The sequence below is a fragment of the Pararhizobium sp. A13 genome (assembly GCF_040126305.1).
Lineage (GTDB): Bacteria > Pseudomonadota > Alphaproteobacteria > Rhizobiales > Rhizobiaceae > Pararhizobium.
In genome coordinates, this window is record NZ_CP149510.1 from 3221099 (window position 1) to 3278769 (window position 57671).

Below are 57671 nucleotides of genomic sequence, written 5' to 3' on the forward strand. Positions count from 1 at the left end.
ATCGTCGGCGGACTCTGCGCTGCGTCCGGCTTCTTCCTGGGAATGAACACCGAGCTCAAGTCGATGATGGGTTGGAACATCATTCTTCCGACCTTTGCGGCCGCGATCCTCGGCGGCGTGGGAAGACTGGAAGGCGCCATCGTCGGCGGCCTGATCATCGGCATCATCGAGGAAGCCTCGGTGACGTTCATTCCCACGGAATACAAGGCGGTCAGCTCGTTTGCCGTGCTTCTGCTGGTCCTTCTCATCCGCCCAACGGGCATTTTCCGCGGCAAGATTCTCTAAGGGGCGAACTATGGACCTTCTGAGCACTCTCAACTATCCGGTCTACCTCGCGATCTTCATCTGCATCTATGGCTGCCTGGCCATCGGTCTCAACGTGCAGTGGGGCTATGCAGGACTGTTTAACGCCGGCATCGCCGGGTTCTTCGCAGTCGGCGCCTACACCACCTCCATCCTGACGTCACCGGACATACCGGACAGGCTTGGCGGGTTCGATCTGCCCGTGCCGGTCGGCGTAATAGGCGCGATGCTGCTCTCGGCAGTGATCGCCTGGCCGATTGGCAAGATCTGCCTCAGGTTCCGTGGAGACTACCTTGCGATCGTGACGATCGGCGTAGCCGAGGTCATTCGACTTGTCGCTCGTTCCGAGTACTGGCTGACCGGTTCCACGCAAGGGGTGACAAACGTTCCACGCCCGTTCGGCGACCTCCCCTATGCACAGGCACAACTAGCGTATCTGGCGCTGTCGGCCCTGATCCTGTTCGTTGCCTATCTGCTGATTGAACGTCTCGCGAAGTCGCCGTGGGGTCGCATGATGCGCTCCATCCGCGACAACGAGCTCGCTGCCGCCGCGATGGGCAAGGACGTGCCGTTCCGCAGGCAGGAGGCGTTCATCCTGGGTGCGGCGCTGATGGGCCTCGGTGGCGCCCTCTACGCGCATCTGAACCGGGGTGTCACTCCCGATGCGATCGACCCGATGGTCTCGTCGTTCCTAATCTGGATCATGGTGATCCTCGGCGGCTCCGGAAACAACCGCGGCGCCATCCTGGGAGTGGTCGTCGTCTGGGTGATCTGGTCGGCCTCCGAGTTCATCACGGACTTGCTACCGACGGCCGTCGCGCTGCAGGCGAAGTACGCCCGCATCTTCCTGATCGGTCTTCTCCTTCAGCTCGTTCTTCATTTTCGGCCCGAGGGCATCCTGCCGGAGCCTCTCTCAAAAGTCCGTCTCAAGAAAAAGGAGTTGCGTGAAGCAAAAGAAGAGCACGCGTGAAACCAACACAACCACCCAATGGGAACTAACTAATGGAGAATGGCATGAAAAAATATCTCGCAGTTGCCACCTTACTGCTCAGCGGGACCGTCATGGCCTCGCCGGCCTTCGCTGACAAGACGATCGGTCTTCTCGGCGGCATCACGGGCGGCACCGCCGCGCTCGCGCCTGAAATCATCAAGTCCTATGAATTCGCGGTCAAGCAGATCAACGACCAGGGCGGAATTCTCCAGGGTGAAAAGCTGATCGGCGTTGTCACCGACGACGGCTGCAATCCGCAGCTCGGCGCCGATGCAGCGGGCAAGGTTGTAAATGTCTCCGGCGCCATCGGCGTCGTTGGTCCGTGGTGCTCGGGAGCGGTCATCTCCGCCGCCAACTCTGTGACGATTCCTGCAGGAGTGACGTTGATCACCCCAGCCGGCACGTCGCCGGTCATCACGACCCTCAAGGACAACGACACGGTGTTCCGGTCGGTACCGTCCGACGAATATCAAGGCCAGGTACTCGCCCGCGCCATGCTTAAACGGGGCACAAAGACGATTGCCGTGTCCTTCATCAACAACGACTACGGCAAGGGTCTCGCCGAGGCGTTCAAGAAGGAATACGAGGCCAAGGGCGGTACGATCGCCGGCTATGCCGCCCACGAGGAAGGGAAGCCGTCCTACCGTTCGGACCTTGCCGAATTGGCGAAGGGCGAAGCAGATACCGTGCTCGTGCTGGACTACGGCGACACTTCCGGTCTGACCGTCGTCCGCGAGGCCATCGAGAACGACTTCTTCAAGTACTTCGTCGGCGGCGAAGGCATGAAGTCCAGCGCCCTGATTAAGGGCATCGGCTCCGAGAACCTGGAAAACTTCTTTGTTTCTTCCCCGGTCGGCCTCGAATCCGCGTCGCTAAATCTTTTCAACGACGGTTTCAAGGCTGCGGGTGGCGACCCGAATGCGGTGTTCGCGAACACCGGCTACGACGCCGTTTTCATGCTGGCGCTGGCGATTGAGAAGGCGGGCGGCGACAAGGCCAAGATCCCGGCAGCGATGCACGCGATCTCGAGCGGAAAGGGTGAGCCGATCCTAGTTGGCGAATGGAAGAAGGCCAAAGAGCTTATCGCCGCCGGCAAGGACATCGACTACCAGGGCGCGTCGGGCGGCCTGGACTTCGACGAGAACGGAGACGTGCCGGGCACCTACTCGCTGTTCAGGGTGGCCGGCGATGACTTCCAGGTCGTTGAGGCCATGCGCTAACAGCCTGACGCGCGCCGAGCACGCAGCTCGGCGCGCGCCTTTCTCAACACTCGAAAGTTTGTTTCGATGCCTCTCCATCCGACCATTGCGGCAGCGATCAGAGCGACAAGCGACCTTCCGGGATATGAATCGCTTCCGATTGCCGACGCGAGGCGGCGAGCGAAGCAAGGTTATGTCTTTCCGACGAAGTCCGCTGTCGGGTCGGTTGAGGACCGGCAGATTGAGCTGCGGGACAGAAGGGTTGGGATCCGAATTTATCGCCCCGGATCCGAGCAAAGGCTTCCCGCGATTGTATTCTTCCATGGAAGCGGCTTCTGCCTGCTTGACCTGGACACGCACGATGAGATTTGCCGTTTCCTGTGTCGAAACGGACGCTGCGTCGTCGTCTCGGTCGACTATCGGCTGGCGCCGGAATGGAAGTTCCCTGCCGGTCCCGACGACGCCTTCGACGCTTCCGAATGGGTGTTCGGCAACGCCGCAGCCCTCGGCATCGACGATACCCAGATCGTTCTCGCCGGCGACAGCGCAGGCGGCAACATCGCGATCGTCACCGCGCTGCGGAGAAAAGCCCAAGGTCTGAGCGCGACTTCGGCGCTGCTGCTGTTCTATCCGGTAACCGATCACTACGACGCCGGCCATCGAAGCTACGATCAATTCAGACAAGGTTTTGGTCTCACCGCCCACGCGATGCGGTGGGGTTGGGACATGTATCTCGACGATCTCAGCGCCTCTTCGCAGCCCCTGGTCTCGCCCAACCGTACCGATCTGGCCGGACTACCACCTGCCTATCTGCAGATCGCCGAGTACGACGTCCTGCGCGACGAGGGCCGCCAGTTTGCCGATCGTCTCAGGCAGGCGGCCGTGCCGACCTTCTCCCACTATGCGGAGGGGCTGAACCATGGATACCTCCGTTGGATTGGGCAGATCGACGTGGCGACGAGTTGGGCCCTTCACGCATGCGCGTGGCTCCAATCGCACTGGAATGGACAGCAATCAAATCACAATGGGTGGGCGGAGAATGCCTGACGCACCGACCATCCCAACGAGCCGGTCTAACGACTTTTGAAGACGTCGGCCCGGTAACAAGAAACGCCCACGTGCATCGTCGCATGCACCCTCATCGATAACAAAGGATTGAAAGCAATGACTATTCGCTTCGCAGAACGGATGATCAACGTCAAACCATCGGCCATCCGGGAACTTCTCCAGCTCGGCGCGGATCCCGCAATCATCTCCTTTGGTGGCGGCTACCCGGACGCGTCTCTGTTTCCGCTCGAACAGCTCAATTCCGTCTTTCAGACAGCGATCCTCGACCAGGGGCGCGACGCTCTGCAGTACACAGTCTCCAACGGCATTCCGAAGCTGCGCGCGCAGATTGCTGAGCGGATGGCCAAGGAAGGCATCAAGTGTAACCAGGAAAACGTGCTGATCCTTCAAGGCGGCCAGCAGGGGCTCGACCTCGTCGCGAAGATGATGGTGAACAAGGGCGACCTGATCATCACGGAAGATCCGACGTTCCTGGGCGCTCTCGCAGCCTTCAACCCGTACGAGCCCCGCTACGCCACCGTGCCGATGGATAAGGACGGCATGGACATAAACGCCCTGGAGCGGACGCTTGCAGCCAATCTTGAAGCGAAGTTCATCTACACCGTGCCCGACTTCCAGAACCCGACGGGCGTGACGATGAGCCTTTCGCGTCGAAAGGAGCTTATCGAACTGGCAAACCGTTACGACGTAGTCATTCTTGAAGATACGCCGTATCGCGAAGTTCGGTTCGAAGGCGAGTCGCTCCCGCCGATCAAAAGCTTCGACACCGAAGATCGCGTGATCTACCTCGGCAGCTTCTCCAAGATTCTCGCGCCGGGCCTGCGCCTCGGATGGGCCGTCGCCTCGGACGATATCGCGCAGCGGCTCACGCTCCTGAAGCTGGGCGCCGACACGCAGTGCAGCACGTTGAACATGGCCGCCGTCTCGCTCTTTCTCGACAGCTTCGACATCGAGCCTCACATCGCCAACATCCGTCAGACCTACCTCCGCAAGAAGAACCTCATGCTCGACACGATCCGGCAGACCTTCCCACAGGAGGTCTCCTTCACAGAGCCGAGCGGCGGGATGTTCACCTGGCTGACCTTCGAGTATGGTTTCGATGCAGGCCGCTTCATGAGGGAGAGAGCTCTGCCCGAAGCGAAGGTCGCCTATGTGCCCGGCGCACCATTCTTTGCTGTGGAACCGAAGCCAAACCACGCTCGCGTCAGCTATTCCACCCAGACCGACGAACGCATCTTCGAAGGTATCAGCAGGCTGGGGCGGCTGCTGAAGACCGCGGTCCACCAAGCGAAGGCCAGCTAGTCCCTATCGGGCGGCCGGAATGTCTGGCCGCCTAGAAAGCCGAAAGCCGATGGTTACGATATTCGAAGCCCGCAGCTCGACCGAGCGCGTCCGCCATCCGGAAAAGGCTCATAAGCCCGATACCGAAATGCTGCGCAAGCCGGAGTGGATCCGCGTCAAGGCGCCGACCTCGAAGGGCTACCAGGAAACGCGCGAGCTGGTGCGCTCGCACAAGCTGGTCACCGTTTGTGAAGAGGCGGGCTGCCCCAATATCGGCGAGTGCTGGGACAAGAAGCACGCCACCTTCATGATCATGGGCGAGATCTGTACTCGCGCCTGCGCGTTCTGCAATGTCTCGACCGGCAAGCCGAATGCGCTCGACATGGCGGAACCCGAGAATGTCGCCAAGGCCGTCAAGCAGATGGGCCTTTCCCATGTCGTCATTACCTCCGTCGACCGCGACGATCTGCCGGATGGTGGCGCCGAGCATTTCGAGAAGGTGATCTGGGCGATCCGCGCCGCTTCGCCGCAGACCACAATCGAAATCCTGACGCCCGACTTCCTGAAGAAGCCTGGCGCACTGGAACGCGTGGTCGCCGCCAAGCCCGATGTGTTCAACCACAACATGGAAACGGTACCGGGCAACTATCTCACTGTTCGTCCGGGCGCCCGCTATTTCCACTCCATTCGCCTGCTTCAGCGGGTGAAGGAACTCGACCCGACGGATATTCACCAAGTCCGGAATCATGGTCGGCCTCGGTGAAGAGCGCAACGAAGTGCTGCAACTGATGGACGATCTGCGCACTGCCGACGTCGATTTCATGACCATCGGCCAGTACCTGCAGCCGACCCGCAAGCACCACAAGGTCGAGAAGTTCGTGACGCCGGAGGAATTCAAGTCCTACGAGACGGTCGCCTACACAAAGGGCTTCCTTATGGTCGCGTCCAGCCCGCTGACGCGCTCCTCGCACCACGCCGGCGACGATTTCGCCCGCCTGCGGGCCGCGCGCGCACTCAAGTCGATCGGGCAAGTCTCGTAGCGCAAGTCTCGCGTTTCAATCACCCGGAGATTCCGATCGATTCGGTGGCGTCCGTTTCCACCGGCGCAAGGATGCGGCAGTGCGGCATCTCGAAATCGGCCAACACCTTGGCCGTGTTGGAAACCAAGGCGATCGCCAAGTTTGTCCTGTACGACAGGAAATGCTCAACGCTTCCGTGGCTGGAAGGTATGCTCATGCGCCGGAAAACGTCCGTCGCGCACCTCCAGCGCGTAACTTTGCACGGCACTCGACACCACCGGTCCGAGCTCTGCGAAACGCTTTACGAACTTGGGTTTGAATCCGTCGAACAGTCCGAGCACATCGTCCACGACGAGCACTTGTCCGTCGCAGGCGACGGATGCGCCGATCCCTATCGTCGGAACGGAGAGCGACGCAGTGATTTCCCTCGCGAGGGGCTCGACAGTGCCTTCGATCACGAGCGCGAAAGCGCCCGCCTGCTCGATCGCGGCGGCGTCGCGGCGGATTTTTTCGGCCTCGGCGTCGGAATGGCCCATTGAACGAAACCCACCTGCGGTATTGACGAGTTGCGGCATCAGGCCGACGTGACCGAACACTGGTATACCCCGCGCGACCAGGAACTCGACCGTTTCGGCCATCTCCTCTCCGCCCTCGAGCTTCACTCCATCGCAACCAGTTTCTTGCATGAGCCGGAGCGCGCTCAGAAAAGCGCGTTCCTTCGAGACCTGGTAGCTGCCGAACGGTAGGTCCACGATCACGCAGGCCCGCTCCGCGCCCCGCACTACCGCAAGGCCGTGCGCCGCCATCATGTCGAGGGTCACGCCGACGGTGGTGTCCATCCCGTAAAGAACCATTCCCAGGGAATCGCCGACAAGAAGGAGATCGCAATGCGGGTCCAGCAGCCTGGCGATAGGGGTGGTGTAGGCCGTGAGGCAGACCACACGGTCCCTGCCCTTCATCGCTCGGATAGATGCGGTGGTGAGTCGCTTCTGCTTGGCATGGGTGCTCATTCGTTGTCTCCTATGCGCCAGTGTTCGCTTCGCCGTCCGCCGAGAGGTCTCCCAGTGATCAAGCCGACGGTTCTCGTCACATCCCCTGCGGGCCGCGGTTCATCGCCACGATTCCGGTATGGCAGACTTCGACCAGACCGAGCGGTCCGATGGTCGAGATGAACTGTTCGATTTTCGTAGGCCTGCCGGTCGCCTCAAAAATGAAGTGCTCGACGGTCGCATCGACCACCTTTGCCCCGAAGGCGTCCGCCAGACGCATGGTCTCGGCCCGCAGCTCGCCGCGGTTGATAACCTTCGCCAGAACCGTCTCGCACTCGATCGGCCGTTCGTGACCGAGTTCGACCGCCCGCATGGTGAGGTCGACCACCCGGTGGACCGGGATGATCCGCTCGAGCTGAGACTTGATCTGCTCCAGAACCTGGTGCGTGCCGCGGGTGACGATCGTTATCCGAGACAGGTGTGCCTCGTGTTCGGTCTCGCAGACCGTGAGGCTCTCGATGTTGTAGGCCCGACCGATGAACAGACCTATGACGCGGGCAAGAACTCCAGGTTCGTTGTCGACCAGAACTGAGAGCGTGTGGCAGGCGGCCGGCGCCGTTTCCCTGACGATGAAGTAGGTGGAGCCGGTCGGCTTGAAGTGAGTGCTCATGCTTTTCTCCCTTCGTCTTCAGACGAGTTGGCTTCCCTTGATGTCGATCGCATTCGCAAGCACTTCGTCGGTCGCTTCGTCCGGAAGCAGCATCTCGTTGTGGGCCTTTCCTGAGGGAATCATCGGCAGGCAATTGGCGAGACTCGCGACATGGCAGTCGAAGATGACGGGACCCGTCGTTTCGATCATCTTCGTGAGGCACGCATCGAGTTGCTCAGGCTTGTCGCACCGGATACCGGTCGCGCCGTATGCTTCCGCGAGCTTGACGAAGTCCGGCATCGCTTCTGAGTAGGAGTGGGCCAGGCGATTGCCATGGAGAATCTGCTGCCACTGGCGCACCATCCCCAGATGCTGGTTGTTGAGAATCAGAACCTTCACTGGCAGACCATACTGGATGGCCGTCGACATCTCCTGGATGCACATCTGGATGGATGCGTCTCCGGCTACGTCGATCACCAGTGCATTGGGATGGGCTACCTGCACGCCGATGGCGGCGGGTAGGCCGTAGCCCATCGTTCCGAGGCCGCCGGACGTCATCCACCGGTTCGGTTTGTCGAACTCCAGGAACTGAGCCGCCCACATCTGATGCTGCCCGACTTCCGTCGTCACGAAAACGTCGCGTCCTTTGGTGAGGGCCTGAAGCCGCTCCAGTGCCTGCTGTGGCATGATGACGTCGCCATCCGCCGAATATGAAAACGAGTTGCGCTCGCGCCAGGCCCGGATCCTCGTCCACCAATCATCGAGCCGGTGGTGGTCGGGCTTTGAAGACAGGGTATGCCATATCCGCATGATGTCGCCGAGCACGCTTGCGATATCGCCCTGGATTGGAACGTCGGCGTGGACGTTCTTATTGATGGACGACGGGTCGATGTCGATGTGGATCTTCTTTGAGTTCGGCGAGAACCCACTTACCCGGCCCGTGATGCGATCATCAAATCTGGCACCGACACAGATCATCAGGTCGCAGTCGTGCATCGCCATGTTGGCCTCGTAGGATCCGTGCATTCCCAACATTTTGAGCCAGCTTTCGCCAGACGCTGGATAAGCGCCCAGACCCATCAGCGTTGACGTGATCGGAAAATTCGTCAGCTCGACGAGCTCCCGCAGAAGGCGGGAAGCTTCCGGTCCAGAGTTGATGACGCCACCTCCAGAATAGATGACCGGTCGACGCGCGGTCGCCATCAACGCCACGGCGGCCTGGATCTGGGTCAGGTCCCCCTCAAGCTTCGGACGATAGCTCGCCCGCTCGGCTGCCTCAGATCGAGTTGTGTATCGACCACGACCAAGCTGAACGTCTTTCGGTATGTCGACCACGACCGGTCCTGGTCGGCCTGTCTTGGCAATTCGAAAGGCCTCATGAATGGTGGAGGCCAGATCGTCAGAACTCTTTACGAGAAAGTTGTACTTCGTGCATGGACGGGTGATGCCAACCGTATCGCACTCCTGGAACACGTCTGACCCAATCAACGTCGTCGGCACCTGGCCCGATAGGCAGACCATGGGAATTGAATCCATCAAGGCGTCCTGCAGCGGAGTGACCACGTTGGTTACTCCAGGACCCGAGGTGACGAGGACCACGCCTACTTCGCCAGTGGATCGGGCATACCCCTCCGCCGCATGGCCAGCGCCCTGCTCATGTCGGACGAGGATGTGCTTGATATCGTCCTGCTGAAAGATTTCATCATAGATCGGAAGAACCGATCCACCGGGGTATCCGAAGATGTGTCTGACGCCGTTTTCCTTAAGAGCTTCCATGATGATCTCTGCACCCGTCAGAAACTCATCTCTACCCTCTGCTGTTTTCGTAAAATCCATGGGAACCACTTCCTCCGTAAGACTGTGCTGCCAAAAATGAGGCATAAAAAAAGGCCCCGTTGGGAGCCTGATACCGCGCATGGGTGCTATCGCCGGGTGGCTACGCCACCTCGCCCACACGCCAAAACACCACTAGAAGACCTGCATTTTTCATGACGTGGTTCGTAACACGGACGTCGAATTCGTCAACGCGAAGGATTAGTGACCCCGATTGCAATGGCACTCTCGTGCTATTCTTGGCCTAAATCCAGTTTTTCCCGGCCCTAGTGCCTGGGGGCGGGATTGACAACCAGGGTCAGCGCTTCCGTCCAGGCTTCGATGTCGCGTTGCTCCTCTCTGGCAGGGCTGGCTCCGATGGCGGCGAGGCAATAGTTGATCTGCCTGACCGCCCAGATGAAATCCGCAACTGCGCGATTTCGCTCATCATAGGGTTTTCAACCTCGTTCCCCTCTCTTTTGCCGCACTTTGCAGCCTCGGCTTGTCTATAACGATAGCCGACATGACCGCAAATGGCCGCATTGCGGACGCTAGTTCTCTGACAATGCAGAGTAGTCACCCGCAAAAAGCGTGGGGTGGTTTGATTCAGTCCTATCTCTACATGTTTCTGTCTCTGGACGACAAATGGCATTATGTGCCAAAAGAAAGCCCACCGCATTTCAGCGTGGAGAAAATTTTGGGCCTTCGGGAAGAAAAGAAGGATCGCACGCGAACGCTCCTGCTTGAGGCCGCGCTGGACTTGATCCACAAGCGCGGGTTCGACGAGACGACAGTCGCGGACATCGCTGCCGCCGTCAGTGTTTCACCTCGCACGCTGCTGCGTTATTTCGCGACAAAGGAGGACGTGATCGTCATCTGGGTGCAGGATGGCATGACGATCATTCGTGCGGAACTGATGGAGCGGCTCGAGTTGGAGCCACCCGTTGACGCACTTCTTGCCTCGGCGCGGGCGATGCTCGCGGCCTTCGACGAGAAATCGCGTTTCTTCCTCACCATCGAGACAGCGATCCGCTCTAACAGGAGCATTTCCGCGCGAAAGGAACAGATGATCGCAGAGCTGATCGACGAAGTCGCCCATATCCTCGCCTCCCCGGACAGACCGTCTCCACTCCCTGATGTCGTCGCCTACACGATCGCGGGAACTGTTTTCGCGCTCATTCGGGCATCGATCAGCAGTTGGGTGGAGGGAGGGGCCGAAATGTCGCTCGCCGCTCTCTTTGATCAGGCCGCTGGTCTCGTTCATTTTCAATAAAATGTCATTTAGTGACATTTGTCGTTGACAGACATAATATCTCGTGCGATCTCACAATGAGTTGCTGAGCAACGTCATTGCAAACAGCGTCGCCATGCGAGCGCGCTTGCCGGGAGATAACGAATGTCCTCACATCAAAAGATCGCGCTCATCACCGGCGCGACCCGCGGCCTCGGCTTTGAAACGGCTCGCCAGCTCGGCCGGGAGGGCGTGTTCGTCCTTCTCGGCGCACGCGATCTGGCAACAGGGCAGGAGAAGGCTGAAGCCCTACGCGGTGAGGGGCTAGAGGTCGAGGCAATCGAAATCGATCTCAATCGGCCCGAAACGGTCGACACTGCGGCCTCAACGATCGACGAGCGGTTCGGCCGGCTCGACATCCTGATCAACAATGCTGGAATATTGCTGCTCGACACCGATGATTTTCCGAGTGTGGCGGCGACCAATACCATGCGCGAAACCCTTGAGGTCAATTTCATCGGCACGGTGATCGTGACTCAGAAAATGCTGCCGCTGATCCGCAACGCAAGCAGCGGCCGAATTGTGAACGTATCGAGCAGCGTGGGCTCCCTGTGGTGGAATGGCGATCCGGGCAATCCGTCGCCTGATGTCAAGTGGCTCGGCTATGCCGCCTCCAAAGCTGCGGTCAACATGCTGACGGTGCAGCTTGCTTTCGAATTGCGTGACACGCCCATCAAGGTCAACTCCATCTGCCCCGGCTATGTCATGACCGATTTGAATAGAGGTGGCGGCTACATCACGATCGAAGACGGCGTCAAGGCATCGGTCAAGTTTGCCTTACTGGATGACGCCGGCCCCACAGGTCAGTTTTTCAACACACAAGGCCCCATCAACTGGTGAGTGCCATCACCCCTGCGCTTGGCAATCCGGCATTCAGCTTTTCGCCCCGATGCTGAACCCGCATCTCCCTCTCAAGGAACATAAGAAATGAAACCAACGACGGATGACATCGTTGAGATCAACCAAATCCTCTCACTCTGGGCACACCTCGTGGACGACCATGCGTGGGACCGGTTCGGTGAAGTCTTTACCGAGGATGCACATTTTGACTCGAGCATTTTCGGGTTTGCTCCGGTCACGGGCATTGAAGCGATCTGCCATATGGCGAGCCAGGAAGGTCACGCAAGCGCGCATCACACGACGAATGTGTACGTTAAGGAAGGCCCGAACGACGGGATCGCCGCCTTATCGAAGGGCCTTGGTCTGTTGTCGAACGGCGCGGTGGCGAGCGTGACCTATACGGATCGGCTGCGCCGGACACCGGGCGGCTGGCGTTTGGCGAGCAGCACTCTCGCTCTTCAAGCCCCCTCGTATTGAGATCGCCCTGCCGCCTCTCGTCAACCAAACCCGGCAGGTTACACAAAGAAAGCCTCCTTCATGCCTGGATTTAATCGAGGAAACGTCGTCGCCTGGCTGCTTGCAGCGTTCTTCCTGGTCGGGGCCTATGGCAATACCTTCGTCAGCGTTGAAATTGCCGCGGACTACGCCCGGTGGGGCTATCCGGAAAACTTTCATTATCTGACCGCCATCTGCGAATTCATGGCAGCGGCCATGCTCATCTTCCAACCACTCCGCCTCTACGGCTCACTGCTCGGGAGTGCCGTCATGCTGGTCGCTACGGGTACGGTTATGTTCCATGGCGAGTATGCTCATGCAATTCCTCCCCTCATGGTCCTGGGTCTTTGTGGGCTCGTCGCTCGCCTGACAGCTAGGCGGCGACGATCGCCGTAGTTTCCATCCTAGACGTCTTCCTCGACAGCGCGAAGTGAACCACTCCGATTTCGCCAGTTCGGTAAAAACCCAGAGCGTACGGAGATGCGGGCGCCAAGGTGGAGCGCATCAGCCGGACTGACGGAGTGTCAGTGGTTTCGGACTTGGAGAACGGCAAGATATTGTAGCCGTCTAGATGGGTTTTGAAGGTTTTTTCGCCGATTTTTTGCCCTTCCAGCAGCAAACCGTCGAAAACCCGGCCTCAGCAGCCGGGTTCGCGTCGTTAGATTGGCTCCGACGGGAGCGGTACCAAATGCGGTTACGAACCCGTTAACAATCAATGCTCGTCTCATGCCCAACCTCCGACATCGACTGACGGGGCATTCCAGAGGAAGTGGCTCCCGTTGGGAGCCACTATAGCCGCAACTGAAGGCGGTTGTTGCGAGATCAGTTCCTCTGAGCAGACAGTTTTTCCATGACCGCGTCGAGATTGAAGCTCGCAGGCTTTTGCCGGATAGGAAATTCCTGAAAACTCTCCAGCCATTTGGCAACGACCGCCTGCGACGGAACGACGACGAAGGCCCGGTCGAAAAACCACTTTTCATATTCCATGGATGTGTCGCCACGTTCGAAAGGGTCCGACCTCAAGTTGAAGAGAAGAGGTGCTCGCAACTCAGTAAAGGGTTGCCGCCATACGCCAACGCCCTCGTGATCCTGCGATTTGAAGACAACCTTCCAATTCTCCACACGCACGGCAACCAGTTCGCCGTCGTCGTTCCAGTAAAGGAAATCGCGCCTGGGAGTCTCGTTCGCGCTGCCGGAGAGGAACGGCATCAGGTTGTAGCCGTCGAGATGGACCTTGAACGTTTTCGGACCAGCGGTGTAGCCCGCCAGGCATTTCGCGACGATGTCCGGTTCACCAGCCGCTGCGCAGAAGGTTGGAATGAGGTCGTAGTGCGCGAACGCCTCGTTGTGGACGGTCCCAGGCTTGATGACACCCGGCCAGCGAATGCAAGTCGGAACCCGAAAGCCTCCCTCCCAATTGGTCGCTTTCTCTCCACGGAAAGGTGTGTTGCCCCCGTCCGGCCATGTCATGACTTCTGCGCCATTATCGCTGGTGTAGACGACGATGGTGTTGTCAGTGATGCCAAGATCATCGAGCTTCTTCAAGAGCTGCCCAACATGGCCATCGTGCTCGACCATGCCGTCTGGATAGATGCCCAACCCGGTTTTGCCATCGGACTCCGGCTTGAGATGCGTGTTGACGTGCATGCGGCTTGAGTTGAAATAGCAGAACCAGGGGGTGTCCGCGTTCTGCTTGCGGTCGATGAAGTTGAGGGCCGCCGCGAGGAACTCCTCATCAACAGTCTCCATGCGCTTCTTGGTCAGCGGCCCCGTATCTTCCACTTTCCCGTCGGCCGATGCCTTGATGACCCCGCGCGGGCCAAAGCGCTTCCCGAATTCCGGGCTCTTCGGGTAGTCTGGGTTTTCCGGTTCCTCTTCGGCATTGAGATGGTAGAGGTTTCCAAAGAACTCATCGAAGCCATGGTTGGTCGGCAGGAACTCGTCCTTGTCTCCGAGATGGTTCTTGCCAAACTGACCCGTCGCGTAGCCAAGTGCCTTGAGGAACTCCGCGACGGTCGGGTCTTCAGACCGAAGCCCGATGTCAGCACCGGGGAGCCCGACTTTTGTAAGGCCTGTCCGGATCGGTGACTGCCCGGTAATGAATGCAGCGCGTCCGGCCGTGCAGCTCTGCTCGCCGTACCAGTCGGTGAACATAGCACCCTCGTTGCCGATACGGTCAATATTGGGCGTCCGGTAACCCATCATCCCGCGATGGTAGATGCTTGGGTTAAACCAGCCGATATCATCTCCCATGATCATCAGGATGTTTGGCTTCTTCGTCCCGCTCGTTGCGGGAGCAGAAGTTTGCTGCGCGGACACGGAGCCTGTGACCAGCGGGGACAGCGCCGTCGCGGCCAACGCCGTTGTGGCGACCAGGATGCTGCGCCGACTGAGATTGGGGCCGTCGGGATATTCCGGAACCTGAGTATCGCCAGAGTTATCTGTCATGAGCGTTTCCTCCGTTAACTTCATAGGGAACGGTGTTCCCGGCAGACTAAACGTTTCGAGGACGTCACCACGCGCGGTGCGGTAAATGTAAGTAATCGCATAATGGCAGCAAATGAATGTCGGGGAAGTACGTAACAGTAAAACACGAGTGGAAATTCGCAGGCGAACAACGGCGGCAAAGGAAGTTGGGACAGTCGTGTTACCGGTCCAGGCACGACATTCTTCTTCATCATACACCTATTTTCGTTTCGGGCGTGAGCTTGCTCAGGTCTACCGCCGACCTGAGGGCAAGGAACGCCGAAAGAACGCCTTTCGATCCAGAGCGGCAAACATGTATGATCAGCGGATGGTGGTACCGAACGGATTCGTGGAGGATTGGGATGGTAGACCTCAATGGCTTGTCTTCTAAACGCTATTACCAAGTCGGAATCTTGGTTGTTGGGTTTTCGGGGGCACTGGCAGCGTCATCGTCCGCTTTGGCCGACGAGAGCGGCATCAGCGTCTGGTTGCCTGGAACTTACGGCAGTTTCGCGGCCGTGCCGGGAGAGCCCGGCTGGTCGTTTGCTACGCTCTACATTCACCCCTCAGCGAGCGCCGGGGCAGATGTCCGGTTTCCGCGCGGCGGCGATATCGATGTCGGCATCGACGGCCGTGGTGACCTATTTGCCTTCGGGCCAACCTACACCTTCGATCAACCCTTTCTCGGTGGTCAGGCATCGTTGAGCGTGCTTGCAATCGCGGGGCGCAACAATGCGTCAGTTGACGCAACATTGACCGGCCCGGGCGGCGGTACGATCTCCGGGAGCCGCAGCGAGTCGCTAACCGCTTTCGGCGATGTTCTCCCGCAGTTCACCGTCAAATGGAATGACGGCACCAACAACTATATGACCTACCTCATGGGGCTGCTTCCAGTCGGCTCCTATGACCCGGATCGCCTCGCCAATCTCGGCCTCGGCCATGGCGCGGTCGACGCGGGAACAGGCTACACCTACCTCAACCCGGCGACCGGACGCGAATTCTCAATCGTGGGTGGCCTGACCTACAATTTCGAAAACCCGGACACCGATTACAAGAACGGCATTGACGGCCATATCGACTGGGCGGCATCGCAATTTCTGAACGAACACGTCCATGTCGGCCTAGTCGGCTACGCTTTCCAGCAGTTGACAGGTGACAGCGGCGACGGGGCGACACTGGGAGACTTCAAGTCGCGTGTCTTCGGCGTCGGTCCGCAGGTCGGCTACAAGTTCAATGCCGGCGACACCACCGATGGCTATATCAATCTGAAGGGCTACTATGAGTTTGGCGCAAAGAACCGTGCCGAAGGATGGAATCTTTGGCTGACGCTGGCCTTCTCAGCGGCGGCTCAGAAGTAGGAGAACAATTCGCAGGAGGCTATAATGGCCTTGTTCCAGCGGAAGTCGACGACGCTGATCCGCACCGCCTTCTTTGGGCAGGACCTGTCGTAGCTGGGGTTGCCCCGACAAGCCCCGTGACGTCAGCATCGAAGGTTTCGGGACGATTCTTAGAAACCAGCGTCCCGAACAGTTGCCACGGGAGGACCGAATGAGACGGTTTAGCATGCTATGCAGCCTGACAATTCTGGCTGGCGTTACGACGCCTATTCCCGCAGTCCCTGCGGTACCCGCGCCAAAGCCGAACATCGTTTTCATTCTGATGGACAATCTGGGTTATGGCGAAGTGGGGGCTTATGGCGGTGGCATAACGCGAGGCGCGGCCACTCCACGCATCGATCAGCTTGCCGACGAAGGAACACGGCTGACGAACTACAACGTCGAGGCTCAATGCTCGCCCAGCCGTTCAGCGATACTCACCGGACGTTTCTCGATACGATCAGGTACCCATTCGGTCCCCATCGGCGGCGGCGTCGAGGGACTGACGCGATGGGAGGTGACGATAGCCGAAACGCTTTCCGAGACGGGCTATGCGACCGCCGCATTCGGCAAATGGCATCTCGGCAGTGAGCAGGGTCGCCTTCCTAACGATCAAGGATTCGACGAGTGGTATGGAATTCCTCGAACGACTGATGAGGCTCTCTGGCCGGACGAACCTCAGGCAACGGCGCTCGGACTTCCTTTCGAACACGTCATGGAAGGTCGGAAGGGCGAGCAATCCAGGGATCTCACGGTCTACGACCTCAAACAGCGTCGGCTGATCGATGCCGAAATTACACGGCGCACCATCGATTTTATGAAACGAAGCGTCGAGACCAACAAGCCGTTCTACGCTTACGTTCCGTTCACGCTTGTCCATTTCCCGACGCTTCCCAATCCCAAGTTTTCAGGGCGCTCAGGTTATGGAGATTTTCCGGATGCGCTGGCGGAAATGGACGCCCATGTCGGCGAAATCCTCGACGCCATCGACGACTTGAAGGTTCGCTCGAACACAATCGTCGTGTTTACGAGCGACAATGGTCCAGAGGCAACGTGGCCGTGGCAGGGGTCTTCAGGCCCCTGGCGGGGGTACTATTTCACTCATATGGAAGGTTCACTCAGGGTACCCTTCATCATCAGATGGCCGGGCAACATTCCAACGGGCCGCACCAGCAACGAAATCGTGCATGAGGTAGATACTTTTACGACGTTCGCAAAGCTTGGCGGTGCCAAAATGCCAGAAGACCGCGCAATCGACGGCGTCGACCAGAGCGATTTTCTTCTCGGTAAATCGGAACGATCAAATCGCGAAGGGTTTCCGATCTACGTCGCCGACCGCCTTGAGGGCGTGAAGTGGCGCAATTGGAAGATCGTCTTCTATGACGAACAGAGGGACTGGTGGAGCCCGCCGACAAAATTGGGTCAGCCCAAGGCTTTTGATCTGATCACAGACCCGAACGAGGAATATCCGGCGACGGGCCTACGCAATACATGGGCTGCGGGTCCCGCAATCAAAGTCATGGTGGACTTTGAAAAAACGCTGGCAAAATATCCGCCGATCCGTGAGGGAACGCCAGACCCTTATCTGCCGCCACACAGATAGCGGAGTTTCTCGTTCCTATCCGTCGGGAGCAGCTGGAGGCTTTCATTGTAGAAAGACAGGGTGTGCACCATGGCTCGAATTATGTTGATCCTACTAGCCCTTGTATCTTCGATGGGATGCGCGTCGGCGAAGGACCTCTCCGCCAGTGACCTCAATGCCCGCGTTATCGAGCGCCGCGCCTTCGAGGCGGTCATCTGGGGAATGCCTGCGGTCAACTATGACCTCATGTACCAGCAAATGCTGAACCTTGGCGGCAAGCCCAATCAGATTGTCTACTGGTCAAGGCTGTTCGACTGGCAAAACCAGACACTGACGCCCAATCCCGACGTCATCTACCTGATGGCTTTCTTCAACACCAAGGACGGGCCTGTGGTGATCGAGATTCCACCAGAAGGCGATGGTGTCATCAACGGCAGCATCATGGACCCGTGGCAAGCCGCCCTCGAAGATGTCGGGCCTGCTGGCGTTGATAAGGGCGCGGGCGGAAAGTATCTGATCCTTCCACCGGACAACAAGATGGCTGTGCCAGATGGTTACATCCCGCTACCCTCTGCGAATTATCAAGGCTACGCGCTGCTACGGTCCATTCCAAAGACCGGCAACAAAGCCGATGTCGAGGCTGCCGTAGCCTATGGCAAGCGCATCAGGCTCTACCCGTTTAACCAGGCTGCCAATCCCCCCGAAACGGTCTTCCTCGATGCCCTCGGCACAGTCTACGATTCCGCAATTCCATACGATCTGCGCTTTTTTCAATCGCTTAACCGCTTCGTGCAGAGCGAACCCTGGCTCGTCCGAGATAAGGCGATGATCGACCAGTTAAGGTCGCTCGGCATTGAAAGGGGCAGACCGTTCGAACCCGACGCGGTGACGCAAGCCATCTTGAGGGAGGCGGCTGGAGAGGCACATGCATGGCTGGATTTGCAATATGAAACCACCTTCGCGCCCTATTACGAAGGACGTAAGTGGGTTTTCCCAATAGCGCCCGATGCGATCAAGGGTCTTCAGAGCCAGTATGCGGACCCTGACAGCTACGCTGTCGACGGGCGCGGCGTCACCTATACGATGGCGTTTTTCAGTACCAAGCATTCGGGCATCGGCCAGTTCTATTTGATGACGATCAAGGACAAGGCCGGTCGACCATTCGAGGGCTCCAGCACCTATCGCCTCACCATCCCCGCGCATGCGCCTGTCAAACAGTATTGGTCGGCCACGGCTTATGACCGAGCCACCCACACGCTCATTCGCGGCCAGAAAACGCTTAGTCGGTCCTCGCTCAGCCCCGGCCTGGCGAAGAACGCGGACGGATCGGTGGACGTGTTTTTCGGCCCCACAGCTCCAGACGGCAAGGAAGCGAACTGGGTGCCGACAGACCCGAGCGGCAAGTTCGAGGTGCTGTTCCGGTTCTACGGACCGGAGAAGCAGGTGTTCGACAAGACATGGATGCTAGGTGATATCGAAAAGGTGAACTGAGGGAGGCTGCTATGAAAATGCTCCTGCTATCGGCGATGCTTGGCGTCGCAATCGCCTCAAACGTCCAGGCACAAACAGCCGATCCACATGGTTGGATCGGCACGGAAACAGTGAAGACGCGTTTCGGCAATTTCGAATTCAAGAACGGCTACCCCGATGACGTTGCGGCACAAAAACTCAGGGATGTTCTACTGATAAGCCGCGCGACGGAAGCCTACCTGGCTCAGATGCCTGCGGTCTCCTGGTATCGGACCTGGAAAGGAACGGCGGCAGCGGGTGACAAGGTGCCCAACCAGTTGGTCATCTGGGAAACGCTCATGGATGCCAAAACCTTACTGCTGACCGGCAATACGGAAACGGTATACGGGCTTGCGGCAATCGACCTCAAACGCGACGGACCGGTAGTCGTGGAAGTTCCGCCAAAGATGCTCGGCGGTTTTAGTGATCTCTGGCAGGAACAGATTGCCGGTATCGGCCCAACCGGCACCGACAAAGGCTTGGGTGGCAAGTTCTTGCTACTGCCACCCGGCTATGATGGGCCTGTTCCGGATGGCTATCTCGTCGGTAAGGCAAAAACGTTTGGTGTGGTTCTCGGAATGCGCGGGTTCCTAGTGGATGGCAAGCCGGGTCCTGCTGTCGCCTTGATGAAGAAAACCCGCATCTATCCGCTCTCGCAGGCAGGCAAGCCACCACAAATGGCCTTTGTGAACGGGTCGGGTAATGAGATCGATACCCTCATGGCGGAAGACTTTCAGTATTTCAACGATCTGGCGGTACTGATCGAGCGCGAGCCCTCCGACATCATCAACACCGCTGAGCGTTTCCAACTCGCCTCTATTGGCATCGAGAAGGGCAAGCCCTTTACCCCCGACGCGAACAAGAAGGCTACACTTGCCGAGGCCGCGCGACTGGGGGCAGCATTGGCGCGTACCAACAGTTTCGCCTCCACCGATCCGGCTCGGCTTACTTACCCCGACCGGAAATGGGAGTGGGCGTTCATCGGCGGCAGCGCGAGCTGGGATGCGCAAGGTTATGTCAACACGGACCGCCGCGCAGCGTTCGCCTATATCGCCGTCGGTATGTCGCCCGCTATGGTGGACAAGGTTGTCGGACAGGGCTCGCAGTACCTGTGGACGATGCGTGACAGCCAGGGGAACTATCTGGACGGCGACAAGACCTATCGCCTCCATCTACCTGCGAACATTCCGATCGTGAATTTCTGGTCGGTCGTTGTCTACGATTCCCAGAGCCGGTCCGAGCTTCGCAACGGGGAACCATTTCCCAGCGTAAGCCAATACACCGGTCCCAAAGCCAATGCCGATGGTTCCATCGACGTGTATTTCGGTCCGACTGTGCCTGCAGGCAAGGAGAAGAACTGGATCAAGACCGTACCGGAGAAGGGTTGGTTTACTCTCCTGCGGTTCTACGGTCCCAAGAAGGAATTCTTCGACCAGTCGTGGAAGCCGGACGACATTGTTGAGGCGCACTGAGAGGTCGCCCAGGGCAATGCGAACGTTTAACACACCAGCATCTCGCGATGGTCGCTGCCCCGGTAAATGACGGTAACTCCTTGAAGTTTTACAGCAAGCCGATGGCATCCATCCGGTCGGTGAGATGACGTTCAAAACCCGCGAATTTCGCAAATACTATAACGAACGGCCAAAACTATAGCGCGGCGATCTGGATGAGTGGTCTCATCCTGATTGTCGCGCCGCAAAAACGTCCTGTCTGATCGCATTTATCATCGTTCGGTGGTAACACGTTGTCGCAGAGGGAGTGCGGGCCAGATGTGGCGTTTCATAGGCCGGTAACAGTACCTGCCATAGTTGACAATCAGACCAGTCTTGCTAGCTTCAGATGTAGCGGAGGCAAGACGGTTTGTCTGCTTGGGGTTGGCTTCGGGCCGCCCGTCAGCGTGGCGCACAATCTAGGCGCTCGTACCGTTCAAAGACTGCGGAGTGACGTATATAGGCGTCGTCTTGTGCGAGGAATATCCTCCCAACTGAGGGGCGGCCCTTTGGTCCGTTGCACGTCCGCTTCAGCAATGAAGCAAAGGACGTGGACTCGTGAAATCAAACAGCCGAATTAGAAACCTCAGACGCATGGCAGCCGAGAACCAAGGGTGGCAATGTTACTATTGCAACTTTCCCATGTGGGAAAGCGACCCAGCGGTTTTCAAAGCACGCTATGCACTATCTTCTCGGGCAGTCCGGCACTTCCGCTGCACTGCAGAGCATTTAAAGGCTCGATGTGACGGAGGGCGCGATATCGAGGAGAACATCGTCGCTGCCTGCCGGTATTGCAACATGAAGCGCCACCGGAGGAAGCGGCCGAAGGATGCCGTTTCCTATGCTCACTTTGTTCGATCACGGTTGGAGCAAGGTCGATGGCATCCTGTCAGGTTCACGCATCAGACACCGCAAGTGCCGCCGGACGCCGACATCAAGTGACGACAAATGCGGGACCGTTGCATTTGTCAAGAACGTCCACCACCACTCTTCTCAGATCGCTTCTGGCAGCAAAGTCTCAGGTGCCATCTCCTGAGCAAGGAGGGCAGACCGCCGCTTCGCCAGTGTTTCGCGATAATCCTGCGCCTCGACATCCCTGAAGAACGGGGCATCCGGAGCCAAGCGCTTTACCGCGCCTTCCACCTCGTCCAGCGTCGCTTTGAAGAACTCCTTCCGGTAATTCTGGGCATTCACTCGCACGGGCTCAAATTCAGCATGCAGAGCACGTTCCAGTCCCGGGGCGTTATCGCTGTATATGATGGCGTGAGTATCGAAAACAAACGGCACACTGGCGTCCCCAGGCGATCGAGGAGAGCGGTCGTCATCTTGGCGTCGCCAAAGACACTGGCCCATTCGCTGAAGCTGAGATTGGTGCTGATGACCACGCTGGTCCGCTCGTAGAGTTTGCTGAGCAGGTGGAATAGCAGCGCACCGCCGGATGCGCTGAACGGCAGGTATCCCAGCTCATCAAGAATCAACAGGTCGAGCCGGACCAAGGCCTCAGCGATCTGGCCCGCTTTGCCCTTAGCCTTCTCCTGCTCAAGCGCATTGACCAATTCGATCGTGGAGAAGAAGTGGACCTTTCGGCGGTGATACTCGATGGCCTGAACGCCGATCGCCGTGGCGATGTGCGTCTTATGCCCTCTTCCCCGATAGCCGGTACGCAAGACAGTTCTATGCCGACTCCTTCTTGGATCAGGTCGGGAAGGCTGAGGATAGCTGGGCGACCGGCACCATCCCATCTTCGCTGAAGGGACACCTCGATGCCGCGGCCGAAAACGTACCTCACGTGATGCGGTTAAAGGCGATCTCGATCCTGCTTCTCCGCCTCAGGAAGCATGCAGTGGCCCTGGATTTCGCGCGCCCTCACTTGGCAACCACGTCAACTCGATCGATATCGATCATGTCAGTGGTATTCATGACATCGCGGTAGTGGCCGAACTTGAATTTCTGTTGCGGCGGATCGTCGGTGACATCGCCGTATCCAATTGGACCGGTCACTTTCACAATGGGCTTGCCGTCCTGCCAGACCTCTATCCTTCCTCCCTGCGATCCCTGTCCGCCCTTGATCCGATACTTCATCTCCGTCCAGAAACCCGTCGGCGATTCCAGTCTCGGCTTCTCACCTGTGAACTCCAGGATCAACGAGCTTTTGCATTCACGGTCTTCCAGCGAGAGCGGGAAGGTGAACCGGCAATCCGGCGGTGCCTCTTCATTTTTCCAGTCGTATTTTTTGCCGTCCGCTGACGCGACGATGCATCGGCAGTCGCCGGCCTGGACTGTCAGGTGAAAGACCCCACCATCGAAGCGTTGTGCCAAGAAAGGACTTGCCTGCCATTTTTCACCCGCGGCAACGGCTTTTAACGACTCATCTTTGTGGATGTCGGAGTTGAACACCTGCTTCGCGGGTTCCTGCTTCCATTGCGCGGTAACCCAACGGATAGGATCTCTCTTGTTCCCACCGGTTTCCGGCATCATTCGAAACCTGATCGTGTACTCAACCGCCTGTCGAAACGGCTGCTGGTAAGGTTTGGTGACGCGAAGTTCCTGTCGCTGTATGCACTCTTCATCTTTAGGGTCCTCAACAGGGCAGTATGGGTTCTTCATCTTGACGACGCCGCCTTCGACCATCATTGCAGCGGGGGCCTCGATGATGAAGCTTGGCCCAAGTCGATCCCCTTCGCTCAGAAGCATGGGTTCGAGCTCAGGTGCTGCGCACGAAGTGTCGCACGCCTTCTTCCCGAGGACCGTCCGATCAACGGTTATCCGAGCCAAATGATCTCCGGACTGATCGTCCTTTCTTGGAAAGTCGAGCAACTGCTCGTTCAGCTGGCAGGAGCACCAACGCGCTTTGTCCAAGCGATCTTCTGCGAATTCTTCGTGAAGGTCCTTGGCAAGAGCTGCGGAGCCGATCAAAAACAATAACGATAAGAGCGGAAACAGTGCGCGCATTTGTTAAATCCCCGGATCGAGGTCTCGGCAATCTTCGCGCAAAAATTGAAATAGTCCAGATACATTTGGGGGATGGCCAAGTCCGCCTTCGATGTGCGGCTGCGGATCGGGGCGTTCCCGATCAGACGCTTCAGTCACTGAACAAAGGGCTAGGCTCCGCGCCAGGAGTGGGAAACCATTCCTGTAATGGAAATTCGGAGCGTTGGTCGAATCGTGTTTCAACCAGTTGTGACGAAAAGCTTGGAATAGTCCAAAAAGCGGACCGGTCGAACCATATTTTGGATTGAATAGGCTGCTCGTGCGTTAGGGAATGTCACTGACGGGTACTGGAGTCTTTACACCTTACTGAAGCTGCGGTCGTTTCAGGAAGCTCTCTCGATCGGCCGACTTGACCCTGAGCCAAGTCTCACGACCTTCGCGAAGGACCCGGACGGGAATCTCTGCTCCAGGTGGTCCGCTCTTCCAGACCTGTCGATAGAAATCGGCCAGACCGCCGACCTCTTCGTTGCGGACTTCCGAGATCACGTCTCCGCCTTTGAGCCCGGCTTTCGCCGCCGGGCCATCAGGGGCAACGCTGACGACCACCACGTCTCCGTTGCTCTCTGCGGTGATCGCTCCAAGCCATGGGCGCGCGGGCTTGTCCACTTTCCCCCGCGTAAGCAGATCATCGAGGATGGGCTTAAGCAAGTTGATGGGGACGACCATGTTGATACCAGAGCGGGTTCCGCTGCGGCTCATCTCTAGCTTTAGGGAACCAATTCCCAAGAGCTTGCCATCCCGGTCGACAAGTGCGGCACCGCCCCACGATGGATGCGCGGGCGCGGTGAAGAGCGCTTCGTCGAGCAGGTATTCCCAGTAGCCCGCAAACTCCTGCTTGGCCACGATCTTTGCCTCCGTCGTTTGTCCGAGACCGTCGGCAAAGAGGACCGGATCGCCAATTGCCGCCTTAGACGTGTCACCGAAAACCAATGCAGGGCAGTCCAGGGGCCCGAGCGCCTGGATGAGGCCGAAGCCGCTCTCTTGATCGTAAGCGAGGGCGTGTCCGGGCACTACTCGGCCGTCGGACGTTGTGAGCCAGACCTCTTCCGCCTCGGTTATCAAGTAGCCGATCGTGAGCACCAGCCCGTCGCCGCGGATCACGACGCCGCTGCCCTCCCGCGTTGTGCCAAGGGTTCGGGCGGTGAACGCATCATCGGGGATGGACGCGCGGACAGCAACGATTGATCTCAGGATTGAAGCTTTATCCATGTACTCATCTCAGTATGGTGTTCCGACCATCTTGAGGTATGTACGCGATCGACCTACTACAAGGCCGGGAACCTCCAGGTGCAAGTCGATAATTGGCAGGCTGGTAGTGGCCATTCGCCTTGGGGTAAGCTGCGGCTGCCGGGCCATCACCAAATTCCAATCGATGGCAGCTTGCGATGAGTTGCGATTTGAGGCTCATTGCACCCAAGCCACTTTCGGAACACGGGTCGAATATGCAATTATAGCAAAGTCTTGCTGAGCGATTTAGGAGCATTCGCCGATGCACAAGTTCGCGGTCACCACCACCCAGAAAATCGAGGCTGACACCGTCGAAGAGGCCGCTCTTCTCATGTACCAGGCGCTTACCAAGGGTCCAGCGCCCCTCCACTATTCGGTCAGCGACGACCAAGGACAGACGATCGATCTCGACCTGGATCGAGAGCAGGCAGCCGAATTCGCCAACCTCGATCATACTGCTGATCCTGGCAATTGGTGATCCCGCTCCAATCACTCGGTTCAAGCCTATTCCTGAAAAAAGGAAGGATGCGGCAGCCAACCTCACCGTTCGCGCGACAGTAGTGCACGCGCCTTTTGCATGTCGAGTTGTCCCGTCTCGGCTGATCGCTCTTCAATCCAAGAGGCCAGATCTCTGGCGCGCCGATCGAACCTGTGCCGCGGCGGATACTCGACACATCCAAGTCTGCGCTCCTCTGCCCAATCGTTAAATCGATCGATGTGGCCCTCGAGGATGCCGTACAACTGCGGCATCGACGGCTGTTCCTCATCGAAATATCGAGCAACAACCATCCAGTGCATGACCTTACCGTTCAGGCACCAAGCTCCGACACTGTTCTTCTTCTGCCATTCACGCAAAGACGGCTGGCTGCCGAAGAACACGCGCGCATCACAAATGGGATAGCCACCCCCGTTCATTCAGTCCTCCCTGTCGTGTCCGTTTTCCTCACCGGCCGCCGAGCAGCCATGTTGTCCATCATTTCCCCTATCGTCGGCCCCTTGCCACCAACGATCTCAATCAGATCTGGCAGCGCCAGGATGCACACGATGGCGTCGGCTTCGATGGTGACCAGTCTCGGCCTTCCAGCTAGTGCCTCACGCAACGTAAGCGGCCGACCCGCAGCTTCGTGGAAGACATCCACCAGCCGGACGTCGCGATCGGCCGCTGGCGATGTCTTGATCTCTTTGACCAGCAGCTTCCAGTCGATCTCCATCTCACGCCCTCCTCGACTTCGGCTTGGCGTCGTGTGTCGCGATCATGGCCAGCACATCGCGACCTTCGAGAAAGCCCTTTTCCGAAACCGCATCGGCAATGCGTTCGACGAGGATCCGCCTTCTCTCGATGATTTCCCTTGCACGGTCGAGTTCCTTCGCAAGGAGTCGCTCCACGCGACCGTTGATGACCGCATTTGTCCGACGAAGCGTCTCCAATTCCTCCGAAGTCGACACGTCGAAATAGGCAAGCCCCCAGCCGATCCCGAGTTTTCTCTCAACCACGGTCGCAAGATCGGCCGCCCTTTGGAGGTCTGACCCCTCCCCGGCACCCGCGCCGTCCGACGCCACGTCGAAAAAAACCTCCTCCGCAGCGAGCCCGGCGAGGGTCATGGCGATTTGGTTTAGATAGAAGTGCCGGTCTCTGACCATGTTGAGATCGCGCTGGAAGTACGTGCCGCCAGCCGGCTTTTGGCCCTCGCCGCGAAATTCCTTGGCGACGGAAATACTCTGCAACTCGCCGACGTTCAGTTCGACGCCGACGACCGCATGGGCGGCTTCATGGACGGAGATCACCCGGCGGCATTGACCGCTGATCGGAAAAGCAGGCGGCAGGCTATCCATCACATCGTCGATCGTGACCGATCTGGATTCCCGCCGTGCCCTACGCCGAGCATCGCGTGAAAGCTTGCTGAGGTCCGCACCTGAATAGCCATCGGTGGCGAACGCGATGCGCTGGATGTCCGCGATCGAGAGTTGGGTTTCGAAGATCGTTGTCGCGATGCCCTTTCGATCTTCGTAGTCCGGCAGCGGAATCCGCACGTGTCGATCAAGCCGACCTGCGCGAAGGACAGCGCGATCGATCGTTCAGGAAAGTTGGTCGCGCCAACGATGACGACGCCTTCCATTCTTTGCGCCCCATCCATGAGTTCAAGAAGACCGTTCACGACTTCCGTGCAATACTGCGCGTTATCCCCGGTGAACTTCACTCGGTCCCCGACGCTCTCGAGTTCATCGATCAACATGATGCACGGCCTGTTTAGTTCTGCCTGGCGGAATGAACGCCTCATCGCCCGCAGCATGTCTCCCAAATGTCCGGCGGATTGCCATTGCGCCACGGACGTCGCAATGAAATGCACCCCACATGTCAGTGCGAGGGCGTTGGCGAACAGGGTCTTGCAAATTTTCCGTCGCTCTTTCGTTGCTGCGAAACCATTCAAAGAGGGACTAATCCTTGTAACGCGGCTGCCCGTCAAACCTCGCCTGGCGGCCGGTGGTCGTTGATTTCGATCCAGTACCCGTCGGGATCCTGAACGTAGACTTGGGCGAAGCCGTTGCGGTGCAGGCCGATGCGGCCGGGATTGCCCGGCCAGTCGGTAAACGGCACGCCAAGCGCGCTGATGTGAGCAACGAAGGCGTCGAAATCGGCCGTGGAGATGGCGACATGCGTCTCCTTCGTCACGTGCGTGGCGCCGAAATCGCCCGCGATGAGATGGATCGCATCGCCACCACCGATTTCTAGCCAGACGACATTGGCGCTGCCCTCGCGCGCGATCGGCTCGAAGCCCATGATGTCCCGGTAGAACGCGACGCTGCGCTCGAGGTCGCTGACCAGCAGCGCAACATGGTCGAGGCTGTAACGATGGCGCATGACGAATCCTCCGGCAACACCGCCCTATCATGCCGGGTCAAAGCGCGGAAGGCCACCCCTCGCCGTGCGGACTCACGCGGCCGGATCCCGGCTCAAGGCCAACCCGCTCACCTGAAAAATCGAGCACTTGGCTGAAGCTAAGATGCTGATTTTTCTACCTCTCCCGCAAGGGGAGAGGTAATCCTGCCGGACCCTGCCACTCAAGACAGCGATGAGATTTCGCCAGGTGGTCGCGGCATCCCTCTCTCTCCCCCGGTGGGAGAGGCCGCAAAATCAACATCTTAGCCAAAGGCTAAGTGCTAGATTTTGTTGTTGAGGGAATCTTCGCGACATCCAACATCCCCGCTCCCGAAACCTCCCCTACACTGGCAACAAGGAGGGGCAGGCAAGATTTCAGGGGAAGGGACGGGTATGGGGCGTGGACGATGTGGGCAAAACTGCCGAACGGGGCTTGGGAGGTGTCACCCTCCATACGACACAAAAGCGCCCGCCCTCACCGCCCCGCGAACGGGTCGGCCAATGCCGCTTCCGGCCGGCTGATCGGGTATTTGGTGGCGGAAATGCTCGCCGCCAGCTTCTTCGGCCCTTCCCGCTTCAACAGCGTGCGAAAGCTCGGATGCATGCCGCCATCGACATAGGCGCTCATCGAACTGCTCGCGGGAATGGCTTGCGTCATCGCCGCTTCGACCTTGCGCTCCTCCGCTTCGATCTTCGCCATCGCCTGCGGCTCGAGCTGATTGGTGACCGCCGGGCAGGCCGCGAGCGGATCGGCCGGTTCGCCGCCCTCGAATTCCCGGTTGAAGACGTAGCGGCCGCTGCAGACGGAGACCTTCGGCTCCCGGTGCGTCACCTCGAAGGCATCGTATCCTTCCTTCAGCGTGTGCCAGAAGGACATGTTCGGATCGTCCCGGTGCTCGATCATGTTCTTTGCCGTCATACGGAACGGAAAGGCCTGGACCTGGAAATTGTCCTGACCGCCCGAAAGTGCCTTCTGCACGATCGCATAAATTTCGCCGACGCCCTGGTCGGTCATGGCGTAGCAGCCGGAGGACGAGCAGGCGCCATGCACCATCAGCGCCTCGCCGGTATAGCCGAGCGCCGATTCGAGCCGGTTCGGATAGCCGAGATTGAAGGAGACGTAATATTGCGAGTTCGGATTAAGCTGGCCCGTCGAGACGTGATAGAACCCTTCCGGCGCCTGCCGGTCGCCGATTGTCGTCTTCGGTCCGAGCTTTCCGGACCAGCGGCACATCGGATAGGTCTTCAAAAGCGCGTATGTGCCAGACTTGTCGAGCTTCCAGACTTCGAGCTCGCTTTCCTGCTTGAAGATCCTGACCAGCACCGGACTTTCCGGCTTCATGCCCTTCCTCGACATCTCCGCAACCATCTTGCCGGACAGCTTTGGCGGCGCCTCGGAGAGCCCGTCGAGCGCCATACAACCGGTGAGCGCTGCGCTGAGCGCAAGCGCGGCAATCGTCCGGGAGGCGACCCGGCGGACAGTCGTCAGCCGGTTTGCAGCGCGGTGGAGGTGAGCAAGAACATGCATGAAAAGCTCTATCGATAAAAATCGCGACGAAGTTTTGGCGAACGTGTCAAATCACGACAATCGCCGCATCCTTCGGCACAGATTCCGCCAGTTCGGTTACCGCTTCGTTAAACATGGCATCACAAAGACGTGGGGCGGGCACCGCGTGCCCACTCCCATATTGCTACTGCCAGACGACGATCTTCGCCTTGTAGGGCACCCGGTCATAAAGGTCGATCACATCCTGGTTCATGAGGCGCACGCAGCCGGACGACACCGCCTTGCCGATCGACTGCCACTCCGGATTGCCATGCAGCCGGTAGAGCGTGTCTTCGCCGTTCTGGAAAATATAGAGCGCCCGCGCACCGAGCGGATTGTCGAGCCCCGGCGGCATGCCGCCGTTCTCGATCGAGTATTTCGCAAGGCTTGGCGTGCGGGCGACCATCTCGTTCGGCGGCTTCCAGCGAGGCCAGGTCTGGCGCCAATGGATGACGCCGTCGCCCTGCCAGGCAAACCCTTCGCGGCCGATGCCGACACCGTACCGCATCGCCGTGCCGCCCGGCTCGACGACGTAGAGGAACCGCGACGGTGTATCCACGACCACCGTGCCGGGCGCCTCGCCCGTCGGATCCTTGACGCGCTGGCGATAGAATTGCGGATCGATCTGCTGATAGGGCACCGCCGGGATGAGGTAGCCACTGTCTTCGACCGGACCATACATCACCTGCAATTCCGCTTCCGACGGCGGCCCGATGGGTCGCGCGATCGTTGTCGGCCACGGCACAGGCCGACCTCCCGGCATGGACGTCGTACAGCCGGCCAAAGTGCCAGCCGATACCGCTAGCGCCGCGAGAAAGCCGCGGCGGGATAAACTATGGTCGATTGTCATGAGCCCCATCAATCCGCTTCAACGTGTCCTATCCATCCGGACGAAGCAGCCGGGCACGGCTTGCCGGTGCAAGCAATGCGCAACCTGTCCTCATCCGAAAGAATCGGAGAAGAGCCCGTTATGCCGCCAATCGGTCCCATTTCCAACGGCGCCGCATGCTTCTGCCGTCACGAATCCGGCCCGGTCACCACATCGTGATGGGCCGTGTTCCGCCTTTCTTGCAATGAAATCCGGGCGCTCCTATTGTGCCTTTTCCGCCATGGGAGACCTGCGCGATGCCCTTCATCGAAACACCCGATGCTTCCGCCGGCGAGCAGACTGCGGCGATGTATGCGCAGGCCGAGGCCGGCTATGGCTACCTGCCGAACATGGTGAGGTCCTTCGGACACCGGCCGGAGGTGATGGCGAATTGGAGCGCGCTGCTTGCCAGTATCAAGGCCAACATGGATCTGCGCCGTTACGAACTGGTGACGATGGCGGCGGCGAGGGAATTGAGGAGCTCCTATTGCATGCTCGCCCACGGCTCCGTCCTGCTGCACGATATCTTTACCGCCGACGAGGTGCGACAAATCGCGGAAAATCCGAACGAGGCCCCCATCGACGAGGCTGAACGCGCCATCATGCGATTTGCCGCCAAGGTGGTGCGCGATGCAACCGCGATCGAAAAGCCGGATGTCGATGCCCTGAAGCGGCACGGTCTCTCCGACGCCGAAATCTGCGACGTCGTCACCGCCGCCGCGGTCCGCTGCTTCTTCTCGAAGACACTTGACGCGCTCGGTGTGCAAGCCGACGGCATTTACGAAAAGCTGGAGCCGGGCCTGAAGGCTGCGCTCGTGGTCGGCCGTCCTATCGACGAGACAGCGTCGAACTGACAACGGCCCGCTCGGCCTTCCGCATTTCAGAGGCGGAATGATGCTGGCAGACGTCAAGCCGGCACCAGGCCCACCGTCTCCGCGACCAGGAGCGTATCGACGAATTCGGTGAGATCGATGATCTTCCCGTCCTTGAACGTGAATCTGTCGATATATTCCGTTTCGATTTCCTTGCCCGTCGGGTTGAAACGGAGCACGCCGGCACGATGCGCAAAAACCGTATCGCCGTCCACATAGAGCCCCGTGGTCCGGATCTTGGACATGTCCCACTGCTCGATCAGCGTTTTTACAGCGGCGTTGACCGCGGCCGGCTCGCACACCCGCTGAGCCATCGGCGCCAGCCTGCCGCTTCCGACAATGCGGAAACTGAAGCCCGGACCAGCGCAACTCATCACCCCATCCATGTCGCTGACTGAGCGGGCCGCGTAGAGTTCGTTGACAATGCTTTCGAGTGTTTCCCTGTCCGTCATATCCACCCCTCCCTGGTTGAAGGAAGTGTGCCCGTATTCAAGAGATGCTGCAAGTAGAGAAGATTGCAAATGCCAAATCGGCTTCCTTTGAGTTGCGCGCCGGCTCGAGCATCCGCGGAAACAGGAAGATGCTGGTGCCGTCACGACCTTCCCGGGGCCTGTCATCAGGCCCCGGCGAACCAACTGGCAAGGACCGGGCGAACGTTCCCCCCGACAGTGCGCGGTCCGGCATACGCACGTTCTGAATGGCAGTGCTGTCGCCTCCCTTCGCACTCCCCTTCCTGCTTTGAAGGGTCGGTAAAATTTGCCTCAAATGCAGGCGCCCGATTTCACGCGGATGAAATGGCGTCCGGGTTAAGAGCGTTGGATTGCCCGATCCGAAGGAGCGCCCTCAAAAGGGCAGATCGTCATGACCCAGGTCCTTACCATGTCAGCCACCACGGCGGCTTACGCGGCGCAAGCCGTGAAGCCGTCCGCGCGGATGAGCGGCGATGGCCCGACCGAGGAAGCGATCACCCTGCTATCGGCACGGCCGAAGGATGATGCGGCCAACACCCATGCGTCGGTCGCAGCCCTTCGTAGCCCGACATCGCTGTCGCTGATGCTGATGAGTTCCAATGGCCGCCCGCCGCAGGGCACACGCGGCGACGTGGTTCGCCGCTACATGGAATTCGGACCGGATGAGCCGGAAGCCGATGAGAACAGCGAGAGCTCCGAAGAACACGCCGCCCTCCCGTGAGAAAAAAGCAGCAGCGCAGTATTCCCGCGCCGCCGCCTTGAGCCGAGAAATCCGGAACTCACTTGTGCTTGTGCGCGCCACCGGCAGCATTGCCGACGGGAAGCACATAGTCGACCTTGCCGGCCTTTTCGAAGGTCAGCGTAACCGGTACGCTGTCACCCTCGGCAAAAGCTTCTTTCACATCCATGAACATCAGGTGCAGGCTGCCGCTCTTGAGTTCGACGGTTTCACCTGCCGGAATGGCAATGCCTTCTTCCAGCTTGCGCATCTTCATCACGTCGTTCTGCATGGTCATTTCGTGCAGTTCGACGCGGCCCGCCGCCGGGCTTTCGACGGAGACCAGGGTATCGTCTTCGCTGCCGTCGTTCTTGACCGCGAAACCGCCGCCGCCGACCTTGGCCCCCGGAAGCATCGCCTTCACGGCGCCGCCGGAAATCTCAAGCGATCCGGCCTTGACCGTCGCGTCACCCATCCCCACCATGTCGTGACCGTGATGCCCTTCGGCCGTGGCCGGCGTCACGGTGATCGTCGGCGCCGGATGTTCCAGCGAATGGGCGTCCTGACCTTGCGCCGCAATCTCGTCCCAAACGACTTTGTCCGTCGCGCCGCAAAGCTGCGTCACCGGAAAGGCGATCTGCGTCTCCTTGTCGAAGCCGGAGATCGTCCCCTTGATGACGAAGGTATCGTAATGGTCGTCGGACAGATTGCCGTTCTTCCAGCGGATCTCGAGCGGCCCGGACGTCACCGTCTTGCCGTGGTTGTCGTAGCTTTTCTGGTAGTCGCCCTTGATGATCTCGATCTCCCAGCCCGCCTTCGGCTGCGGCTTGGCGAAGACGAAGCCTTCCGGCAGTTTCAACTGCACTTCGGTCGTCGCCTTGCCGTCGCAACCGTGCGGAATCTGCAGCACCGCCTTGAAGCCGCTTTCCGAGGCAGCTTCGTCGATTTCGAAGGACGCATGCGCATGGGCGGCGGCGGCACCAGCAAGAGAAAAGGCAAGCGCAAGAAGGGTTGTTCTGGTCTGTGTCATCGGTCTGTCTCCGGACCGGTCGTTGCCAACCACGGCAAGCCGGTCAATGCCGCATTTGGCGGCGGAAATGCTCTGAAAAGTTTGAAGCAATCGCTGAAGCGACAACGTCAGAGCGACAGCGGAGGGGCGCGCGATTGCGGCAGAGCGCGCGGATGCTCGACGAAAACCGGAAGAAAATCGACCTTGCTTTCGGCAAACGCGGCAACGCGAATGACGAGATAGCCGTCGCTTGGGGGCGACGGCAAGGCGATCGATGCGGCGAGCCTGCAATAGTCGCAGGCCGGCGCGAGCCCCTCATGCGGGGAATTGTGATCGTCGACACCGTCCGACCCGAAGCAGATGTCGGCAATCGTGCCATCCGGCAGCATATATTCGCCGGCGATCGCCGGCGTGATCTGCCGGGCGAAGGCCGGTTGATGCGCAAAAGACAGGAACATGAGGGCGAGTGCCGAAAGCACGCGCACCGTCATCTGCCACTGTCGTCCCGCTCTGGCCATCGATCATCCCCGTGTTGGCCGATTGCATTAACGTCTCAGTGCAAGAAAAGCAAAGGCTGCTTTTGCCGCACCTACTGAAACGGTGGCGACAAAAATCTGTTCGGCCGCGACATTTTGCGCTTGCCAAGCAATCGGGATCGCCGTTATCTGAACCCGATCTTGTTGGGAGAATCCGGGTAACACCGGTGCCGAAGGAGCAACCGCCCCGGAAACTCTCAGGCCAAAGGACCAGCAAGGTGCCGGTAGGACTCTGGAGAGAAGCATTTCCGCTCGCCGAAGGGATAACAATCTCAGGCAAAGGGACAGAGGGGGCTCGAGGAAACTGCGCGTAAATGTGCGGTGGAGATGAGCCGGCGCGTTGCGCCAGACCTGGAGGCCGGATTTGGACGATCATTCCCCCCTGAAACAGACACCGCTGCATGCGCTGCACGTATCGCTCGGCGCCCGCATGGTGCCCTTTGCCGGCTACGATATGCCGGTGCAATATCCGGCCGGCGTGATGAAGGAACATCTCCACACCCGCGGCGGCGCGGGTCTGTTCGACGTTTCGCATATGGGCCAGATCATCCTGTGGCCGAAATCCGGACGGATCGAGGACGCGGCGCTTGCGCTTGAAAAGCTCGTGCCTGTCGATGTGCTCGGTCTCAGCGAAGGCCGCCAGCGCTACGGGCTTTTCACCAATGACGAGGGCGGCATCCTTGACGACCTGATGATTGCCAATCGCGGCGATCATCTGTTCCTCGTCGTCAATGCCTCCTGCAAGGATGCCGATTTCGCACACTTGCAAAAACAGCTCAGCGAGACCTGCGATCTCACCTTGCTCGATGACCGCGCGCTGATCGCGCTGCAGGGGCCTCGCGCCGAATGCGTTCTGGCTGAACTCTGGGCCGATGTCGCTACCATGCGCTTCATGGATGTGGCCGAAGCCGATCTTCACGACGTCCCCTGCGTCATCTCCCGCTCCGGCTATACCGGGGAGGACGGTTTCGAGATCTCCATTCCCTCTGCCTCCGCCGAAGATGTGACCCGCCGACTTCTCGAACATCCGGATGTCCTGCCGATCGGTCTCGGTGCCCGCGACTCGCTTCGCCTGGAGGCTGGGCTGTGCCTTTACGGAAACGACATCGATACCGGCACGACGCCGGTCGAAGCTGCGCTCGAATGGGCGATGCAGAAGGCGCGCCGGACGGGAGGCGCTCGCGAAGGCGGCTTCCCCGGCGCCGGCATCATCTTGCGTCAGTTTGCCGACGGCGCCGACCGCCGGCGCGTCGGCCTGAAGCCTGACGGAAAAGCACCGGTGCGGGGCGGTGCGACGCTCTATGCCGATGCGCAGGGCCGTGCCGAAGCCGGTGTCGTGACCTCCGGCGGGTTCGGACCGAGCGCCGATCATCCGGTCGCGATGGGCTATGTCGCAGCCCCCTATATCGCGAACGGTGCCCAACTTTTCGCCGAGGTACGCGGCAAATACCTGCCCGTCACCGTCTGCGCCCTTCCCTTCATCACCCCGACCTACAAACGCTGATCTGGAGCAAAACCCGATGCTGAAATTTACCGACGAACATGAATGGCTGAAGATCGAGGGTGACGTGGCGACCGTCGGAATCACCGCGCATGCCGCCGAGCAACTGGGCGATCTCGTCTTCGTCGAACTGCCTGAAGCCGGAACGAGCCTCGACAAGGGCGCGACCGCAGCGACCGTTGAATCCGTCAAGGCTGCCTCCGACGTCTATTGTCCGCTCGACGGCGAGATCGTCGAGAGCAACCAGGCGATCGTCGATGATCCGGCTCTGGTCAACAGCGACCCGCAGGGTGCCGGCTGGTTCTTCAAGCTGAAGCTTTCGGACCCGTCCGCCGCCAATGCATTGCTGGACGAAGCTGCCTACAAGGAGCTGATCGCCTGATGAGCATGCCGAAAGACTTCACCTTCACCGACTACAAGCCGTATGACTTCGCCAACCGGCGCCATATCGGCCCCTCGCCCGATGAAATGGCGGCGATGCTCAAGGTCGTCGGCTATGACAGCCTCGACGCGCTGATCGACGACACGGTCCCGCCGTCGATCCGCCAGAAGACCCCGCTTGCCTGGGGCGCTGCGATGACCGAGCGCGAGGCGCTCGACAAGATGCGCGAGACGGCCAACCGCAACAGGAAACTCGTGTCGCTGATCGGCCAGGGCTACTACGGCACGATCACCCCGCCGGTGATCCAGCGTAACATTCTCGAAAATCCGGCCTGGTACACGGCCTATACGCCTTACCAGCCGGAAATCAGCCAGGGTCGCTTGGAAGCGCTGCTGAACTACCAGACGATGGTCTGTGACCTGACCGGCCTCGACGTTGCCAACGCCTCGCTGCTAGACGAGGCAACGGCGGCAGCGGAAGCCATGGCCATGGCCGAACGCGTGTCGAAATCCAAGGAAACCACGTTCTTTGTCGACGAAAATTGCCATCCGCAGACGATCGCGCTGATCAAGACCCGGGCCGAGCCGCTCGGCTGGACGGTCATCGTCGGCAATCCTCATAGCGATCTCGAATCCGCGAGCGTGTTCGGCGCGATCTTCCAGTATCCCGGCACCTACGGCCATGTGAGCGACTTTTCCGGTCTGATCGCCCGCCTGCATCAGGCCGGTGCGATCGCGGTCGTCGCCGCCGATCCGCTGGCGCTCGCACTCCTGAAATCGCCCGGCGAAATGGGTGCGGACATTGCCATTGGCTGCACCCAGCGTTTTGGTGTTCCCGTCGGATACGGCGGCCCGCATGCGGCCTATATGGCGGTGAAGGATGCGTACAAGCGCTCGATGCCGGGCCGTCTCGTCGGCGTATCCGTCGATAGTCGTGGCAACCGCGCTTACCGCCTGTCGCTACAGACGCGCGAACAGCATATCCGCCGGGAAAAGGCGACATCCAACATCTGCACGGCGCAGGTGCTGCTGGCCGTCATGGCGTCGATGTACGCCGTGTTCCACGGTCCGAAGGGCATCAAGGCGATCGCCCAGAGTGTTCACCAGAAGACCGTTCGGCTTGCCATGGGGCTCGAGAAGCTCGGCTACACCGTCGAGCCCGACGTGTTCTTCGACACGATCACCGTCGATGTCGGCAAGCTGCAGGGCATCATCCTGAAGACGGCCGTCGCCGAGGAGGTCAACCTGCGCCGGATCGGTACCACCAAGATCGGCATCAGCCTTGACGAACGCTCGCGCCCGGTGACGCTGGAGGCTGTCTGGCGCGCCTTCGGCGGCGATTTCAGCGTCGAGGACTTCGAGCCGGGTTATCGGCTGCCGGAATCGCTGCTGCGCACCAGTGAATATCTGACCCATCCGATCTTCCACATGAACCGGGCGGAAAGCGAAATGACGCGCTATATCCGCCGGCTGTCGGACCGCGATCTGGCGCTCGATCGTTCGATGATCCCGCTCGGTTCCTGCACGATGAAGCTCAACGCAACCGCGGAAATGCTGCCGATCACCTGGCCGGAATTCTCCGAAATCCATCCTTTCGTGCCGGCGGACCAGGCCGAAGGCTATCGCCACATGATAACCGACCTGTCGCAGAAGCTCTGCGCGGTCACCGGTTACGACGCGATCTCGATGCAGCCGAATTCCGGTGCTCAAGGGGAATATGCCGGGCTGCTCACCATCCGCGCCTATCACCTCGCAAATGGCGACAGCCATCGCGATGTCTGCCTGATCCCGACCTCGGCGCACGGTACCAATCCGGCCTCGGCGCAGATGGCCGGCATGAAGGTGGTGGTCGTCAAGGTTAGCGACAATGGCGACATAGACATGGATGATTTCATAGCAAAAGCAGAGCAGTACGCGGAAAACCTCTCGTGCTGCATGATCACCTATCCGTCGACCCACGGTGTGTTCGAGGAGAATGTCCGCGAGGTCTGCGACATCGTCCACAAGCATGGCGGTCAGGTCTATCTCGACGGCGCCAACATGAATGCCATGGTCGGGCTCGCCCGGCCAGGCGACATCGGGTCCGACGTCAGCCACCTCAACCTGCACAAGACCTTCTGCATCCCGCACGGCGGCGGCGGCCCGGGCATGGGGCCGATCGGCGTCAAGGCACACTTGGCACCGTTCCTCCCGGGCCATCCGGAAACAGATGGCGGCGAAGGTGCAGTTTCGGCAGCTCCGTTCGGCTCGGCCTCGATCCTGCCGATCTCGTGGAGCTACTGCCTGATGATGGGCGGCGAAGGCCTGACGCAGGCGACGAAAGTGGCGATCCTCAACGCCAACTACATCGCCGCACGCCTGAAGGGCGCATACGGCGTGCTCTACAAGTCGGCCAGGGGCCGCGTGGCGCATGAGTGCATCATCGACACGCGCCCGCTGGTGGACAGCGCCGGGGTCACGGTGGACGACGTTGCCAAGCGGCTGATCGACTGCGGCTTCCACGCGCCGACCATGAGCTGGCCGGTTGCCGGCACGCTGATGATCGAGCCGACCGAATCGGAAACCAAGGCGGAACTCGACCGCTTCTGCGATGCGATGCTGGCGATCCGTGCCGAAGCCCAGGCGATCGAGGATGGCCGGATGGACCGGGTGAACAATCCGTTGAAGAACGCCCCTCACACGGTGGAAGACCTCGTCGGCGACTGGGACCGCCCCTATTCGCGCGAACAGGCCTGCTACCCGCCGGGCGCCTTCCGCGTCGACAAATACTGGTCGCCGGTCAACCGCGTCGACAATGTCTTCGGCGACCGCAATCTCGTCTGTACCTGCCCGCCGCTGGACGACTACGCCGAGGCGGCAGAGTAACGTCGGAAACCGAGGGGCGCCCGATGCGCCCCTTTTTCGTCCTGCGACCAGCGATCGCTATCTGTATGGGTGAACCACAACCTCGACCCCGGAAACGCGTGAACCCTTCGGCAGGTGTCCTGTCGCCGCTGATTGTCCGCCTTGCCTTCCGAAGGATTACATCATGTCCGGTAGGGTCAGGACAAAGCGTGCACCTTGCGTGAATGTCGTGTCGAGCTCGATGGACCCGTTGTGGCTCTCGGCGATTCGTTTTGCCAATGCCAATCCGATGCCAGTGCCCGGATAGACCGACTCATCGCGATGAAGACGCTGAAACACATTGAAAATCTGCTTCGCGAACCGTGGATCGACACCGATGCCGTTGTCCTGGAAATAGATCCGGATCAAATCGTCATCCTTTTCGCAATAGATCCTGATGACCGGCCTGGTCCCCTCGCGCCGATACTTGACGGCATTGCCGATCAAATTCTGGCAAAGACGCTTGAGCAGTTCGGGATCACCCTTCACTTGCGGCAGACCATCGAATTCGAACCTCGCGTCCGCCTCACGAATGAACGTGCCGAGATTGAGGATTGCGTCGGAAACAACGTCGGCCATCGAAACCGTATGCCAGCTACTGATCTGGTCGGCGATCAGCGCATAGTCGAGCAGGCTGTCGATCAACTGGCCCATCCGCTGGGCGCTCTGGCGCAGGTGACGGGCATAGACCGGAAGTTCTTCGAACTTGCCGCTCGCAACATCATCGCCGATCATGTCCGAAAACATCGATATGTGGCGCAGCGGCGCCTTCAAGTCGTGTGAAACCGTCCCGGTGAATTGGTTGAGGGCTTCGTTCTTGCGCTGCAGTTCAGCACTTTGCTGGGCGATCCGCACCTGCTGTCGCTTCAACTCGGTAATGTCGCGCCCGACGGTGATGTATTCGATAAGCTTCCCGCCATCGAAAACCGCCATGTTGGACCAGAATATCCAGCAGTCGCTGCCATCGGCCGATTGCCGGCGCTGTTCACGCGACACCACCGATTCTTCCGGAGTCAGGTTTTCCAAAAATCGGGTCACGCGTTCGCGGTCACGTTCCGGAACAAAATCGAGAAAAGGCTTTCCAGCAAAATCGTCAGCCCGTTGGCCAACGAACTCGGCATAGGTCCTGTTGACGAAAGTGTATTTCAGATCGGGGGAAATCCGGCAGATGAAATCCGGTATGTTCTGGACGAGTGTGTAATAATCCAGCCGCTGCCGGTCGAGCGCCAGTTCCGCCTCCTTCAAAGCCGTGACGTCGATGCGCAGGACAACCGTATTGCCGTCACCGGCCTTCAGGTTTTCCGCCTGCATCCAGCGCCCGTTGCCGTAGGGAAAGACATGCGGCTTGCCGTTCGGTTGGCGAAAATCCTGCAGTCGGCCTTCGATCCATGCCGAGGCCTCCGGCGAGCCGATCGGCATGGACGGATAGTTGCCGGCTTCGTGGACGCCAACAAGGATTTCCTCCGCTGTCATGCCTGCCTGGAGACCCTGGCCAGCCGTGCCCAGAATACGGCGATAGGCTTCATTGAAGGCGATGAGTTTTTCGTCCCTGTCGAAAATAGCAAACCCTTCGGGTATTGCCTGGAGAGCAGCATTGAGCATGTCGGCGGTCTTCTTTCGCTCCCTGTCGAGCGCGAGAATATCCGAAATGTCATGCACGACACCGATGAAGCCCTGTGCCGTGCCGTCCTCTCCGGTGATCCAGGTAGCACGAAGACGGGCGGAAAACACCGATCCATCCTTACGGCGGTACTGGTAGACGCCGTCGGAAACATCCTCCCCGGCGCGTTCGCGTGCATCCCGGCTGAGGCAGGCGTCGTAGTCGTCATCCGAAGCATAAAGTATCCGCACCGGACGGTTGGCGATTTCATCCGGTGCATAACCGAATTGCTTCGTGATCGCGGGATTGGCCGAAAGGATGATCCGGTCGGAATCGACGATGACAACAGGATCGGGAAAGCTGTCGTAGAGGGCCAGGACGAAATGTTTCTGCGCAATCGGCATCGCGTTACTCGATCCATGCCTGGCCGTGTTTGTTGGCGTGCATAAAAACAGAAAAAGAGACTGGCGGAAACCAGTCTCTTTTCGGAATTTTACGGAAATGGGGTTGGCCGGAGGCGAAACGCTTAGCCGGCTCGCACCACCGCGTCGCCCTTGGCTGCAAGTGCAGCAAGGTCTGCCGGTTTGAGCTCGACCGATTCGCCGCAGCCGCAGGCCGAGGTCTGGTTGGGATTGCTGAACGTGAAGCCTGAGCGCAGCGTCGTGACTTCGAAGTCCATGCGTGTGCCGAGCAGGTAAAGCACGGCTTCCGGCGCGACCCAGACCCTGGCGCCCTGATGCTCGACGAGATCGTCCTTGGCGTTGGCTGCGGTTACCAGATCGATGGCATATTCCATGCCGGCGCAACCGCCCTTCTTGATCGAAACGCGAATACCCTGCGCATCGCCGCCGGCATTCTCGACGATCGCCTTGACGCGGCCAGCCGCCGCATCACTCAAACTCATGACTGCAAAGCCCATCGGCCATTCTCCTTAACGCAACCAGGTTCAAGGCCTGATGCTTTCCGATCCCAGAATGTAATGCGCGCCGGTTAAGGGATCAATACGCCACCGATCAATACCAGCCGACGGCGACCTGCGCTTCTTCCGACATCCGGTCCGGCGTCCACGGCGGGTCGAAGGTCATCGATACCTCGACGCCGGACACGCCTTCGACGGCACTGACTGCATTCTCCACCCAGCCAGGCATCTCGCCCGCCACCGGGCAACCGGGCGCGGTCAGCGTCATGGCGATCTTGACCATCCGATCGTCTTCGATATCGATCTTGTAGATCAGTCCGAGCTCGAAGATATCGGCCGGTATTTCCGGGTCGTAGACCGTCTTCAAAGCCGAGATGATGTCGTCGCTCAAACGCGCCAGCTCATCCGCTGGAATCGCTGAATGAACGATCCCTTCGCGGACATCGATTTTGTCTTCGGTCGTATCAAGGCTCATCAGACTATTCCTTACGCAAAGAATTTGCGGGCATGATCCAGCGCATCGACGAGCGCATCCACTTCGGCCCGCGTATTATAGAGACCGAAGGATGCACGGCATGTGGAGGTCACGCCAAAGCGTTTCAAGAGCGGCTGCGCACAATGCGTTCCGGCCCTCACCGCCACGCCCGCCCGGTCGATCACCATCGACACGTCGTGGGAATGGATTCCTTCAAGCTCGAAGGAGAAGATACCACCCTTGCCGGGCGCCGTCCCGAAGATGCGCAGCGAATTGACCGACGAGAGGCGCTCATATGCATAGGCCGCCAGATCGGCCTCGTGGGCGGCGATTGCCGCACGGCCGAGCTTTTCCATATAATCGAGCGCATAGCCGAGGCCGATTGCCTGGACGATCGGCGGCGTGCCCGCTTCAAAACGGTGCGGCGGGTCGTTGTAAGTGACGTTGTCTTCGGTCACCTCGACGATCATCTCGCCGCCGCCCATGAAGGGACGCATTTCCTTCAATCGGTCCGTCTTGCCGTAGAGCACGCCGATGCCCGAGGGACCGTAGAGCTTGTGGCCGGTCATGACGTACCAGTCGCAATCGATATCCTGGACATCGACCGGCATGTGCACGGCGGCCTGGCTGCCGTCGATCAGCACCGGAATGCCGCGCTCATGGGCGATGCGGCAGATCTCCTTGACCGGGACGACCGTGCCCAGCGCATTCGACATATGCGTGATCGCCACCAGCTTGGTGCGATCGCTCAGGCATTTGACGAAGTCATCGATGTGAAAGACGCCCTGATCGTCGACGGGCGCCCAGACCAGCTTGGCACCTTGCCGTTCGCGGATGAAATGCCACGGCACGATATTGGAGTGATGTTCCATGATCGACACGACGATTTCATCGCCCTCGCCGATCTTCGGCATACCGTAGCCATAGGCAACCGTATTGATCGCCTCCGTCGAGGACTTGGTGAAGATGATATTGTCGACAGACGGCGCATTCAGGAAGCGGCGCACCTTTTCGCGCGCGCCCTCGTAGGCATCCGTGGCGGCATTCGACAGGAAATGCAGGCCGCGATGGACATTGGCATATTCATTGGCATAGGCATGGGCAACGGCGTCGATGACCACCTGCGGCTTCTGCGCCGAGGCGCCATTGTCGAGATAGACGAGCGGCTTGCCGTAGACTGTCCGCGACAGGATCGGAAAATCCTTGCGGATCGCTTCGACGTCATAGGCAGGCACAGGCACCGTGTGTTCCATGTCAATTATCCAATCAGGCGCACCGATTTCCGGCGTGCCAATTACGCGTGTTTGTCGAGCCAGGCTTCGATGATCGTTTCCAGCGGCTCGATCACCGCTTCGAGTTCCAACTCCTCGACGATCTCGTCGACGAAGGCGTTGACCAGCATGGCCCTCGCCTTGTTCTCCGGAATGCCGCGGGCGCGCAGGTAGTAGAGATGCGTCGGGTTGATGTCGATCACGGTCGCGCCGTGGCCGCACTGGACGTCGTCGGCGAAGATTTCCAGCTCCGGCTTTGCCGAGAAATCGGCATCGTCGGACAAGAGCAGCGTGTTGCACGCCATTTTTGCATCGGTCTTTTGCGCGTCGGGGGCGACCCGGATCTGGCCTTGGAAAACCCCCTTGGCGCGGTCGAACAAGACGTTGCGGATGATTTCGGTCGATGTCGTGTGCGGCACGTCGTGGCCGAGCGTGAACGTCACATCGGTATGCGTTTCGCCGCCGAGCAGGTTGATGCCTCGTAGTTTGAAATCGGAGCCCTCGCCCGTGGTCACGCCATGAACTTCCTGACGCACCAGCTTGCCGCCGGCATTGATGACGAACAGTCTGAGCTTGGCGTTCGCGCCGAGATCGAAATTGACCTGGGCGAGATGGCTGTCGGCTTCACCCTGCTGCTGCAGGATGATCCAGGTGATCTCTGCGCCCTCGTCCAGGATCAGGTCGCAAACCGTCGTCACAAGGCTTGGCGCGTCGCTGACAGAGAGATGGCGCTCGATGACCATCGCCTTTGTATTGGCGCCAAACGTCACCGGGAACCGGCTGTGGCTCTGGCCGGCGCTCTGCACCAGCTGAAGTTCCAGCGGCTGTTCGAGCTCGGTGCCCTCCGGAACCTCGATCTCAAAACCGTCGCGCACGAAGCTGCCGTTGATGCGGCCAATCGCGTCGTCGGCGTCGCGCTCAACGAGATCGGCTGCGGCAACGCCGTCAACGAGGCTTTGCGCATAGGAGCGGACGTTGACACCGGCCGGCGCGCCCTTGGTATCGGCATTGCCGTTCAAAACGGAGAGCACGGACGAGCCGGCAACCAGCGGGTCTACCCGCTGTGCGAAGGCGGTCGGATCGGCAGCCGGAACGCTGCGCAGAAGCGCACGCAAATCGGTATAATGCCAGGATTCGACGCGGCGCGTCGGCAGACCCTGTTTTCTCAGATCGGCAAGAAGCGTGTCGCGCGCCGAAAGCACGGCACCTTCGCCGGGCAATTCGCCGATCTGGGCGGTATAGGCATCGACAAGGGCCGTCTCGGCCGCCGTCATCATTATCGCCGTTTGCATGTTCATCCCCAGCACTCCTCAGGCCGCCGCATCGATGATGTCGGCATAGCCGTTGGCTTCGAGATCAAGCGCCAGCGACTTGTCACCGGACTTGATGATCTGGCCCTTGTAGAGAACGTGGACGCTATCCGGCACGATATATTCGAGCAGACGCTGGTAGTGGGTGATGACGATGACGGCGCGGTCCGGCGAACGCAGCGCATTGACACCGTCGGCGACGATTTTCAGCGCATCGATGTCGAGGCCGCTGTCGGTTTCGTCGAGCACGCAGAGTTGCGGCTGAAGCAGCGCCATCTGCAGGATCTCGGCGCGCTTCTTTTCGCCGCCGGAAAAACCGACGTTCAGCGGACGCTTCAGCATGTCCGGGTCAATCTGCAGCCTGGCGGCGGCTTCCTTGACGCGGCGGATGAAGTCCGGCGTGGTCAGTTCGTCTTCGCCACGGAATTTCCGCTGCTCGTTCATCGCGACCTTGAGGAACTGCATGGTCGCAACGCCCGGGATTTCGACCGGATACTGGAAGGCGAGGAAGATGCCCTTGGCGGCGCGCTCGGACGGGTCGAGTTCGAGAATGCTCTCGCCGTTGTAGAGGATGTCGCCCTCGGTCACTTCATAGTCTTCGCGGCCCGACAGGATGTAGGACAGGGTCGACTTGCCGGAGCCGTTCGGTCCCATGACGGCCGCGATTTCGCCGGCCTTCACGGTCAGGTCAAGGCCACGGATGATCTCGGTGCCGTCTTCGGCGATGCGGGCATGGAGGTTTCTGATTTCAAGCATTTGATCTTCCCTTTGGGAAAAGAATAAACATCGCGCGCAACGTTCTGCGCATCAGGTTCAATGTGTGAAGCTGCTTAGCCGACCGAGCCTTCCAGCGAGATCCCGATCAGCTTCTGCGCTTCGACCGCAAATTCCATCGGCAACTCCTGGATGACTTCCTTGACGAAGCCGTTGACGATCAGCGCGATCGCCGCTTCCTCCGGAATGCCGCGCTGCAGGCAGTAGAACAGCTGGTCTTCGGAGATCTTCGACGTCGTCGCCTCATGCTCGAATTGGGCCGAGGAATTGCGCGCCTCGATGTAGGGCACCGTATGTGCACCGCACTTGTCGCCGATCAGAAGACTGTCGCACTGCGTGAAATTGCGGGCATTCTCCGCCTTGCGGTGGGTCGAGACCTGGCCACGATAGGTGTTCTGCGACACGCCGGCGGCAATGCCCTTGGAGATGATGCGGCTCGAGGTGTTCTTGCCGAGATGGATCATCTTCGTACCGCTGTCGATCTGCTGGTGGCCATTCGAAACGGCGATCGAATAGAACTCGCCGCGCGAACCATCGCCCCGCAGAATGCAGGACGGATATTTCCAGGTGATCGCAGAGCCCGTCTCGACCTGCGTCCAGGAAATCTTCGAGTTCTTGCCGCGGCAATCGCCACGCTTGGTCACGAAATTGTAGATGCCGCCCTTGCCGTTCTTGTCGCCCGGATACCAGTTCTGGACGGTCGAATACTTGATTTCGGCGTCATCGAGCGCAACCAGTTCGACCACCGCTGCGTGCAGCTGGTTTTCGTCGCGCTGCGGCGCCGTGCAGCCTTCGAGATAGGAAACGTAGGCACCTTCTTCCGCGATGATGAGGGTGCGCTCGAATTGGCCGGTGTTCTTCTCGTTGATCCGGAAATAGGTCGACAGCTCCATCGGGCAGCGAACGCCCTTCGGCACGAGGACGAAGGAACCGTCGGTGAAGACCGCGGAGTTCAGTGTCGCATAATAGTTGTCGGTCGTCGGAACGACGGTGCCGAGATATTTCTTCACGAGATCCGGATGCTCGCGGATGGCTTCCGAAATCGACATGAAGATCACGCCGGCCTTCTTCAGCTCTTCCTTGAAGGTGGTCACGACCGAAACGGAATCGAACACCGCATCGACGGCAATCCGCGAGGTCTTCACACCAGCGAGCATTTCCTGCTCGCGAAGCGGAATACCGAGCTTTTCATAGACCTTCAAAATTTCCGGATCGACATCGTCAATCGAGGTCGGGCCGGGCGTGCTCTTCGGCGCGGCGTAGTAGTAGATATCGTTGAAATCGATCTTCGGGTAGTTGATGCGCGCCCAGGTCGGCTCTTCAAGTGTCAACCAGCGCTGATAGGCGCCAAGACGCCACTCGAGCATCCACTCCGGTTCCTGCTTCTTCGCCGAAATGAAACGGATGATCTCTTCGGACAGGCCCTTGGGCGCCTTGTCCATCTCGATCTTCGTTTCAAACCCATATTTGTACTGGTCCACATCGATCAGGGCGACCTGATCGATTGTTTCCTGCACGGCAGCCATGTCGTTCTCCAATCTCGCCGGATACAAGGTCCGGCAGCTTGTCAGTACGATGCAATTTTCGTCGCACCGCTTATGTAATGGCTAAGGGGCGATTTTCACCCCGTTTGCCAAGCGGAAAATTGAATTTCCGCAATTTTATTGCCGTCAGGCGGCGGCACCCGAAAGCCTGCGGCGCGCCGCGACCTTTGCAAAGACCTCTGCACACCGTTCGATCTCGGCCCGCGTCGTAGACGACCCGATCGATATCCGCAATGCGCCCTGTCCCGGATCATGTCCCATCGCCGACAGGACATAGCTCTGGCCAACCTTGCCGGATGAGCAGGCCGATCCCGCCGACAAAGCGACGCCTTCCAGATCGAAGGCGATCTGGCCCGTCTCGGCTTTGAGTCCGGGCAAGGTGAAAAACGTCGTATTGCCGAGCCTCGGCCCGTCCTTGCCGTGGATGATGACATCGGGTGCTGCGGCGATCATGGCGTCCTCCAGATCATCGCGCAACGCCGAAACGGCCGTCATCCGCATCTCCAGCCCGTCGGCGGCGATACGAGCCGCCACCCCAAACCCGGCGATCGCCGCAGGATTTTCGGTGCCCGAGCGATGGCCCTTCTCCTGGCCGCCGCCGCGGATCAGCGCTGCCGGCATCAGGATTTCGCCGCGTGCGATCAGAGCGCCGGCACCCTTCGGCCCGCCGATCTTGTGCGACGAGACGATCAGGAAGTCAGCACCGAGATCTTCAATCGACAACGGCGTGCGGCCCGCGGCCTGCACCGCATCGACAACCAGAATACCGCCGGCCGCCTTGACGAGGTGCGAGACCTCGGTAATCGGCTGAGCGATGCCGGTTTCGTTGTTGGCGAGCATGACGGCGACCATCGGCAGGCCGGTTTGGCGGTCATGCGCCGCGAGCGCCGCTTCGAGCACCGCCAGATCCACCGTACCATTGGGCGTTACCGCGAGTTCGCTGATCTCGCTCCTGGCAAACCGGCCGCCCTCGCGAATGGCGGGATGCTCGATGGCCGAGATATAGAGGCGTCCGATTTTCAGCGGCGTCTTGCCCATGCGGAAATCGGACGTCAGCACCCAGTTGGCCGCTTCGGTAGCGCCGCTGGTGAACGTCACGCTGGCCGGCAGCGCACCGCACAATGTCGCAACATCGCGCCGGGCATTCTCGATCAGCGCGCGGATCTTGCGACCTTCGCCATGGACGGACGAGGGGTTGCCGGCAAGGTCGAGCGCAGACAAGCACGCCTCACGCGCAGCCGGCAAAAGCGGCGCGGTGGCATTCCAGTCCATATAAATGCGCGCTTCTCTCATGTTCCCTTGCCAAAGAATGACCGGTTGCCATGTTAAAGGCAGCGGCCGGTGCATTTTCCTTGAAATTTTCGCGTCGCTTGCCGTAAGAGACGACACTCGCCACGGAAAGACCGTGTCAAAGTTTTGAATGGTTCTAAACTACGTTCTAGAAAAGCTGACTGCTTTCGTCAAGACTGCTGAGGCCCCGGAACGCGTTTTTTAGTGCCATAAACATGCCCGGAGAGCCAATGCCCGAAATCATCTTCAACGGACCGGCCGGTCGCCTCGAAGGCCGCTACCAGCCGTCCAAGCAGAAGAACGCCCCGATCGCCATCGTCCTGCACCCGCACCCGCAATTCGGCGGCACGATGAACAACCAGATCGTCTACCAGCTGTTCTACATGTTCCAGAAGCGCGGCTTCACAACGCTCCGCTTCAACTTCCGCTCGATCGGCCGCAGCCAGGGCGAATTCGACCATGGCGCCGGCGAACTGTCGGATGCTGCCTCGGCACTGGACTGGGTGCAGAGTATGCACCCGGATTCCAAGAGCTGCTGGGTCGCCGGCTATTCCTTCGGCGCCTGGATCGGCATGCAGCTTCTGATGCGCCGGCCGGAGATCGAAGGCTTCATGTCGATCGCGCCGCAGCCGAACACCTACGACTTCTCGTTCCTGGCGCCCTGCCCGTCATCCGGCCTGATCATCAATGGCGATCTCGACAAGGTGGCTCCGGAAAAGGACGTCAACAATCTGGTCGACAAGCTGAAGGCACAGAAGGGCATTCTCATCACCCACAAGACCGTGCCGGGTGCGAACCACTTCTTCAACGGCCAGGTCGATACGCTGATGGCCGAGTGCGAGGACTATCTCGACCGGCGTCTGAACGGCGAACTGACGCCGGAACCGGCGGCCAAGCGCATCCGCTGAGATCAAATGAAAAGGCCGGGTCGTTCCCGGCCTTTTCATTTCCTGATGGTCTTCACGCCTGGGCCTGCCACTGTTCTCGGCCTAGCGCCGTTGCAGGGCGCGTCCGGTTGACGCGGTTGAGTCCGCTTTTCTTGGCGTCATACAGCGCCCCATCCGCCCTGTTGATGGCATCCGTGATGGAATCTCCTGCAGAGACGAGGGCGCAAACGCCAAAGCCCGCCGTCTGCCGGACGGTGTCCGGCAGACCGGGAAACGCCAGAGACGAAAAGCTGTTGCGCAGACCTTGGGCAAAAAGATAGCCGGTTGCTTCGCTCGTCGATGGCAGGAAGATGGCAAACTCCTCGCCGCCGAAACGGGCGCAGATTGCCTCGGGCGGCGCGTGTTGCTTCAGCATGCGGGCAAGCGATGTGATCACCTGGTCGCCGGCGGCATGGCCGTAGGTGTCGTCCACGGCCTTGAAGTGATCGAGGTCGCATGCCCTGCCCTCTGCCTGCCGTATTCAATCTCATGGCTTGAGGATGCGGATATTGCAGATTCGCGGTAAGGTACCCGTTTCCCGCAAAGGAATATTAATCGGCGCGGGAAAGCCCTGGTTCGCCGGGCATGCTGAAGATACCGCCGGTGACCGGAACGGTCACCCCTGTCGTAGCCGGGAATGTCAGCGGCAAGCCCCTTAACGAGCGAACAGCAAGATAGGCCCAGGCTTCCGCCTCCATGGCGTCCCCGTCAAGAGCCGCCTCCTCCGCGGCAATGACGGTTGCGTTTTGCGCCTGTGCCAGGTCTGAGAGATCCCGCATGATGACGCGGTTCAACCGCCCGCCGCCGCAGACGACATAACGCGCCGGAGGCTCGGGAAGATGTTTCGCCGATTTGAGGATGGCGGCAGACGTCACATAGGCAAGCGTGCGGGCGCCGTCCGCCAGATCGGCCTCACCGATCTCCGGCGGCAGGAAATCATTGCGATCCAGCGACCGCCGCTGATTGGAGGAAAAGAAGGGATTGCCAAGATAGCGGTCAGCCAAGCCCGGTAATACCTCTCCGATGCTGGCGATTTCCCCATTCTGATCGAACGCAGCCCCCGTATGCATCTCCACCCATTGGTCGATCAGCGTATTGCCCGGCCCGCTGTCGTAGGCCACGACCTCGCCGTTCCTGCCGACGAAGGTGAGATTGGAGATGCCGCCGATATTGACGAAAACCGTCGGCAAGGGCTGGTCCGCGCTTGCCGAGAGTGCGGCATGATAGACAGGAATGAGCGGCGCGCCTTGCCCGCCGTGAACCATATCGTTTGCGCGCATGTCGTAGACGACCGGAATGCCGGTCATCTGCGCAAGGAGAGCGCCATCGCCAAGCTGCACGGTGAGCGCCTCATCCGGGCGATGGAGAACGGTCTGCCCGTGAAAGCCGATGACATCGATTTCGCCAGGCGATATTTCATGCCGATACAGAAAATCGCTTAACGCTACGGCATGCCGTAACGTCAGGTTTCGTTCAACCGCGGCGAGATCGCCCGGGCGTGCGGTCCTGTCGGTCAAATCCCGCGCGTCGACCAGCGCCCGCTTGAGCCGGTCGCGGAAAGCCGGTTCATAGGGGATGCCCATCGACGGTCCGCGTTCGACCACGTTTTCACCGTCAGTCCGCAGCAGCGCGATATCGATGCCATCCATGCTCGTGCCGCTCATCAGGCCGATGGCCGTTCTTATGGTCTTCGTCATCAGCGCTCCGAACTTAGAGGTATTGGTCCTCGCAAACATTCCCGACGCAAACAGGTGCACTTTTCGAGAAACAGTGCTAAACGCCGCGCAAATATCCAACAAGCGTTAATCCAAACAGCCCACCGAAAGAGACAGGTCATGTCCGAGTTCAAGTCCGATTTCCTTCACACTCTCCAAGAACGCGGTTTCATCCACCAGACGTCCGATGACGCCGGGCTGGATGCGCTGTTCAACAAGGAAATCGTGACGGCCTATATCGGCTATGATCCGACGGCATCGAGTCTCCACGTCGGGCATCTAACCCAGATCATGATGCTGCATTGGCTGCAAGCCACCGGGCATCGCCCAATTTCCCTTATGGGCGGCGGCACCGGCATGGTGGGGGACCCCTCCTTCAAGGAGGAAGCGCGCAAGCTGATGACGGTCGAAATGATCGAGGACAATATCGCCTCGCTCAAGCACGTTTTTGCCAACTACCTGAACTACAATCCAGGTCCGAACGGCGCGTTGATGATCAACAACGCCGAATGGCTGCGGCCGCTCAACTATCTCGAATTTTTGCGCGATGTAGGCCGTCATTTCTCTGTCAACCGCATGCTTGCCTTCGACAGCGTCAAGACCCGGCTCGATCGCGAACAGTCGCTCTCCTTTCTGGAATTCAACTACATGATCCTGCAGGCCTATGACTTCGTCGAATTGGCCAAGCGTTATGATTGCCGCCTGCAGATGGGCGGTTCGGATCAATGGGGCAATATCGTCAACGGCATCGATCTCGGCCACCGCATGGGCACGCCACAGCTTTACGCGCTGACCTCTCAGCTGCTCACCACGTCCTCTGGGGCAAAGATGGGCAAATCTGCCTCGGGCGCGGTATGGCTCAATGCCGACCTCCTGTCCGTTTATGACTTCTGGCAATATTGGCGAAATACCGAAGACGCCGACGTCGGCCGTTTCCTCAAGCTCTTCACAACCCTGCCGATGTCGGAAATTACCCGCCTGTCGGCAATTGGCGGCGCAGAACTCAATGAGGTAAAGAAGATCCTGGCAACGGAGGTCACCACAATCCTGCATGGCCGCGCTGCCGCAGAGGAAGCCGCCGAAACCGCGCGCAAGACTTTTGAAGAAGGCGCGCTTGCCGAAAACCTGCCTTCGATCGACGTGCCGGCGGCAGAGCTCGAGGCTGGCGTGGGCGTTCTTTCGCTGTTCGTCCGCGCCGGTCTGGCAGAATCCAACGGCAAGGTCCGACAGTTCCTGAAAGACGGCGCGGTGCGCGTCAATGACAAGGTGATCAGCGACGACCGGCAGGTGATCGGCACAGCCGAGATCACCGCCGAGAACGTCATCAAGCTGTCGCTCGGCAAGAAGAAGCATATTCTCGTGCGGCCTGCCTGATCGGCGGCACCGTCGAGCAATGATTGAAACCGGCGGCAACCCCGCCGGTTTTTTATTGGAACTCGAAGATGCTGCGGAAAACACCGGGCGCGATGATCGACAATGGGTTGATCGTCAGGTTCGGCTTGGTGAACGGCCCCGTCAGCTTGAAGGTGATCCCGAGCAGGCCGCGGTCGCGGCCATTGCCGAGAAGCACGCCGATCAGCGGCAATTCGCCGAACAACCGGTTCAGACCGTAAGCCGGCATGAAGGTACCGGTCATGTCCATATTGCCGTTCCTGTCGCGCACCGTCCCCTGGAAGGTTGCGCCGATATCGATGCCACGCACGACCCCTCCGTCGACCGCTATCGTTCCGTCGTCGAGCATCACATTAGCGAAACCACGTTCGAAGCGGGCAGAACTGACGTCGATGTTCTTTTTCACCGCCTGGTTCAGGCTCCGGCCGTCGGCGCCGGTCGGCGTGGAAACGATGGACTGCAGCCTTACCTCGTTGACAAGCGAGAACTTGCGGATATCGACATTTCCACGCCAGGAACTGGCGCCCCTGTCGCGCAATTTCACGTTCAGCAGGCCGCCGCGCATGTTGCTGTAGACATTTGCGAACCGCGCCAGCGAGCCGGCATCGCCGCTGGTCAGCTCCAGAATATTATCCGCGCCATTTTGTGTCAGCGTCGCAACCACCGCCTGACCGCTGTCGGTGACCGCGGAGAGATCGATGGCGTCAATCTGCTTGCCTCTTGCGACGTAACTCAGATTGAGGCTCGACAGGGTCTCGGAATGAAATCCGATCACCTGCTGCAGGTTCGCGTCCAACGAGATTCGCGTGGAATCCATCTTGTCGTTTCCGGAAGAACTGCGCATGCGCTCGATCACCGGCCGGATATCGGCAGTGCTGCCGCTGACGTTGACCGCAAAGCCGCCCTTCTGGCGTTTGATGCTGACGGCATAATTGTCACCCTGAGCCAGCCGCACCGACGAAAACTGGCCGGAATTCAGCCCGGATTTGTCGATCACCAGCTTGCCGTCCGCGCCAAAACTACCGCCATCGAGCTTCAAGTCATCGATCTCAGTGACGCCGTCCGTGGTTGAAGCCGAAAACGTCGCCTTCGCTGCGATACCCGGCCCCTTCGACCAGCCGATCCAGGGCAGAGAAATCGACGCTTTGCCAAAGTCAGCCGAAACCGTGTGCTGATCCTTTTCATCAATCTGGATATCCAGCGACACAGGCCCGCTGATGACCTCCGCGAGGCCCGGGGCCAGCTTGGCAAGCATCCCCTTCTGAAGCGTCCCGGAAATCTCGCGCTTTCGCTTGACGGGACTGGCCGTCCCGACGGGTTCTATGAGGGAAATATCCATCGGACCACCATCGATGTCGGCTTTGGCCTGCAATACCGCCTGTTGCGGATCGATTCTGAGGGTACCCTCGATGTTGGAGATCGCACGTCCGGAGATTGGCTTGTTGACGGTCACGCCATCAAGCAGCATCTGTGCCTGCCATAGCGGCTCCGGTGGGTTCTGTGCTCTCACAAGGCCAAACCGCGCCCCGACCTGCGCCGTCATTTCACCTGAAAAGTCCTCAGGCTTGAACGGCGTCCGCTGCAGGGCGGCAATGGGCCGGTAGCTGACGAGTTCCGCGATCGCATCCGCCTGGCCCCCGACGTCCAGTTTCATTTCGGCTATCAGCGGCTTTACATAGGTGTTCGGGATGACGAAATTGCCGCCCTTGAGGGTTACCGAGCGGCCGGATGGGAAATAGGCGGTTCCCCGGTCGATCTGCACGTCGAGATGTTCGCCCTTCAGCGTGAACGCGCCAGCCGCGTCGCGCAGCGGCGGAATGTCGCCGGCAATATTCACGCGGGCGTCTGTTATATCGAAGCGGACGTTGAGTTCATCGCCGTTCAGATCGACCGGACCGACGGTGCGGGTAATGCGCCCCATCGGCAGGAAGACCTCGATCCTGCCATCGGTGACGGTTCCACCAAAGATATTACTGACCACCCAGCGGCGCGCGTTCTTTCCGACCCACCAGGGCCAGAGCTGCTTGACCGCCGCCGACTTCAGCTTGTCCGTGACAAGGGCAAAGCTGACCTGCGGCGACATTTCGCCAAAGGTCATGGCAAGCGAGCCGGCAGCCGTGCCAAGTTTGCTCGACACAGCCAGTTCGTTGAAGATAAGCTCGTGGCTTTCCGACAGAAATCGGCCTTGCGCCTTGGCGTCGAAGATCAGCGGCGGTTCGTCGACATCGACAGGCGCGGAACTGGCCGATTGCAACAGGAGATCCAGCGAAAATCCTTTTTTGCCGGCAGGCGTGGTGTGATCGAGGTCGGCGATGGCGCCGGTAAAGGGAAAGGCCGACCGGCCAACCCGGACGATAGACGGCAGAATTTCTATCCTGCCGCGGGAAAAGTCATAGGTGACGTTAAGCTCGGATTGTTTCAGCTCCGAGGTAAAGCCGCCGGCGTCGAATGCCCCGGCGCTTGTCCGGCCGCTCAGTTGAAGCGTCGGCGTCGCGCCATCGCCAGCGCGCGTCGCGGTGATGCTCAAATCGGCGCCGCTCTTGATGCCGAAGGCAGCCTCCGTCGCAGTTTCATCCCGGTGCAAAAGCGCTGAGAGCGGCAGCCCCGTAACCGCGCCATCAAGGCGCGCGACACGATCGCTCTGTCGGCTGGCGCGCAGGTTCAGTGCGGCTGCTTCGCCAGCCACCGAGAAAACCCCGTCGATCTGCATGGAGCCGTCATTGCTGCGTTTGAAATCAACGGCATCCACGACCACGGGGACGACGCGCTTGCGGGGTCCCGCAAAAGACAATTGCAGGTCCGCGATCCTGACGGATTCGGTATTGCTGCGGCTGATCACCTGCGAGATGCCGTCCATCTGGTTGAAAACGAACTCCAGTCCGCTGGCAACATCGGCCACGCGTATGGCCGTCAGATCGATCGGTTTTCCCTGCGGCAGCAAGGAGGGATCGAGCATCACACCCTCTGCCTCCAACCGCGAAACGGCGATCCTCCCGCTTAACAGCGCAATCGGATTGAGTTCGATAAACACGGAATTGGTGGTCACCAGGCGCTTGCTGGAGGCATTTTCGACCAGCACGACGTCCTGCGCCTTGAGGGCGAGGCCGCCGTTCGGTGTGACGCGCAGCACGGTGCTGCCGACCTCGGCATGATAGCCGTCTCCGATCGCCGCGTTCAACGCCGTCTGCGCCCGCGCATTGAGCGGTCCGTCCAGCAGGCCACCTTCAATCGTCGCCAACAGCACGGCGCCGAGAAGGAAGGCAATCGCGGTAACGACAGCGATCGTCGTGAACACTAGATGTGCCACGCCGCGCCTGTGCGGCGCACGCACGATGCACGGATCATGCGCCTGCGCCGACGGCAGGGAATGCAGGGCGACGATGTCTTCCTTGCGAAACGATACCCTTTCGCCGCGGATTTCACTCATCAGTGCCGGCGGCCTCCCGGAATTGTCAGAAAGTTCATTCGGTTGTGGTTTCCCGTCTGTTGCTATTCCACCTCGCGGCGCCAGACGGCGACGGTTCGCCAGCCGTACGCCTTGCTCACGCTGTCGTGGCTGATTTCGTTCGGATTTTCATCCGAGAATGCCCGAGGGCACTGCACCCCCGACTGGCATTTGCATCTGCTCCACAGTAGTTAAAGAAGAACGGCAGGGCAAACGATGTCTGCCGCCGGGCTCATTTTCGCTGTCCGTTACGGATCGCTCATTCCACTCGGCGCTGGACGCGACGGGTTCGAATTCGATAAGCCTCTTGCGATAACCATCGCCGCCCATGGCGCAGAAAAAAGGATTATCCATGGCGAATTTGAAAGAAGGTGCCGCTGCACCGGAATTTACTCTTCCCCGTGATGGCGGCGGCACTGTCTCGCTGGCGCAGTTCAGGGGGAAATCCGTCGTGCTGTTCTTCTATCCGAAGGACGACACCAGCGGCTGCACCATGGAATCCATTGCATTTTCGTCGCTTGTGGACGAATTCGCAGCCGCTGGCGCTGTCGTGATCGGCATGTCGCCTGATTCCGTCAAGAAGCACGACAAGTTCGCGAAGAAATACGATCTGTCGGTCGTTCTCGCCGCAGATGAAGAAAAGGCCGTCTTGAACGACTACGGCGTCTGGGTCGAGAAAAGCATGTATGGCCGCAGATATATGGGCGTCGAGCGGACCACCGTGCTGATCGACGCAAACGGTATCGCCCGCAGGGTCTGGGAAAAGGTGAAGGTTCCCGGTCACGCCGAGGAGGTGCTGGCGGCAGCGAAAAGTCTTGCAGAAAGCGCCGAAAAATGACGGACCTGCCGGCGATCCGCAGCCTGCGTGACGGGGCCGCGCACGCAATCCGCGCGGCCGATCTCGACGCGAAGACACTGTTGGCGCAGGAAGTTGCGCGCCGCTGGAGCGCGCGCAGCCTGTCCTTGCGGTCGCCGCTGGATACACAGGTTCCGGATCGTCCGGGTCGCCCCGAAAAACCCGATCTCATCCCGCCGCGGCAGGTCCCGAAGCGAGCACTGACGACGGAGAAGGGACGGATCGCCCTGCTCCACGCCATCGCCCATATCGAACTCAATGCCGTCGATCTCGCGCTCGACATCGTCGCCCGTTTTGCCAGTGAACCGGTGCCGAACTCGTTCTTCGACGGCTGGATGCGGGTGGCCTTCGAGGAAGCCAAGCATTTTCGTCTGGTCCGCGACCGGTTGCGGCAGCTCGGCGCTGATTATGGCGACTTGCCCGCCCATGACGGGCTCTGGCAGGCGGCGCACGATACCCGCAACGACCTCACGGCGCGTCTCGCTGTCGTGCCGCTGATTCTCGAGGCACGCGGCCTCGACGTCACGCCTGCCCTGCAGGCGAAGATGCGGGAAGTGGGCGACGTTGAGAGCGCTGCCGTGCTCGACGTCATCTACGAAGACGAGAAGGGACACGTCGCCGTCGGCGCCAAATGGTTCCGCTTTCTCTGCGCCCGCCAGAAGAAGGATCCCGCCGCGGCATTTCAGGCCCTCGTCCGGGCCAATTTCCGCGGTCCGCTGAAGGCGCCGTTCAACGACACGGCCCGGGCGGAAGCCGGTTTGACGCCATCTTTTTACCGCTCGATGACGGCCTCCGTGAACACCTGACGCAGGCTCCAACCCCCTTGCAATCAAGGCTTTATTAACCTTAACAGTATCTAATCAACCCCATCAAAACGCGCAGAATCGCACGCGGTGGGGGTGAGTTGGTGTCTACGGAAAGCCGGGTCTTCGGCAAGCGTGCGCAAAAGCACATCATCATCGTCGCAAGCGGCGACAAGGTTCGCCACATGACCTTCCAGCCTTGGATGGCGGCGCTGTCGATGTGCTTCATCTCGGTCTTTTCGATAGGCTATCTCGCGGCGACCTCCTATCTCGTGCTACGCGACGATCTGATCGGCGGCACCATGGCACGCCAGGCGCGCATGCAGCATGAGTATGAGGACCGAATCGCCGCCCTGCGCGCCCAGGTCGACCGGGTGACGAGTCGCCAGCTTCTCGACCAACAGGTTGTCGAAGACAAGGTCGAAAAACTGCTCCAGCAGCAGATGGCGCTGACATCCCGTCACGGCAAGCTCGGTACGCTTCTCGATCGGGCGGAGGAAACCGGTATCGCGGAAGAAGAGGCCCGGCCGCTGGCTGCACCGGAGGCCTATGGCAAACGCGCCGATGCAAGCGGCGGCATCCGGGCAATCGAGCGGCTGATGGGGATCGGCGGCCAGCCCGCACAGCAGAAGATGGCGCTCGCCTATGCGCCGATATCCACCAATGGCGACCGTGAAACCACGTCTGATCGAGCCGACCGGTTGTTCTCCAAGGTTACCCTTTCCCTCAAAGATATCGAGCAGCAACAAAAGCATCGCATCCAGACCCTGACGGCGGGCGCTTCGCAGGCCACCGACGCCATCGTCAACATCGTCGCCCGCGCGGGCGTCAAGGTCGGCGACGACGACCCGCAGGCGACGGCGGCAACTCAAGTGGAAGACGAAACGGCGATCGGCGGGCCGTTCGTCGAGCCGGAAACCGCCGAAGTCTTCGACAACTCGCTCGTCGCGCTCGACACGGCGCTTGCCCGGCTCGAACACGTCCGCAGCCAGGCGCGGAAACTGCCGTTCAACAATCCATCGCCGGCAAGCGACATCACCAGCCGCTTCGGCAATCGCCTCGACCCGTTCCTCGGGCGGCTGGCCATGCATGCCGGCATCGATTTTCGCGC

Annotated in this window: 51 protein-coding genes, 3 pseudogenes and 1 riboswitch (2 of these 55 running past the window's edge); of the genes and pseudogenes, 25 read left to right on the forward strand and 29 right to left on the reverse strand. The window is 59.7% G+C overall.

Annotated features, from left to right (window positions below):
• The 6 genes and pseudogenes from WI754_RS15920 to lipA form a co-directional block, all read left to right on the forward strand.
• Positions 1–285: the end of a branched-chain amino acid ABC transporter permease gene (locus WI754_RS15920; RefSeq protein ID WP_349434464.1), read on the forward strand. 588 nt of this gene lie to the left of the window's left edge; the window shows 285 of its 873 coding nt (coding positions 589–873); its start codon lies off the left edge, out of view; it ends in the stop codon at positions 283–285.
• A gap of 10 nt (positions 286–295) precedes the next feature.
• Positions 296–1273, forward strand: coding sequence for a branched-chain amino acid ABC transporter permease (locus WI754_RS15925; protein WP_349434465.1), 978 nt, complete (start codon positions 296–298; stop codon positions 1271–1273).
• A gap of 44 nt (positions 1274–1317) precedes the next feature.
• Positions 1318–2514: an ABC transporter substrate-binding protein gene (locus tag WI754_RS15930; RefSeq protein ID WP_349434466.1), complete on the forward strand. Its 1197-nt coding sequence runs from the start codon at positions 1318–1320 to the stop codon at positions 2512–2514.
• 66 nt (positions 2515–2580) lie between these two features.
• The gene (locus WI754_RS15935; RefSeq protein ID WP_349434467.1) at positions 2581–3540 is read left to right on the forward strand and encodes an alpha/beta hydrolase; all 960 of its coding nucleotides are present in this window, start codon (positions 2581–2583) and stop codon (positions 3538–3540) included.
• 117 nt (positions 3541–3657) lie between these two features.
• On the forward strand, positions 3658–4863 hold the full coding sequence (locus tag WI754_RS15940; RefSeq protein ID WP_349434468.1) for a PLP-dependent aminotransferase family protein: 1206 nt from the start codon (positions 3658–3660) through the stop codon (positions 4861–4863).
• Positions 4864–4912: 49 nt separating this feature from the next.
• A pseudogene (gene lipA, locus WI754_RS15945) lies at positions 4913–5882 on the forward strand (lipoyl synthase).
• A gap of 164 nt (positions 5883–6046) precedes the next feature.
• Here lipA and panB read toward each other — a convergent pair.
• The 4 genes and pseudogenes from panB to WI754_RS15965 form a co-directional block, all read right to left on the reverse strand.
• Positions 6047–6871, reverse strand: a complete 825-nt coding sequence (gene panB, locus WI754_RS15950) for a 3-methyl-2-oxobutanoate hydroxymethyltransferase (RefSeq protein WP_349434469.1) — start codon at positions 6869–6871, stop codon at positions 6047–6049.
• A 76-nt stretch (positions 6872–6947) separates the two neighbouring features.
• Positions 6948–7520 (reverse strand): acetolactate synthase small subunit, encoded by a 573-nt coding sequence (gene ilvN / locus WI754_RS15955; RefSeq protein ID WP_349434470.1) that lies wholly within the window; start codon positions 7518–7520, stop codon positions 6948–6950.
• An 18-nt stretch (positions 7521–7538) separates the two neighbouring features.
• Positions 7539–9335 (reverse strand): acetolactate synthase 3 large subunit, encoded by a 1797-nt coding sequence (locus WI754_RS15960; RefSeq protein WP_349434471.1) that lies wholly within the window; start codon positions 9333–9335, stop codon positions 7539–7541.
• Between the two features lie 269 nt (positions 9336–9604).
• Positions 9605–9748 (reverse strand): annotated as a pseudogene (locus WI754_RS15965) (DUF599 domain-containing protein); the annotation flags it as partial.
• 86 nt (positions 9749–9834) lie between these two features.
• On the opposite strand from WI754_RS15965, the gene WI754_RS15970 reads away from it, so the two are divergent.
• The 4 genes from WI754_RS15970 (at position 9835) to WI754_RS15985 (ending at position 12333) form a co-directional block, all read left to right on the forward strand.
• Positions 9835–10584, forward strand: a complete 750-nt coding sequence (locus WI754_RS15970) for a TetR/AcrR family transcriptional regulator (protein ID WP_349434472.1) — start codon at positions 9835–9837, stop codon at positions 10582–10584.
• A gap of 123 nt (positions 10585–10707) precedes the next feature.
• A complete protein-coding gene (locus tag WI754_RS15975) occupies positions 10708–11442 on the forward strand; it encodes an SDR family oxidoreductase (protein WP_349434473.1) in 735 nt (244 codons plus the stop codon).
• 87 nt (positions 11443–11529) lie between these two features.
• A complete protein-coding gene (locus WI754_RS15980; RefSeq protein ID WP_349434474.1) occupies positions 11530–11919 on the forward strand; it encodes a nuclear transport factor 2 family protein in 390 nt (129 codons plus the stop codon).
• Between the two features lie 60 nt (positions 11920–11979).
• The gene (locus WI754_RS15985; RefSeq protein ID WP_349434475.1) at positions 11980–12333 is read left to right on the forward strand and encodes a DoxX family protein; all 354 of its coding nucleotides are present in this window, start codon (positions 11980–11982) and stop codon (positions 12331–12333) included.
• 426 nt (positions 12334–12759) lie between these two features.
• Here WI754_RS15985 and WI754_RS15990 read toward each other — a convergent pair whose 3' ends face one another.
• Positions 12760–14385: an arylsulfatase gene (locus tag WI754_RS15990; RefSeq protein WP_349437832.1), complete on the reverse strand. Its 1626-nt coding sequence runs from the start codon at positions 14383–14385 to the stop codon at positions 12760–12762.
• A gap of 380 nt (positions 14386–14765) precedes the next feature.
• On the opposite strand from WI754_RS15990, the gene WI754_RS15995 reads away from it, so the two are divergent.
• The 4 genes from WI754_RS15995 (at position 14766) to WI754_RS16010 (ending at position 20342) form a co-directional block, all read left to right on the forward strand.
• Positions 14766–15761, forward strand: coding sequence for a transporter (locus WI754_RS15995; RefSeq protein ID WP_349434476.1), 996 nt, complete (start codon positions 14766–14768; stop codon positions 15759–15761).
• Between the two features lie 190 nt (positions 15762–15951).
• Complete coding sequence (locus tag WI754_RS16000; protein ID WP_349434477.1) at positions 15952–17382, forward strand: arylsulfatase; 1431 nt, start codon at positions 15952–15954, stop codon at positions 17380–17382.
• Positions 17383–17451: 69 nt separating this feature from the next.
• Positions 17452–18852 (forward strand): DUF1254 domain-containing protein, encoded by a 1401-nt coding sequence (locus tag WI754_RS16005; RefSeq protein ID WP_349434478.1) that lies wholly within the window; start codon positions 17452–17454, stop codon positions 18850–18852.
• 11 nt (positions 18853–18863) lie between these two features.
• Positions 18864–20342, forward strand: a complete 1479-nt coding sequence (locus tag WI754_RS16010; RefSeq protein ID WP_349434479.1) for a DUF1254 domain-containing protein — start codon at positions 18864–18866, stop codon at positions 20340–20342.
• A gap of 1011 nt (positions 20343–21353) precedes the next feature.
• Here the strand turns inward: WI754_RS16010 and WI754_RS16015 are convergent.
• The 4 genes and pseudogenes from WI754_RS16015 to WI754_RS16030 form a co-directional block, all read right to left on the reverse strand.
• Entirely contained in the window at positions 21354–21713 is a 360-nt protein-coding gene (locus tag WI754_RS16015) for a GIY-YIG nuclease family protein (RefSeq protein WP_349434480.1), read from the reverse strand.
• A pseudogene (locus tag WI754_RS16020) lies at positions 21659–22009 on the reverse strand (ATP-binding protein); the annotation flags it as partial. The gene WI754_RS16015 and the pseudogene WI754_RS16020, both read right to left, overlap by 55 nt.
• A 217-nt stretch (positions 22010–22226) precedes the next feature.
• Entirely contained in the window at positions 22227–23312 is a 1086-nt protein-coding gene (locus tag WI754_RS16025; RefSeq protein WP_349434481.1) for a heparin lyase I family protein, read from the reverse strand.
• Between the two features lie 342 nt (positions 23313–23654).
• Positions 23655–24560: a S1C family serine protease gene (locus WI754_RS16030; RefSeq protein WP_349434482.1), complete on the reverse strand. Its 906-nt coding sequence runs from the start codon at positions 24558–24560 to the stop codon at positions 23655–23657.
• A 280-nt stretch (positions 24561–24840) separates the two neighbouring features.
• Between WI754_RS16030 and WI754_RS16035 the strand changes: the two genes are divergently transcribed.
• The gene (locus tag WI754_RS16035; RefSeq protein WP_349434483.1) at positions 24841–25056 is read left to right on the forward strand and encodes a hypothetical protein; all 216 of its coding nucleotides are present in this window, start codon (positions 24841–24843) and stop codon (positions 25054–25056) included.
• Between the two features lie 62 nt (positions 25057–25118).
• On the opposite strand, the gene WI754_RS16040 is transcribed toward WI754_RS16035, so the two are convergent.
• The 6 genes from WI754_RS16040 to WI754_RS16065 all read right to left on the reverse strand — a co-directional run bounded on the left by WI754_RS16040 (position 25119) and on the right by WI754_RS16065 (position 29852).
• The gene (locus tag WI754_RS16040; RefSeq protein WP_349434484.1) at positions 25119–25493 is read right to left on the reverse strand and encodes a hypothetical protein; all 375 of its coding nucleotides are present in this window, start codon (positions 25491–25493) and stop codon (positions 25119–25121) included.
• Positions 25490–25789, reverse strand: a complete 300-nt coding sequence (locus WI754_RS16045; protein ID WP_349434485.1) for a hypothetical protein — start codon at positions 25787–25789, stop codon at positions 25490–25492. The genes WI754_RS16040 and WI754_RS16045 overlap by 4 nt, the downstream gene beginning before the upstream one ends.
• A 1-nt stretch (position 25790) precedes the next feature.
• A complete protein-coding gene (locus WI754_RS16050; protein WP_349434486.1) occupies positions 25791–26609 on the reverse strand; it encodes a hypothetical protein in 819 nt (272 codons plus the stop codon).
• 430 nt (positions 26610–27039) lie between these two features.
• Entirely contained in the window at positions 27040–27438 is a 399-nt protein-coding gene (locus WI754_RS16055; protein ID WP_349434487.1) for a VOC family protein, read from the reverse strand.
• 493 nt (positions 27439–27931) lie between these two features.
• Positions 27932–28984, reverse strand: a complete 1053-nt coding sequence (locus WI754_RS16060; protein ID WP_349434488.1) for a murein L,D-transpeptidase family protein — start codon at positions 28982–28984, stop codon at positions 27932–27934.
• A gap of 163 nt (positions 28985–29147) precedes the next feature.
• Positions 29148–29852, reverse strand: coding sequence for a L,D-transpeptidase (locus WI754_RS16065; protein WP_349434489.1), 705 nt, complete (start codon positions 29850–29852; stop codon positions 29148–29150).
• A 275-nt stretch (positions 29853–30127) separates the two neighbouring features.
• Here WI754_RS16065 and WI754_RS16070 point away from each other — a divergent pair, with 275 nt between their 5' ends.
• On the forward strand, positions 30128–30724 hold the full coding sequence (locus WI754_RS16070; RefSeq protein ID WP_349434490.1) for a carboxymuconolactone decarboxylase family protein: 597 nt from the start codon (positions 30128–30130) through the stop codon (positions 30722–30724).
• 53 nt (positions 30725–30777) lie between these two features.
• On the opposite strand, the gene WI754_RS16075 is transcribed toward WI754_RS16070, so the two are convergent.
• Positions 30778–31194, reverse strand: coding sequence for a nuclear transport factor 2 family protein (locus tag WI754_RS16075; RefSeq protein ID WP_349434491.1), 417 nt, complete (start codon positions 31192–31194; stop codon positions 30778–30780).
• A gap of 409 nt (positions 31195–31603) precedes the next feature.
• On the opposite strand from WI754_RS16075, the gene WI754_RS16080 reads away from it, so the two are divergent.
• Positions 31604–31933 carry a hypothetical protein gene (locus WI754_RS16080; RefSeq protein ID WP_349434492.1) on the forward strand — a complete coding sequence of 110 codons (330 nt, stop codon included), beginning with the start codon at positions 31604–31606 and terminating at the stop codon, positions 31931–31933.
• Between the two features lie 58 nt (positions 31934–31991).
• Here the strand turns inward: WI754_RS16080 and WI754_RS16085 are convergent, their stop codons facing one another.
• Positions 31992–32960: a DUF1775 domain-containing protein gene (locus WI754_RS16085; RefSeq protein WP_349434493.1), complete on the reverse strand. Its 969-nt coding sequence runs from the start codon at positions 32958–32960 to the stop codon at positions 31992–31994.
• 107 nt (positions 32961–33067) lie between these two features.
• Positions 33068–33457 (reverse strand): DUF2946 family protein, encoded by a 390-nt coding sequence (locus tag WI754_RS16090; protein WP_349434494.1) that lies wholly within the window; start codon positions 33455–33457, stop codon positions 33068–33070.
• A 153-nt stretch (positions 33458–33610) separates the two neighbouring features.
• Positions 33611–33698, forward strand: a riboswitch (glycine riboswitch).
• A 141-nt stretch (positions 33699–33839) separates the two neighbouring features.
• On the opposite strand from WI754_RS16090, the gene gcvT reads away from it, so the two are divergent.
• Genes gcvT through gcvP form a run of 3 tightly spaced genes read left to right on the forward strand, consistent with a single transcriptional unit; the run spans position 33840 to position 38222 of the window.
• The gene (gene gcvT, locus WI754_RS16095) at positions 33840–34979 is read left to right on the forward strand and encodes a glycine cleavage system aminomethyltransferase GcvT (protein WP_349434495.1); all 1140 of its coding nucleotides are present in this window, start codon (positions 33840–33842) and stop codon (positions 34977–34979) included.
• 16 nt (positions 34980–34995) lie between these two features.
• Positions 34996–35358, forward strand: a complete 363-nt coding sequence (gcvH, locus tag WI754_RS16100; RefSeq protein ID WP_037130360.1) for a glycine cleavage system protein GcvH — start codon at positions 34996–34998, stop codon at positions 35356–35358.
• Entirely contained in the window at positions 35358–38222 is a 2865-nt protein-coding gene (gcvP, locus tag WI754_RS16105) for an aminomethyl-transferring glycine dehydrogenase (RefSeq protein WP_349434496.1), read from the forward strand. The genes gcvH and gcvP overlap by 1 nt, the downstream gene beginning before the upstream one ends.
• Before the next feature lie 156 nt (positions 38223–38378).
• On the opposite strand, the gene WI754_RS16110 is transcribed toward gcvP, so the two are convergent.
• From WI754_RS16110 to WI754_RS16145, 8 genes are all read right to left on the reverse strand, one after another.
• The gene (locus tag WI754_RS16110; protein ID WP_349434497.1) at positions 38379–40244 is read right to left on the reverse strand and encodes a PAS domain S-box protein; all 1866 of its coding nucleotides are present in this window, start codon (positions 40242–40244) and stop codon (positions 38379–38381) included.
• A 122-nt stretch (positions 40245–40366) separates the two neighbouring features.
• Positions 40367–40759, reverse strand: coding sequence for a Fe-S cluster assembly scaffold SufA (gene sufA, locus WI754_RS16115; protein WP_349434498.1), 393 nt, complete (start codon positions 40757–40759; stop codon positions 40367–40369).
• A gap of 94 nt (positions 40760–40853) precedes the next feature.
• Positions 40854–41234, reverse strand: coding sequence for an SUF system Fe-S cluster assembly protein (locus tag WI754_RS16120; protein WP_349434499.1), 381 nt, complete (start codon positions 41232–41234; stop codon positions 40854–40856).
• Between the two features lie 11 nt (positions 41235–41245).
• Positions 41246–42487, reverse strand: a complete 1242-nt coding sequence (locus WI754_RS16125; RefSeq protein ID WP_349434500.1) for a cysteine desulfurase — start codon at positions 42485–42487, stop codon at positions 41246–41248.
• A gap of 41 nt (positions 42488–42528) precedes the next feature.
• Positions 42529–43803, reverse strand: coding sequence for a Fe-S cluster assembly protein SufD (sufD, locus tag WI754_RS16130; protein WP_349434501.1), 1275 nt, complete (start codon positions 43801–43803; stop codon positions 42529–42531).
• Positions 43804–43815: 12 nt separating this feature from the next.
• Positions 43816–44571 (reverse strand): Fe-S cluster assembly ATPase SufC, encoded by a 756-nt coding sequence (gene sufC, locus WI754_RS16135; protein WP_349434502.1) that lies wholly within the window; start codon positions 44569–44571, stop codon positions 43816–43818.
• A 74-nt stretch (positions 44572–44645) separates the two neighbouring features.
• Complete coding sequence (sufB, locus tag WI754_RS16140; protein ID WP_349434503.1) at positions 44646–46115, reverse strand: Fe-S cluster assembly protein SufB; 1470 nt, start codon at positions 46113–46115, stop codon at positions 44646–44648.
• A 144-nt stretch (positions 46116–46259) separates the two neighbouring features.
• A complete protein-coding gene (locus WI754_RS16145) occupies positions 46260–47426 on the reverse strand; it encodes a cysteine desulfurase family protein (protein ID WP_349434504.1) in 1167 nt (388 codons plus the stop codon).
• Between the two features lie 227 nt (positions 47427–47653).
• Between WI754_RS16145 and WI754_RS16150 the strand changes: the two genes are divergently transcribed.
• Positions 47654–48331, forward strand: coding sequence for an alpha/beta hydrolase (locus WI754_RS16150; RefSeq protein WP_037130387.1), 678 nt, complete (start codon positions 47654–47656; stop codon positions 48329–48331).
• 52 nt (positions 48332–48383) lie between these two features.
• Here WI754_RS16150 and WI754_RS16155 read toward each other — a convergent pair whose 3' ends face one another.
• Complete coding sequence (locus tag WI754_RS16155) at positions 48384–48782, reverse strand: GGDEF domain-containing protein (protein ID WP_349434505.1); 399 nt, start codon at positions 48780–48782, stop codon at positions 48384–48386.
• A gap of 118 nt (positions 48783–48900) precedes the next feature.
• A complete protein-coding gene (locus WI754_RS16160; RefSeq protein WP_349434506.1) occupies positions 48901–50046 on the reverse strand; it encodes an anhydro-N-acetylmuramic acid kinase in 1146 nt (381 codons plus the stop codon).
• A gap of 138 nt (positions 50047–50184) precedes the next feature.
• Between WI754_RS16160 and tyrS the strand changes: the two genes are divergently transcribed.
• A complete protein-coding gene (tyrS, locus tag WI754_RS16165; protein WP_349434507.1) occupies positions 50185–51438 on the forward strand; it encodes a tyrosine--tRNA ligase in 1254 nt (417 codons plus the stop codon).
• A 52-nt stretch (positions 51439–51490) separates the two neighbouring features.
• Here tyrS and WI754_RS16170 read toward each other — a convergent pair whose 3' ends face one another.
• Positions 51491–54883, reverse strand: a complete 3393-nt coding sequence (locus tag WI754_RS16170) for a DUF3971 domain-containing protein (RefSeq protein ID WP_349434508.1) — start codon at positions 54881–54883, stop codon at positions 51491–51493.
• Positions 54884–55253: 370 nt separating this feature from the next.
• On the opposite strand from WI754_RS16170, the gene WI754_RS16175 reads away from it, so the two are divergent.
• The 3 genes from WI754_RS16175 to WI754_RS16185 all read left to right on the forward strand — a co-directional run.
• Positions 55254–55739, forward strand: a complete 486-nt coding sequence (locus tag WI754_RS16175; protein WP_349434509.1) for a peroxiredoxin — start codon at positions 55254–55256, stop codon at positions 55737–55739.
• Positions 55736–56563: a ferritin-like domain-containing protein gene (locus WI754_RS16180; RefSeq protein WP_349434510.1), complete on the forward strand. Its 828-nt coding sequence runs from the start codon at positions 55736–55738 to the stop codon at positions 56561–56563. The genes WI754_RS16175 and WI754_RS16180 overlap by 4 nt, the downstream gene beginning before the upstream one ends.
• A 98-nt stretch (positions 56564–56661) precedes the next feature.
• Positions 56662–57671 carry the 5' portion of a M23 family metallopeptidase gene (locus WI754_RS16185; protein ID WP_349434511.1) on the forward strand. The gene runs 307 nt beyond the window's last position, so the window shows 1010 of its 1317 coding nt (coding positions 1–1010); the start codon lies at positions 56662–56664; the stop codon falls past the right edge of the window.

Coding starts and splice junctions, on each gene's coding strand:
- WI754_RS16170 (WP_349434508.1), bottom strand. CDS start 54,883: ATGAGTGAAATCCGCGGCGAAAGGGTATCGTTTCGCAAGGAAGACATC.
- sufC (WP_349434502.1), bottom strand. CDS start 44,571: ATGCTTGAAATCAGAAACCTCCATGCCCGCATCGCCGAAGACGGCACC.
- WI754_RS16080 (WP_349434492.1), top strand. CDS start 31,604: ATGACCCAGGTCCTTACCATGTCAGCCACCACGGCGGCTTACGCGGCG.
- WI754_RS16145 (WP_349434504.1), bottom strand. CDS start 47,426: ATGAGAGAAGCGCGCATTTATATGGACTGGAATGCCACCGCGCCGCTT.
- sufA (WP_349434498.1), bottom strand. CDS start 40,759: ATGGGCTTTGCAGTCATGAGTTTGAGTGATGCGGCGGCTGGCCGCGTC.
- WI754_RS16040 (WP_349434484.1), bottom strand. CDS start 25,493: ATGAACGGGGGTGGCTATCCCATTTGTGATGCGCGCGTGTTCTTCGGC.
- WI754_RS15925 (WP_349434465.1), top strand. CDS start 296: ATGGACCTTCTGAGCACTCTCAACTATCCGGTCTACCTCGCGATCTTC.
- WI754_RS16000 (WP_349434477.1), top strand. CDS start 15,952: ATGAGACGGTTTAGCATGCTATGCAGCCTGACAATTCTGGCTGGCGTT.
- WI754_RS16175 (WP_349434509.1), top strand. CDS start 55,254: ATGGCGAATTTGAAAGAAGGTGCCGCTGCACCGGAATTTACTCTTCCC.
- panB (WP_349434469.1), bottom strand. CDS start 6,871: ATGAGCACCCATGCCAAGCAGAAGCGACTCACCACCGCATCTATCCGA.
- WI754_RS16010 (WP_349434479.1), top strand. CDS start 18,864: ATGAAAATGCTCCTGCTATCGGCGATGCTTGGCGTCGCAATCGCCTCA.
- WI754_RS16120 (WP_349434499.1), bottom strand. CDS start 41,234: ATGAGCCTTGATACGACCGAAGACAAAATCGATGTCCGCGAAGGGATC.
- gcvP (WP_349434496.1), top strand. CDS start 35,358: ATGAGCATGCCGAAAGACTTCACCTTCACCGACTACAAGCCGTATGAC.
- WI754_RS15980 (WP_349434474.1), top strand. CDS start 11,530: ATGAAACCAACGACGGATGACATCGTTGAGATCAACCAAATCCTCTCA.
- WI754_RS15930 (WP_349434466.1), top strand. CDS start 1,318: ATGAAAAAATATCTCGCAGTTGCCACCTTACTGCTCAGCGGGACCGTC.
- WI754_RS16070 (WP_349434490.1), top strand. CDS start 30,128: ATGCCCTTCATCGAAACACCCGATGCTTCCGCCGGCGAGCAGACTGCG.
- WI754_RS15970 (WP_349434472.1), top strand. CDS start 9,835: ATGACCGCAAATGGCCGCATTGCGGACGCTAGTTCTCTGACAATGCAG.
- WI754_RS15990 (WP_349437832.1), bottom strand. CDS start 14,385: ATGACAGATAACTCTGGCGATACTCAGGTTCCGGAATATCCCGACGGC.
- WI754_RS15960 (WP_349434471.1), bottom strand. CDS start 9,335: ATGGATTTTACGAAAACAGCAGAGGGTAGAGATGAGTTTCTGACGGGT.
- WI754_RS16110 (WP_349434497.1), bottom strand. CDS start 40,244: ATGCCGATTGCGCAGAAACATTTCGTCCTGGCCCTCTACGACAGCTTT.
- WI754_RS16125 (WP_349434500.1), bottom strand. CDS start 42,487: ATGGAACACACGGTGCCTGTGCCTGCCTATGACGTCGAAGCGATCCGC.
- WI754_RS16055 (WP_349434487.1), bottom strand. CDS start 27,438: ATGCGCCATCGTTACAGCCTCGACCATGTTGCGCTGCTGGTCAGCGAC.
- WI754_RS16030 (WP_349434482.1), bottom strand. CDS start 24,560: ATGGATAAAGCTTCAATCCTGAGATCAATCGTTGCTGTCCGCGCGTCC.
- tyrS (WP_349434507.1), top strand. CDS start 50,185: ATGTCCGAGTTCAAGTCCGATTTCCTTCACACTCTCCAAGAACGCGGT.
- WI754_RS16015 (WP_349434480.1), bottom strand. CDS start 21,713: ATGGGCCAGTGTCTTTGGCGACGCCAAGATGACGACCGCTCTCCTCGA.
- WI754_RS15935 (WP_349434467.1), top strand. CDS start 2,581: ATGCCTCTCCATCCGACCATTGCGGCAGCGATCAGAGCGACAAGCGAC.
- WI754_RS16035 (WP_349434483.1), top strand. CDS start 24,841: ATGCACAAGTTCGCGGTCACCACCACCCAGAAAATCGAGGCTGACACC.
- WI754_RS15940 (WP_349434468.1), top strand. CDS start 3,658: ATGACTATTCGCTTCGCAGAACGGATGATCAACGTCAAACCATCGGCC.
- WI754_RS15975 (WP_349434473.1), top strand. CDS start 10,708: ATGTCCTCACATCAAAAGATCGCGCTCATCACCGGCGCGACCCGCGGC.
- WI754_RS16160 (WP_349434506.1), bottom strand. CDS start 50,046: ATGACGAAGACCATAAGAACGGCCATCGGCCTGATGAGCGGCACGAGC.
- ilvN (WP_349434470.1), bottom strand. CDS start 7,520: ATGAGCACTCACTTCAAGCCGACCGGCTCCACCTACTTCATCGTCAGG.
- sufD (WP_349434501.1), bottom strand. CDS start 43,803: ATGAACATGCAAACGGCGATAATGATGACGGCGGCCGAGACGGCCCTT.
- WI754_RS15985 (WP_349434475.1), top strand. CDS start 11,980: ATGCCTGGATTTAATCGAGGAAACGTCGTCGCCTGGCTGCTTGCAGCG.
- WI754_RS16075 (WP_349434491.1), bottom strand. CDS start 31,194: ATGACGGACAGGGAAACACTCGAAAGCATTGTCAACGAACTCTACGCG.
- WI754_RS16045 (WP_349434485.1), bottom strand. CDS start 25,789: ATGGAGATCGACTGGAAGCTGCTGGTCAAAGAGATCAAGACATCGCCA.
- sufB (WP_349434503.1), bottom strand. CDS start 46,115: ATGGCTGCCGTGCAGGAAACAATCGATCAGGTCGCCCTGATCGATGTG.
- WI754_RS16180 (WP_349434510.1), top strand. CDS start 55,736: ATGACGGACCTGCCGGCGATCCGCAGCCTGCGTGACGGGGCCGCGCAC.
- WI754_RS15995 (WP_349434476.1), top strand. CDS start 14,766: ATGGTAGACCTCAATGGCTTGTCTTCTAAACGCTATTACCAAGTCGGA.
- gcvH (WP_037130360.1), top strand. CDS start 34,996: ATGCTGAAATTTACCGACGAACATGAATGGCTGAAGATCGAGGGTGAC.
- WI754_RS16005 (WP_349434478.1), top strand. CDS start 17,452: ATGGCTCGAATTATGTTGATCCTACTAGCCCTTGTATCTTCGATGGGA.
- WI754_RS16065 (WP_349434489.1), bottom strand. CDS start 29,852: ATGACAATCGACCATAGTTTATCCCGCCGCGGCTTTCTCGCGGCGCTA.
- WI754_RS16085 (WP_349434493.1), bottom strand. CDS start 32,960: ATGACACAGACCAGAACAACCCTTCTTGCGCTTGCCTTTTCTCTTGCT.
- WI754_RS16060 (WP_349434488.1), bottom strand. CDS start 28,984: ATGCATGTTCTTGCTCACCTCCACCGCGCTGCAAACCGGCTGACGACT.
- WI754_RS16150 (WP_037130387.1), top strand. CDS start 47,654: ATGCCCGAAATCATCTTCAACGGACCGGCCGGTCGCCTCGAAGGCCGC.
- WI754_RS16090 (WP_349434494.1), bottom strand. CDS start 33,457: ATGGCCAGAGCGGGACGACAGTGGCAGATGACGGTGCGCGTGCTTTCG.
- WI754_RS16025 (WP_349434481.1), bottom strand. CDS start 23,312: ATGCGCGCACTGTTTCCGCTCTTATCGTTATTGTTTTTGATCGGCTCC.